Annotated in this window: 55 protein-coding genes (1 of these 55 running past the window's edge); 5 read left to right on the top strand and 50 right to left on the bottom strand. The window is 42.8% G+C overall.

Annotated features, from left to right (window positions below; translation table 11 throughout):
* The 25 genes from IB222_RS23590 to trhI form a co-directional block, all read right to left on the bottom strand.
* Positions 1-303 carry the 5' portion of a hypothetical protein gene (locus IB222_RS23590; RefSeq protein ID WP_015063150.1) on the bottom strand. Its footprint begins 42 nt before the window's first position, so only the first 303 of its 345 coding nucleotides appear in the window; its start codon is at positions 301-303; its stop codon lies beyond the left edge, outside the window.
* Positions 239-1,147, bottom strand: a complete 909-nt coding sequence (locus IB222_RS23585; RefSeq protein WP_015063149.1) for a hypothetical protein — start codon at positions 1,145-1,147, stop codon at positions 239-241. Before IB222_RS23585 ends, IB222_RS23590 begins: the two co-directional genes overlap by 65 nt.
* Before the next feature lie 10 nt (positions 1,148-1,157).
* Positions 1,158-2,117 carry a DNA replication terminus site-binding protein gene (locus IB222_RS23580; RefSeq protein ID WP_149384832.1) on the bottom strand — a complete coding sequence of 320 codons (960 nt, stop codon included), beginning with the start codon at positions 2,115-2,117 and terminating at the stop codon, positions 1,158-1,160.
* Positions 2,107-2,715: a hypothetical protein gene (locus IB222_RS23575; RefSeq protein WP_015063147.1), complete on the bottom strand. Its 609-nt coding sequence runs from the start codon at positions 2,713-2,715 to the stop codon at positions 2,107-2,109. The genes IB222_RS23580 and IB222_RS23575 overlap by 11 nt, the downstream gene beginning before the upstream one ends.
* The gene (locus IB222_RS23570) at positions 2,708-3,154 is read right to left on the bottom strand and encodes a hypothetical protein (RefSeq protein ID WP_015063146.1); all 447 of its coding nucleotides are present in this window, start codon (positions 3,152-3,154) and stop codon (positions 2,708-2,710) included. The genes IB222_RS23575 and IB222_RS23570 overlap by 8 nt, the downstream gene beginning before the upstream one ends.
* A gap of 16 nt (positions 3,155-3,170) precedes the next feature.
* On the bottom strand, positions 3,171-3,707 hold the full coding sequence (locus IB222_RS23565) for a hypothetical protein (RefSeq protein ID WP_015063145.1): 537 nt from the start codon (positions 3,705-3,707) through the stop codon (positions 3,171-3,173).
* Between the two features lie 73 nt (positions 3,708-3,780).
* Entirely contained in the window at positions 3,781-4,038 is a 258-nt protein-coding gene (locus IB222_RS23560; protein ID WP_015063144.1) for a hypothetical protein, read from the bottom strand.
* A gap of 7 nt (positions 4,039-4,045) precedes the next feature.
* Entirely contained in the window at positions 4,046-4,582 is a 537-nt protein-coding gene (locus IB222_RS23555) for a hypothetical protein (RefSeq protein ID WP_223203164.1), read from the bottom strand.
* Positions 4,583-4,691: 109 nt separating this feature from the next.
* Entirely contained in the window at positions 4,692-4,961 is a 270-nt protein-coding gene (locus IB222_RS23550; protein ID WP_015063142.1) for a hypothetical protein, read from the bottom strand.
* A 408-nt stretch (positions 4,962-5,369) separates the two neighbouring features.
* Positions 5,370-6,326, bottom strand: a complete 957-nt coding sequence (locus tag IB222_RS23545; RefSeq protein WP_022652178.1) for a hypothetical protein — start codon at positions 6,324-6,326, stop codon at positions 5,370-5,372.
* A gap of 176 nt (positions 6,327-6,502) precedes the next feature.
* Positions 6,503-7,438 carry a hypothetical protein gene (locus tag IB222_RS23540; RefSeq protein WP_149384831.1) on the bottom strand — a complete coding sequence of 312 codons (936 nt, stop codon included), beginning with the start codon at positions 7,436-7,438 and terminating at the stop codon, positions 6,503-6,505.
* Positions 7,439-7,511: 73 nt separating this feature from the next.
* On the bottom strand, positions 7,512-8,432 hold the full coding sequence (locus tag IB222_RS23535) for a hypothetical protein (RefSeq protein WP_149384830.1): 921 nt from the start codon (positions 8,430-8,432) through the stop codon (positions 7,512-7,514).
* 77 nt (positions 8,433-8,509) lie between these two features.
* The gene (locus tag IB222_RS23530; RefSeq protein WP_149384829.1) at positions 8,510-9,445 is read right to left on the bottom strand and encodes a hypothetical protein; all 936 of its coding nucleotides are present in this window, start codon (positions 9,443-9,445) and stop codon (positions 8,510-8,512) included.
* A 67-nt stretch (positions 9,446-9,512) separates the two neighbouring features.
* A complete protein-coding gene (locus IB222_RS23525; protein WP_149384828.1) occupies positions 9,513-10,391 on the bottom strand; it encodes a hypothetical protein in 879 nt (292 codons plus the stop codon).
* A 77-nt stretch (positions 10,392-10,468) separates the two neighbouring features.
* The gene (locus tag IB222_RS23520; protein ID WP_149384827.1) at positions 10,469-10,993 is read right to left on the bottom strand and encodes a hypothetical protein; all 525 of its coding nucleotides are present in this window, start codon (positions 10,991-10,993) and stop codon (positions 10,469-10,471) included.
* A 273-nt stretch (positions 10,994-11,266) separates the two neighbouring features.
* The gene (locus IB222_RS23515; protein WP_032610499.1) at positions 11,267-12,499 is read right to left on the bottom strand and encodes a toprim domain-containing protein; all 1,233 of its coding nucleotides are present in this window, start codon (positions 12,497-12,499) and stop codon (positions 11,267-11,269) included.
* Between the two features lie 114 nt (positions 12,500-12,613).
* Positions 12,614-12,835 (bottom strand): hypothetical protein, encoded by a 222-nt coding sequence (locus IB222_RS23510; RefSeq protein WP_015063134.1) that lies wholly within the window; start codon positions 12,833-12,835, stop codon positions 12,614-12,616.
* Between the two features lie 70 nt (positions 12,836-12,905).
* Positions 12,906-14,918: a VWA domain-containing protein gene (locus IB222_RS23505; RefSeq protein ID WP_149384826.1), complete on the bottom strand. Its 2,013-nt coding sequence runs from the start codon at positions 14,916-14,918 to the stop codon at positions 12,906-12,908.
* A 77-nt stretch (positions 14,919-14,995) separates the two neighbouring features.
* Positions 14,996-16,123 (bottom strand): DUF3150 domain-containing protein, encoded by a 1,128-nt coding sequence (locus IB222_RS23500; protein WP_015063132.1) that lies wholly within the window; start codon positions 16,121-16,123, stop codon positions 14,996-14,998.
* 71 nt (positions 16,124-16,194) lie between these two features.
* Positions 16,195-16,464: a hypothetical protein gene (locus IB222_RS23495; RefSeq protein ID WP_032610391.1), complete on the bottom strand. Its 270-nt coding sequence runs from the start codon at positions 16,462-16,464 to the stop codon at positions 16,195-16,197.
* A gap of 38 nt (positions 16,465-16,502) precedes the next feature.
* Positions 16,503-17,555 (bottom strand): AAA family ATPase, encoded by a 1,053-nt coding sequence (locus IB222_RS23490; RefSeq protein ID WP_149384825.1) that lies wholly within the window; start codon positions 17,553-17,555, stop codon positions 16,503-16,505.
* 59 nt (positions 17,556-17,614) lie between these two features.
* Positions 17,615-18,601 carry a hypothetical protein gene (locus tag IB222_RS23485; RefSeq protein ID WP_149384824.1) on the bottom strand — a complete coding sequence of 329 codons (987 nt, stop codon included), beginning with the start codon at positions 18,599-18,601 and terminating at the stop codon, positions 17,615-17,617.
* A 60-nt stretch (positions 18,602-18,661) separates the two neighbouring features.
* On the bottom strand, positions 18,662-19,039 hold the full coding sequence (locus IB222_RS23480) for a hypothetical protein (protein ID WP_022652171.1): 378 nt from the start codon (positions 19,037-19,039) through the stop codon (positions 18,662-18,664).
* A gap of 58 nt (positions 19,040-19,097) precedes the next feature.
* Positions 19,098-19,973 carry a hypothetical protein gene (locus tag IB222_RS23475; RefSeq protein WP_149384823.1) on the bottom strand — a complete coding sequence of 292 codons (876 nt, stop codon included), beginning with the start codon at positions 19,971-19,973 and terminating at the stop codon, positions 19,098-19,100.
* A gap of 374 nt (positions 19,974-20,347) precedes the next feature.
* Entirely contained in the window at positions 20,348-22,156 is a 1,809-nt protein-coding gene (gene trhI, locus IB222_RS23470; RefSeq protein ID WP_149384822.1) for an IncHI-type conjugal transfer helicase TrhI, read from the bottom strand.
* Between the two features lie 182 nt (positions 22,157-22,338).
* Here trhI and IB222_RS23465 point away from each other — a divergent pair, with 182 nt between their 5' ends.
* Positions 22,339-23,211 (top strand): hypothetical protein, encoded by an 873-nt coding sequence (locus tag IB222_RS23465; protein WP_149384821.1) that lies wholly within the window; start codon positions 22,339-22,341, stop codon positions 23,209-23,211.
* A gap of 28 nt (positions 23,212-23,239) precedes the next feature.
* Here the strand turns inward: IB222_RS23465 and trhN are convergent, their stop codons facing one another.
* The 11 genes from trhN to parM form a co-directional block, all read right to left on the bottom strand.
* A complete protein-coding gene (trhN, locus tag IB222_RS23460) occupies positions 23,240-26,416 on the bottom strand; it encodes an IncHI-type conjugal transfer protein TrhN (protein WP_149384820.1) in 3,177 nt (1,058 codons plus the stop codon).
* 18 nt (positions 26,417-26,434) lie between these two features.
* Entirely contained in the window at positions 26,435-27,490 is a 1,056-nt protein-coding gene (gene trhU / locus IB222_RS23455; protein ID WP_188055383.1) for an IncHI-type conjugal transfer protein TrhU, read from the bottom strand.
* An 11-nt stretch (positions 27,491-27,501) separates the two neighbouring features.
* Complete coding sequence (locus IB222_RS23450; RefSeq protein WP_022652169.1) at positions 27,502-27,633, bottom strand: hypothetical protein; 132 nt, start codon at positions 27,631-27,633, stop codon at positions 27,502-27,504.
* A gap of 1 nt (position 27,634) precedes the next feature.
* The gene (gene trhW, locus IB222_RS23445) at positions 27,635-29,143 is read right to left on the bottom strand and encodes an IncHI-type conjugal transfer protein TrhW (RefSeq protein ID WP_149384819.1); all 1,509 of its coding nucleotides are present in this window, start codon (positions 29,141-29,143) and stop codon (positions 27,635-27,637) included.
* Complete coding sequence (gene trhF, locus IB222_RS23440; protein ID WP_015063122.1) at positions 29,130-29,642, bottom strand: IncHI-type conjugal transfer protein TrhF; 513 nt, start codon at positions 29,640-29,642, stop codon at positions 29,130-29,132. The genes trhW and trhF overlap by 14 nt, the downstream gene beginning before the upstream one ends.
* Before the next feature lie 278 nt (positions 29,643-29,920).
* On the bottom strand, positions 29,921-34,219 hold the full coding sequence (rsp, locus tag IB222_RS23435) for an IncHI-type conjugal transfer protein RSP (RefSeq protein ID WP_149384818.1): 4,299 nt from the start codon (positions 34,217-34,219) through the stop codon (positions 29,921-29,923).
* Between the two features lie 120 nt (positions 34,220-34,339).
* Positions 34,340-34,897 carry a plasmid transfer protein gene (locus tag IB222_RS23430; RefSeq protein WP_223240839.1) on the bottom strand — a complete coding sequence of 186 codons (558 nt, stop codon included), beginning with the start codon at positions 34,895-34,897 and terminating at the stop codon, positions 34,340-34,342.
* Between the two features lie 2 nt (positions 34,898-34,899).
* On the bottom strand, positions 34,900-35,334 hold the full coding sequence (locus tag IB222_RS23425) for a plasmid transfer protein (RefSeq protein WP_149384816.1): 435 nt from the start codon (positions 35,332-35,334) through the stop codon (positions 34,900-34,902).
* Positions 35,324-35,776 carry a hypothetical protein gene (locus IB222_RS23420; RefSeq protein WP_015063118.1) on the bottom strand — a complete coding sequence of 151 codons (453 nt, stop codon included), beginning with the start codon at positions 35,774-35,776 and terminating at the stop codon, positions 35,324-35,326. Before IB222_RS23420 ends, IB222_RS23425 begins: the two co-directional genes overlap by 11 nt.
* A gap of 562 nt (positions 35,777-36,338) precedes the next feature.
* Complete coding sequence (locus IB222_RS23415; protein ID WP_015063117.1) at positions 36,339-37,016, bottom strand: hypothetical protein; 678 nt, start codon at positions 37,014-37,016, stop codon at positions 36,339-36,341.
* Between the two features lie 25 nt (positions 37,017-37,041).
* A complete protein-coding gene (gene parM, locus IB222_RS23410) occupies positions 37,042-38,076 on the bottom strand; it encodes a plasmid segregation protein ParM domain-containing protein (RefSeq protein WP_015063116.1) in 1,035 nt (344 codons plus the stop codon).
* A 372-nt stretch (positions 38,077-38,448) separates the two neighbouring features.
* Here parM and IB222_RS23405 point away from each other — a divergent pair, with 372 nt between their 5' ends.
* Genes IB222_RS23405 through IB222_RS23390 form a run of 4 tightly spaced genes read left to right on the top strand, consistent with a single transcriptional unit; the run spans position 38,449 to position 41,138 of the window.
* Positions 38,449-39,396: a metallophosphoesterase gene (locus tag IB222_RS23405; RefSeq protein WP_015063115.1), complete on the top strand. Its 948-nt coding sequence runs from the start codon at positions 38,449-38,451 to the stop codon at positions 39,394-39,396.
* The gene (locus tag IB222_RS23400) at positions 39,396-40,235 is read left to right on the top strand and encodes a hypothetical protein (RefSeq protein ID WP_015063114.1); all 840 of its coding nucleotides are present in this window, start codon (positions 39,396-39,398) and stop codon (positions 40,233-40,235) included. The genes IB222_RS23405 and IB222_RS23400 overlap by 1 nt, the downstream gene beginning before the upstream one ends.
* Complete coding sequence (locus IB222_RS23395; protein ID WP_149384815.1) at positions 40,228-40,749, top strand: hypothetical protein; 522 nt, start codon at positions 40,228-40,230, stop codon at positions 40,747-40,749. The genes IB222_RS23400 and IB222_RS23395 overlap by 8 nt, the downstream gene beginning before the upstream one ends.
* Positions 40,746-41,138: a hypothetical protein gene (locus tag IB222_RS23390; protein ID WP_149384814.1), complete on the top strand. Its 393-nt coding sequence runs from the start codon at positions 40,746-40,748 to the stop codon at positions 41,136-41,138. Before IB222_RS23395 ends, IB222_RS23390 begins: the two co-directional genes overlap by 4 nt.
* Before the next feature lie 185 nt (positions 41,139-41,323).
* Here IB222_RS23390 and IB222_RS23385 read toward each other — a convergent pair whose 3' ends face one another.
* The 14 genes from IB222_RS23385 to IB222_RS23320 all read right to left on the bottom strand — a co-directional run bounded on the left by IB222_RS23385 (position 41,324) and on the right by IB222_RS23320 (position 57,671).
* Positions 41,324-42,328: a ParB family protein gene (locus IB222_RS23385; protein ID WP_149384813.1), complete on the bottom strand. Its 1,005-nt coding sequence runs from the start codon at positions 42,326-42,328 to the stop codon at positions 41,324-41,326.
* A complete protein-coding gene (locus IB222_RS23380) occupies positions 42,325-43,578 on the bottom strand; it encodes a ParA family protein (protein WP_015063110.1) in 1,254 nt (417 codons plus the stop codon). The genes IB222_RS23385 and IB222_RS23380 overlap by 4 nt, the downstream gene beginning before the upstream one ends.
* A 2,134-nt stretch (positions 43,579-45,712) precedes the next feature.
* The gene (trhC, locus tag IB222_RS23375; protein ID WP_149384812.1) at positions 45,713-48,394 is read right to left on the bottom strand and encodes an IncHI-type conjugal transfer ATPase TrhC; all 2,682 of its coding nucleotides are present in this window, start codon (positions 48,392-48,394) and stop codon (positions 45,713-45,715) included.
* A gap of 8 nt (positions 48,395-48,402) precedes the next feature.
* A complete protein-coding gene (locus IB222_RS23370) occupies positions 48,403-49,353 on the bottom strand; it encodes a TraV family lipoprotein (protein WP_015063108.1) in 951 nt (316 codons plus the stop codon).
* A gap of 9 nt (positions 49,354-49,362) precedes the next feature.
* Entirely contained in the window at positions 49,363-50,115 is a 753-nt protein-coding gene (gene htdT / locus IB222_RS23365; protein WP_188055386.1) for a protein-disulfide isomerase HtdT, read from the bottom strand.
* Between the two features lie 105 nt (positions 50,116-50,220).
* Positions 50,221-50,727, bottom strand: coding sequence for a transcriptional regulator (locus tag IB222_RS23360; RefSeq protein WP_149384810.1), 507 nt, complete (start codon positions 50,725-50,727; stop codon positions 50,221-50,223).
* Between the two features lie 8 nt (positions 50,728-50,735).
* Entirely contained in the window at positions 50,736-52,094 is a 1,359-nt protein-coding gene (gene trhB, locus IB222_RS23355; protein WP_022652153.1) for an IncHI-type conjugal transfer protein TrhB, read from the bottom strand.
* Complete coding sequence (gene htdO / locus IB222_RS23350; RefSeq protein ID WP_015063104.1) at positions 52,084-52,524, bottom strand: plasmid transfer protein HtdO; 441 nt, start codon at positions 52,522-52,524, stop codon at positions 52,084-52,086. The genes trhB and htdO overlap by 11 nt, the downstream gene beginning before the upstream one ends.
* Position 52,525: 1 nt before the next feature.
* Positions 52,526-53,764, bottom strand: coding sequence for a type-F conjugative transfer system secretin TraK (locus IB222_RS23345; RefSeq protein ID WP_149384809.1), 1,239 nt, complete (start codon positions 53,762-53,764; stop codon positions 52,526-52,528).
* 2 nt (positions 53,765-53,766) lie between these two features.
* Positions 53,767-54,552 carry a TraE/TraK family type IV conjugative transfer system protein gene (locus IB222_RS23340; RefSeq protein ID WP_022652152.1) on the bottom strand — a complete coding sequence of 262 codons (786 nt, stop codon included), beginning with the start codon at positions 54,550-54,552 and terminating at the stop codon, positions 53,767-53,769.
* 11 nt (positions 54,553-54,563) lie between these two features.
* Complete coding sequence (locus tag IB222_RS23335; RefSeq protein WP_223240840.1) at positions 54,564-54,881, bottom strand: type IV conjugative transfer system protein TraL; 318 nt, start codon at positions 54,879-54,881, stop codon at positions 54,564-54,566.
* Positions 54,882-54,932: 51 nt separating this feature from the next.
* Positions 54,933-55,286 (bottom strand): hypothetical protein, encoded by a 354-nt coding sequence (locus IB222_RS23330; protein ID WP_015063100.1) that lies wholly within the window; start codon positions 55,284-55,286, stop codon positions 54,933-54,935.
* A 289-nt stretch (positions 55,287-55,575) separates the two neighbouring features.
* On the bottom strand, positions 55,576-55,761 hold the full coding sequence (locus tag IB222_RS23325) for a hypothetical protein (RefSeq protein ID WP_032610388.1): 186 nt from the start codon (positions 55,759-55,761) through the stop codon (positions 55,576-55,578).
* A gap of 1,034 nt (positions 55,762-56,795) precedes the next feature.
* Positions 56,796-57,671, bottom strand: coding sequence for a RepB family plasmid replication initiator protein (locus IB222_RS23320; RefSeq protein WP_015063098.1), 876 nt, complete (start codon positions 57,669-57,671; stop codon positions 56,796-56,798).

Here is a 57,671-nt window from a genome sequence, read left to right as displayed (position 1 = left end):
GGCGTCTTTCGGCGGCAGCATACCTGTGCGTTTCATTTTATAAACGCCGTTAAGCTTCATAGTTTGCACACCCAAGTTTAACAGTGCCACCAGCTTAAGCGTATACAGAAACGTGAATGCCGGGGCCATCTGGATAAAAATAAACAACAAACCGGCACACATCACCCTCAGCCACGCCGCATATTCCATGCTCAGCGGTCGCTTAAAATAATGGATTTCCAGTAATCCCACCGCCTTGTTACTGATCCACACCGCTGCCAGTGAGAGTAACAACACGATGCACACCATAATGCCCAGTTCCATGATCCTCACTCCCCGTCGTTTTTATATTTTGTGTTTCTGATTTGCCTGCTTTGGTTTTGTTTTTCGCCTTCTTTTTGGGTTTGATATGGTGGAACAGGAAACAATCCACCAGCACCCAGCCATTGGCATACCGGGCCAACAGCAATTTCTGCCCCGGATAATGAGCATGAAAAAGCATTTTCACATCGGCGGTATTCATGATCTGTTGCTTACGCTTCAGCTCCTCCTCAGGCATCTCATATTCCTGAATAAATGGTGATGACAACCGCTGGCGAAGCATACGAATAGCGCTGGCATTTTCATCGTGTTTAGCCAGACGGCCAAAACGCACAAGCGCCTTATGAGACACCTGGACAGGTCCCAGATGGGAATCAACCAGTTCATACTGCCAGAAATATCGCAGATCCACTTTCACCCAGCTGATACTGTCTTCCTGTGCAGCTTTCATTATGGTTCCCGACATCGGGACCATTGTCAGTTTGGTCAGACGCATGTGAATATAATCAGCCAGGGTCCTGAGGGACTCCGGTACATTATTGTTCAGCAGAAGCTGCTGAAGCCCCGGGGTCGACGTCTGCCAGCTCAGGTTGCGGCCGTCAGGTAAAAATTCAAAGTTTTGATCCGCTGGCGCCGATTTCGCATTGTTTTCCTTCCTCATGAGAAAGTAATGGCCACACAGTAACTCGGACCGTACCTTATCCTCTCCCGGGTCATGTCGGGCTTTACTGAGATCCACCGTCAATACAACACGGTTAATAGCGTCCTCGTGGTATTTTTTCACCCAGACACAGACACGATAAAGTCTCTCATCGAGCTTCTGGCTGGTAGTGGAGATCCATTGCATGCTTTTCTCCTCAGACCTTACTCATAATGAAAATGCCAAGATCCGCACCGGGTACAAGCTCCGTGTAGCTATGGTTGATCCTTCGTGCATTTGACGGTGCGTCATCCGACGCAGGCACCCAGTTCTGAAGACCTTTAAATGCTGGCTTTTGTCCAACAGCGAAAATGGGCAGTGAGGCTTTCACCACCTTGTAATCCGTCTCGGCGTATTTGCTACTTCCACGCTCCGTGCCTTCAGGACGGTATGAGAACAGATGCGCGATCGGAACCGGGAAGGTATTGGTCCGACAAAGACGTAACGCATCCCCGTCTTGTAGGACCTTTTTTTCAAGTAATGCCTTCGCCCTATCGATGTTCGCAACCACTGTCAGGTCAGTGGTCGCTGGCGATTTGACCGCTGCCGTACGACGCTTATCCAGCATCGCGATGAGCTCACTGGCGTTGGTTTTTACCTGGTTCCGGTTTAGTCGCCAGCAAAAAGTAACTTTTTTAAGCCGTGCCTCCACAAACATAATTTTGCGAGTAGACGCCACTGTCACAAGGCCGGGAAGTTTACGGTGAACTTCCTCAAAGCGGATGTGTTTCTCATCATTTACCCTTTTCATAGCTGAGGCAAAGTCAGTTTTGGCGTCGTTGATATCGCGAATAATTCTGCTCAGCAGTTCGGCACCCTCAGGAACAATAATCAGCCCCGGATATTTGGTCGTTACTTTCGTTGAATTCCTGCTGAGTACATCGATGTCATCGATACAAAAATCCTGAAATACACGGATAATGTCATCTACAGAGGCATCAGAAATAGTACTCACCTCAATTGGGGTAACCTCTTTCAGCCGCTCTTCGTGGCGCGTGACGGCCCCCACAGTCATCAGTTCCGCCATCACCGGCTGATGGTTATTCAGAAAGGCTCTGAGCTGTTCAATTCGCTCCAGAATCCGATCACGGTAGAAAGGTAAATTTTCACTGGACATTCATCACTCCGGTTTCAATAAAACAGCGCAACACCGTTACATCCTCAACCACTTCTGAAGATGCGATACGCAGCCGGTAGCTGTACTTTTCCAACACCTTCCGCAGTTCATCGGAATTGCCTGTTGTATAAAGGGGCAGAGGTTCAGCCTGCTGGCCGTCATGCCTGAAACAACGATTAAGGTCGGACAAAAGGCCAAAACTGACAGGCCTGTGTTGCAGATTGATACGCTGCCAGTCCAGCGGTACACCGAACTTCACCCACCAGCCCAGTCCAATAAGTTCATTTCGTATACTCTGCACATTACCCAAATCCGATACTGTAACATCCGGGATAACGCCATTACCTTCCACCAGCAAATGCATCACGCTCTTAAAATCAGGCTGACGACACTTTCTGGCTTGCTTCAGAATGGTTCGGATCGAACGCAAACACTGACGAGAATGCAAATTACGACGTTCAGCCGAACTAAGCCATCTGTTGATGAGTTCATTCGAATACGCCACCGGGCATTCCCCGAGGCCTGACCTTCCGTTTTCACGGACATACAACAGACAGGAGGTAGCTGCACTCACTACAGCGTCATATTTTTCATTCATGTTTACCCCCGTTAATATCAGAAATCTGGTTATCCGGAGTCAGGAACAAAGGCTGATAATGCAAGCGCCACGGATAATGTACCGTTAGGCCATCCGTGCCAATACGGTTCAGCCTGTAGCGGCCGTTCATTCGATCAACAGACCAAATGCCGGGAACTACAGGACGGCTCCACCGACAAACCGGTAAACCTCCGAGCTGAAGGGTATTCACCAGCCCTTTATCAATCTCGGTCACGCGTACCTTCAACAAGAAGCATAACCAGGGAGAGCACCAGATAAACAGCCAGACGGGCGCTAGGACAAACTTGTTTAGCAAATGCCCTGTCATCAACATCGCAGATAACAGCATAAAACTGATGATCAACCAAAAAACCATCCATCCTAACCAGGCTCGTGTCTCACAAAGTTTCCATTCCAACAGGTAAAGTCGCTTTTTCATCCAGAGCCCCCGGAACTCAGTGAATGACTGAGGTGTGCTGCATCAAAATAGGTGTGCGTGGCAAGATCTCGTTTCGCCACAGCTCTTGCGCTGACGTCCATCCATGGAGAATTCCGTTGCCACAGTGTGAATTGAACGCCATTACCTCATCATTTAGCTGATAGACAAGCCTGTCTGGCATCTCAAGGTACTCAGGCAGAGAAAGCAGTACGCCGTGGATCATTTCGCCAGTCAGCCTGGATAACGTCTCTTCTTCGTCGAGATTTACTGTTGGCATTGCAGATAGTGGGATAGAGAAACAGCAGAGATCCATACCCACAGCGTCATAACCAACATCAAAACCATCATCATTAAGCACAAATCGAAAGATAGCCTCAGGTGCCTGACCCAACTCGGGCATCGGTGCTTCAGGCACCTCTGTGCCGGTAAAATATTTTTCGGTCCAGTTGCTAAAGGGACTGGTAAACATCCAACAGAGCAGCGACAACGCAATGTCCGTTTTGAGTACTCGTTTCGTGCCAGACGCTCCAAAAGGATGAAGATTGCTTTTCATGATTTACCTGTAGATTGCTTTATTTACAGCTATTTAAACACATTCCGGATTTTCCCCAATAGGTTGCAAAACGCTAAAATTCGCAGATGCTGGTCCCCTTCTGTTTTAGTCGATGCTCAAGATAGATGCTGGCCAGATCGAGAGGATGATTTTCTTCGAGGCATGCCCGAACGAGATCTTCAGTTGATACAGATTCCAGTCCCCGGGTTTCAAGAATTTCTTTCGCCGTCGTCAGCGCCCGGGAGGCACTTCGACTTAACTGAATTTTCACCTGAGAACTGCTTTCACACAGGGTGTCAGCTGGTACGGTCTGTGAATCGGTATTGTACATAGGGGTATCACTCCATATCAGGGATCGAATGAAAATTGACTGCAAGAGACGTCTCTGGTTCACCGTTTTCCACAGTGCTTAGCCAGGTTCGGGCAGGAAGTTGTTGCTCACAGAGAAGCAGGTAACCTTCGCCCATAAGATGCTTTTGTCCCAATGCATGCAGTAGATCCCCTGAATATGGACCCAGAGCAGTTTGGGTATAAAACAACGCGCCTGCGGGTATTTTTTTAGACAACATGCTCATTAATACGATCTTCTCGTCCTCATTTTCGGGTAAAACGAGGATTATCCTGAACCCCTTGTTAACGTGTGATTGCAGACCTGCAACCAGCGACCGAAACCTGAGCGCATAAATGACCATCCTGAATCGGGTCATTAACAGTGTTGTAGCAGCAAAAATAACGACGACTGAGCCGAATTTTGACCGGTAAAACCACCAGTTCAGGCCACCGGCCACAATCAAAACAACCAGAAGCACAATGCTTCCGTAAAAAAATGCAGCCGGGAAACGGGTTCTTTTTCCTTCGAGGAGCGCCGACGCCATTATTACGCCCGTGATGCAGTACACAACCCAGTCATAGAACGATTCAGTCATCATTAGGTGCTTGTGTCTCGTATTGTTATAAAATCGGACGCCTGCCTTTATAAAGCCCTCAGCAATCGTGTCCCATACAGCCATAGACTTCGCTAAAATTGTCGCAACTGTCTGTTGTCACAAAGAGTTCCCCACGGCCTAAACGACGCTGTAGATCGGCCTTTACTTCAGCTGCCGGTTTGAGAAAAAGATACTCCAGCTGTGAGTCACTTCCCGAAGAAAGCAGCAACTCAATACTGAAATCAACATGCCGATAAGAGAACTGGCTTTGGTCGTGGGAAAAGACCGAGTTCACAGGGATATTGCTCAGACTTATGGTGGCAGGCATAGTCACTCCTTTGTTTTAAACAGTATACAAATCTCTATCGTTCCATTTTTCGGATAAGAGACCTATTTTCGCGAAACTAAAACAAAGTAAGTAAATTTTATTTATGCAGTCTCCAGCATGTAGACTGATTGCGGCCGGAAACGGAAACACGTGTCAAAAAATTGAAACTAACCGGAGCAGGAAAGGAAGCAGCAGAAAGAGTGTCATTTTGGATTGGAGTTGATGCGGAAGGTAACGGATGGTTTATGAAGAGCTGTGACCGGAGAGCAATGCAGTTAATCATATCGGTCAATGAGTACGTTGAAATATAGCGGATTAAAGAACAGATTTGAGGAATAAAAAAAGGCACGGATAACCGTGCCTTCTTGGGAGTATAAAAAACTGAAGATATAAAACTATCTTCAGCACTCATGCCGCAACGGAGACTTTAACCTCTGTAGCGGGGATGAGTTTACGTAATGTGGAGAATACTTCATAAATTAGATCCTGACGGTCATGGATTTTAACCCGGCCACCAGTCAATTCAGATACATTCACCCCTTGGTAAAGTTCATTAACGACTTCACCATCTTGATCAAGGACTCGAACATGAGCAACCATATGAAAGTAAGATTTTGCAGCATAACTTTCATAAATATCAATAATCGATTCATTATTACGACGTAAAACTACTTTGCCGGACGGCAGCGTTGTTTCATCCATATAACAATCGGTTAATTGATCGTCGAAATCGTCCTCTTGAAGTGAAATATGCAGACTCAGTTCGTCGGTAATTCGACGTGAATATGAATACTCACTAAATGTATAAGCGGCCATGCTTATATCACTGAAAGTGCGATAAGCATCATGAAGACCGGATGTTATTTCATCTGATACATAGTTGATAAGCCCAATAAAATGCGTATTCCAGAATTGTTCCAGTGCAAAACGGGCGATTAAAACCTGTCCATCAACTTCCATCAGTTTTTTGTATTCTTCACGATCATAGCCACCAGGTTGTGTGCTATCCGCAGAAAGACTTAGGATATCACAACAGACATCATCGTATTCAAAGCGGCTAGTCGCGTAGTGTTTACCAGAGATATCCAGATACTGACCGGAAACTTGGTCGAAGACCTCAAGGAAGTAAACCAGGCGCTTCTTGAGAGTATTAGCATCCAGTCCATCCAGTTGAGTAGCATTAAGCGTTTCCGCATAATGGTCCACAGACTGTCTTAATTCACTGGCTGATATACTGCAAGAAAAAGAAACCTCGTCGCCCTGGCAGTGAGAGACATTGATATGAATCTCTGTCTCATCAAAATCAATGCCAATGTCTGCCAGTACTGCACGAACGTAGTTTTGATTATCAGTATAATTAGTCATTTTCACTTCCTCAGGAAAATTGAAAGGAAGTGCCCCATAGGGGAGCAACTTCCCCAGTGGGTGGATAAAAATATGTTTTTCTAAATCATTCTATCCTGCCAGTTAAACAGGAAAGTGAACGCAATCATTTAGTCGAACAAAGTTACTTTTTACGATGAGGTTAGAATGAGGACCGGTTAAACACCGTCCCGAAACTCTTCAATCGCTTCATGGATCAACGCTGCTCTGTCACAGATTTGTACTCGGCCACAAGGTCCCACAGAAGAGAAGGTTCCGTGCGAGGATTCACACTTAACACTCCCATCACTGCCAGTGAAACGAACGTTCATCATAACCGGCACATCGTGTCCGGAACTTACGCAGGTATAAAGACGAATGAGTTTTTCATCATCGCAATACACCCCCGTCGTGCCTTCAGACTCATTGAAACCAATGTAAAGATCAGGCATGCAAGCCGGGTATTCATCAGTGTTCAGCTCAAGATGCAACATCAGTTCATGATTTACACGACGGTGATATTGATATTGACCTAAACTATGAAATGAATTTTTAACAGACTTGATAACCTGAAGAGAATTAAATAGACACTCTGTTATTTTTTTCTCAAACTCATAGATAAAGTCGCCAAAATCAGAATGGAAAAATTGCTTCAGTGCATACCGGGCAATAAGAACTTTCCCGTCAACACTCATTCTATTCTGATAAATTTCCTTTCTGAGACCTTTCTGAAATTCATCATATTCAGGCAACAATTCTGAGGCCGCCAATATTGATGTTGCTATATCGAAAAATTTCATAGTGCTATGCGCATTATGATAACCACGAATTGTTATTTTCTGAAACCCAGACTTTTCATATACTTTAAAAAGGTATTTGATTTTATTCCGGAGAACTTCGGTTTCAGAATACGGCGCTTTATGTTTTATCAACTCTTCGATATATGAATCAAGATAGAATAACAAATCATCAGTCGCCACTTCTGCTTTGAATGAGAGTTGTTCAAAGAAATTAGACTTATCAAACAGTTTAATATCCTGTTGAATTACTGTCAGACCAAGTTGTTTTTTAAGCATGGCGCTAACAAAATTTATATCATCGTTTTCATTAAACATATCTACTTCCTCTTGAAAGAATAAAGGAAGCATCCCCTAAAGGGATTGAGCTTCCCTTAGGGTTATTTATTAATTACATGTAAAGCAGATCATCCGAATGCTCTGGAGCATACGAATTGATTTGCTTAAGCGAGTTATTTATAGCCTTTCTGTACAGCGATGAAGAATGCGATTGAACCATTTTGTACTCAGTGACGAGAAGAGGTGAAGTAAAGCAACCTAGATTCGCGTCGAGAGTTAAAGGGCCATCGTTGCAAGATTCAATAGCAGCGTAAATGCGCCGCTTCATCACCCTACCCGACAGGTAACGATTAACATGGTTCAGGAACTTGTCAGCCCCAGAAATACTACTCACATCCCAGTTGGCAGAAATTATCTGGTCTGCAACTGAAACGGGTACCGGTTCAACTACTATCTGAGTATTGATTTGATGGTCAACACTGAAGAACCTGGTTAACACTTGTGGAACTGAACTTTCCGCAACCTTTTCTGTAACTGCGAAAATAAGCGGAAGAACCTGAGATAAGCGTGACCGTAACTGGCCATGAAGATGGCTGATGAAATTGTGACCGTTTTCAACCATACCAAGGATTAAATCCTTGTCTGCATTGCTGGAACGATAATAGACATAGTCCAGTTTTTCACGGTTCACACCTTCATTCAGCCAGTCTGGCTCAACATCAACAAGACGCAGGTGAGCTGCTGACACTGAAACCTCAAACTGCAAGGTTTCAAGAGTGACCGGCCCAGCCTTCAACAACGCAGCTCCTGAGCAATATTGTGCAACAGGATGGTTATCCACGTCAGGGCCCCATAAAGGCTCCCAGTCGCGCAGATAACGCATTAAATGCGGTTTTAAAGTCCGGACTGGAATATCAACCTTCACAACAAGACTCTGAATGACTCCGGTTTCCAGATTGACACTTTGGATCGCAGCACCTTCAAAACCCATCTTCACCAGCATCGCTTCAATTAATTTATAAATAGCTTTCATTTTATTGCCCTCAGTTAAGAGGGAATTCTCCCCAAGGGAAGAGTTCCCTCAGGGATTAGATAAGTTGAAAATAAGTTTTAATACCCGTAACGAATAGCGTGTTGTCTTTCTTGAAGGTAGGCTTCGTATTCATCTTTTCCGGATGCGAAGCACTCTTTAACAAAGACACCGCAAAACATTTTAAGATCATCTCTGGCATGCATTTCTTTATCTGACATGACTTTAGCATAATCAGACGTGTCGATATCCGCTAAGCGCCAACCGTACTTCATGTAAACACGATTACTGTGGGCAAAGCCTTTAAGATAGCGGCGTGCATTTTTGATGATCTGACGACTACCAGACATGTCGGATGACAAAAAGTCACGTGCGATCATCGTTTCCAGAATATCAACTGGCAACCCCTTACAAAATATTTGAACATTATAACTATTGTAACAGTCATGATATTTAAAGTCCTTTATAAGACGGTCAGGTTGGTCAGTTGTTATCTTATTTAAAACATCAAGTGCTAAACGAATACCTTCCTTCATAGTTTCATGTAATTCTACATTCACAAATGAAAAGAAGGGACTCAGTCCTTCTTTGTACGTGAGATAGTCTTCACCAAAACGTCCATGTCGAGTTAAATGCAGCAATCGTTGCTTGTTATATTCACTATCAGTCACGTCGTAACTACCACCGCGCTGTAGAGTGAATCCTTCCTTGGCAGTAACCGGGAATCTAATATGGTCAATAAAGAAAGACCGATTCTGCTTATTTTTCACTACATCTAACTGACGTTTAACACAATCCGTAATGTTCTGGTCTTCGAACCCAGGGAACGGGATATCTAAAAATATTGAACTGTATGCGTTAGCATACGAATGAAGAAAATCAAATGAAACATCGGCGTCACAGCGTATACCAGTAAATTTACCGTCACAACCAGTTAAGCAGATAACATTGCTGACCTTCACAGCGTGATTGCGTGACATCAGAAATGCATTAATGATTTTCTCGATAATTTTCATGTAATCCTCTCGTTATAAAAAGGGATTACGCCCATCAGGGGAGTAATCCCCAGATGGGTAGTGTTAATCAGAAATCAGAAAGACCTAAATCTTTATTTCGCCCTGATATCGTGGAAGATATAAGACGATTTACTCGTTTCTGTATACTGTATTCAGACGTCTCACTTATAAAAAGTGGTAATGACTTACCAAGAGACTGTCCATTTCGATAATAGTGACAGACTATATAACCATGTCTCCACCCTGTACTGATATAAGACTTAACACATTTGATAAAACCCGAAGCTGCCGCTTCTGTTCGTAAAGAGGTAAATGATTTCAGATACCGGTCCATTGAACATAGTGCAATAGCTTTAAGAGTTACCTCCAGCATTTCATTCCCGTACTTCACTCTCTTAATTAACTGTTCTTCATTACGGTGCAAGAATGCATTCCGCAGTCCGGCAATCAGTATTAAAACTTCTCTGAGTAAAGTACAGAGTCTATTACGCACATATCTCATGAAGTCATCAAAATATAAAAGCCAGAAACAAGCAGCCTGGCTAATCAAGAGATCATGGGAACAAGCTAGCATCTTAGCCAGCTCGATATCTTCGGAACGAAGAGAAAAGTTACTTTCCTCAAACCGTTGTTGCTTTGAATTACACGTATAGAGTTCTATCCATACAGAGATAAATTCAAGCGATTCCATGTCTTCGCAGAGCAATTCAGCACTGCTGATACACTGCTGAAGTTCAAGGCCGATATCATACGATACCGGACAATCTTTCAGAGTCTCGACATAGTCAGGGACGAACCGCGATAAATGCGTTGTTTTCAGGTACAGGCTGAGATGCACTTGTGTCAAAGGATTTACAAGAGACTGTACAGGCATCTCAGTAATGGAAACCGGTACAACACCATCCTTTATCAGAACTGCATTGACAAGATCTGTAGCTAATTTCATAAGGCCTCCAGGTTAAATGCTGAGGGCCCCCCCGATGGGATTGGCCATCAGGGATGTAGTTAAAATATGTGATATGTTTATGCGCAAAGAGCCATGACATTGTCGATATAACTGACAAGAGATGGTCGCTCATCCTTTACTGCAAAATGACGAAGTCCATCCAGATTATATGCCGGTAGAAAATCGGCATAACCACGGATACGAAGATCATCAACCACAAGTTTTAAATAATCAAATCTTCCAAGAGAACCTCTCAATGGGGGCCTTCCCGATTTGGACAAAACTTCTAAAGCTTGTTGCCACGTGATATCTTCCGCTTTTCCTGTAGCAAGATTAAAATGCACATAAATGAATGCTTTATAATCTCCACGACAGGTAAGATAGTAATTCGGAAAAAAATATTTATCACAGCGTAACAAACATGTACCTGAAGGGCGAATTACATACAACAGGTTTTTGTCCTTATCTATTATGCTGTGTTTTAAAATCGTAAGGTCAACTTCACTATCATGAAGATAATAGCATGATGATGGTTGCTCAACGATACGAGATGAAATCACAGCAGCAAACTTATTAAATAAGTCTTGATTTTCAGTTTTCATAACAATGCTCTCTTATATTAAACGATGAGCATCACCCTAACGGTAATACTCCCGTCAGGGGTTTTGAGTTATATGGATATACCACGTCATACAACCGACCGTAGCCAGATGTACCGCACATTTATTTAACTGAGCAAGCATCTCAGCCGTAAAAAAAACCTGAATAACAGGTGATTTTCACGAAGGAAATCTAATTATCTGTTTAGTATTTATGAAATTAAACACTAAAGAGATAACCCCCCCCGACCTAAAAAGGCGGGGGAGTTATCGGGTTTAAAGCTGAGCAAGACATTCAGGAGCCCATTTTACTGGGAAGCCATCAGGTCCTGTTAATTTCAATACTTCGTTCCAGTCGATTCCTTTCGTCCCTTCAGGAATATCGAAATCTGGTTCAAAGACTTTAATTGTCAGCTCTGAAGTGGGATATCGCTTTGCAAAAAACTCTTCCATTCGGGCCTGAAGTCGTATTGCTGACTCCATACCCGGGCAAGCGCCTCTTGAATTCACAACATCCTTATCCGCCCAGACGTAAAACTGTATTTCTTTCACATCCGGAGGAGGCAGTAGACTATCCGGCACTTCAACGTTTTCAAGACACCAGGCAGAGCTCGCAGCCCAACACGGTGTTGAAGTCGCTTCAGTTACTGACAGCGCGTTTTCTATGCCTTCAGCCACACCTAACGTCCAGGTACGGGTACCTGAGTTGTAGTGTGGGTCGTACAGCTGAATTGAGCCGCCGGTCATATCGGCAGGCGGTTTCATCATCAGTTTCGGATTCTCTACCCGAGCCTTATCACCATTTTTCTCTACGAACGTTCTATGGATTGTCAGAGGACGTCCCCGAGTATCACGATAAATTGCGATCATTCCCGGGTAAGTTGACGGTTTCTCTAGTGACTTATCCATATAGTAAAGTCGGTTGTTCAGACCAAGATCCTTAGGCAGATTACTCAGAATTCGTTTAAGACCACGATTTCGGAGATACATGCCCACAGGACTCCCTGGCTTGATTTCACCTGTATAGTGATATAACACTTCAAGTTTACGCAGCCGTTTTTCAACTTCATCGCTATCAAGCGTTTCGGTTGCACGAACTGTTGATTTATAACGCCGTTCACTTTCGAGATCCGCATCAGTTAACGGAGCGTACAGATCCATACCAAAGAAATCAGTCAAGATCTTCTTACAAGTCTGGGTTTTGCTCAACTTGTAATACTCTGCCAGCACATCAATACCGTCACAAAATGCATTCACAGGGAAATCATTGTGAATAGCACAACCGGTATAGAGGTCTTTTTTTCGGAAACGGAACTTTGATTTCCCGTCCCCGGTGAAGGGGCAAGGAACCTGGCTAGGTGCTTTATCACAAGCATCTTTAAATGCCGGTATTCTATCGAATACATAGCGCCAGCCAGAGGCTTCCGCAACACGAGCGTGAACCATTTTAATAAAGTGCTCAGATACTTCATGTGGTGTACGCTTAACAGCCGGTGATGCATAAGTCATTTTGTTCTCTCTTATCTGGCATTGTGGGTTTCTCAATGCCCTCTGCGATGCAGAAAACAGGGAGAAACCCACAACGCAGAATCTAAGAATAAGGGCCATAATGGCCCTTAACAATTACGCTTCAGACTTGAAGCCATTATTTTCAAGACGCTGGATAAAACCATCAACCATTGATGTTGCCATTTTTACATTACCCTCCGGTATAGATACATCCCGGAGAATTACTTCTTTTGGCAATTCACTTTTGACAACTTCACCCATGCGACCAAAAATACGGACACGATGCATCATCCCGACTTTTTCATACTCGACACGGTAAGTCTTTATCTGAGTCATATATTGCTCCTTAATCCTTCAGGGAGCAAAACGACCCAACCGGGCGTCATTTTGCCCCGATTGGGTAGAGTTAATTAGATAGAATTTGATGTACTAATTTACTGACCACATTCGGCAGTAAAGAAATATCATCAACATTTACGAAGGTGCCCTCATCAAAACCAATTAACTCATCAGTTTTAATGCCTACACCAGCGATTTCAATACCGTTACTTTCAGCTACCGTAAGAACATCACTAATGGTGTAATCAGACTCTGTCGGATAACCATCAGTAATGAGGAAAACAATTTTCCTGTCAAACTGGCTTTCAAGTAACAATTCTACAGCAGCCATTAAGGCGGAACCCGTTGGGGTATTATTCCCTTTACAGCCGAGTGAAAATTTTGAAAGCGTCTCTTCCGCGTTTTCATCAAACGTTTTGATAACTTCAAAGTCTTTGTCGACAAACGGATAAATCACATTAGCAACGTGCATTTTTGAATTAGCTTCAATCGCCAAAGTTAATGCAAGGTCAGTCTTAATTGCGTGGATATAACGGTGATCCAGAATCATAGAACCTGAAATATCACGAACAATAACCAAGCCGACGTGGCCCCGGTTTTTAGATTCGCTTTGCGACCGGAATACATCCCTCACACCCATCGGAGACTGGATCAATCGATTAATGTCGAATGACAAGCCTCTATCACGGGTTTTAAATTGACCACGCATTTTTACCTGCTGTAAAACAGATAAGTCTGCCCCAAGAGTCTGACTGATATTTAATGCTTCATTGTAGACATTCAGATCAATAAGCAAATCTGGAAGATCCCACTCATTTGCACCAAATTCAGCTTTAACCTCATCCGACACACTGGCAGCAATTACGGAGATTTCATTTGCAAGAGCCTCATGAAAATCTTCACTTTCCTCATCGCTGTTAAGAAAATCATCCAGCAATTTGGCAAGGATACTCCACTGCTCAGGAGAAAAATTACTTTCCCCATCGGAAGGATTTCCATTGGAACTGTCGATTTGGGAAGGAGTTCCGTCAGCATCATACGAGTCAGGGTTAGCCGATTCATCGGTTTCGGGCTCTCCATCAGGTTCACCGTTACCGCTCTCAGCACTTTCTTCATCCCCTTTAGATTGCTCTGACGGCTCATTATCTTCCATAGGTGCTTTACCATTACCAGCATCATCGTCTTGCTCTTCGGAATCTCCATCCCCTTCACCCTGGTTGTCACCATTGGTTTCGGAATCAGGTTCATTCTCAGAGCCAGATGAATTGTCTGTGTCGTTTTGCGGGTCTTTATTCTGATCCTCTTCTTGCTGTTTCTCTTTGGCTTCATCCCGTAAACGCTCTAAAAGAGCCAAGGTTTTACGCGCCAGAGAATCGCAATTTTGCGTACTTTTGCAACTTAGAGCCTGATGAATAATCTCATCAACTTCTAAAATTACAGGCTCAAGGATTTTCTTTGCATAATCGAAAAATGGATCAAGCGTTTCTTTATGCCCTTCTTGCTGGAGAACGTTAACCCGCAATGTATTAAGCAGGAACATTTCAATAAACTGAACAGGGTTTTGAGGGCTTGAAGAAACATCAACCGTCATTCGCCCAGCTTCAACCATCAAGGCATAACTTACCGCGAGGCGCTTTTTTGCCTCCTGATAGTCAATACCCGTTTTCTCTTCCATCTGGACATCATCAAAGAGATTAATAAGTCCATGTAGGCGGTAAGCCCGGGCATATGCGATTTTCTTTTGTTTAAGGGTTTGAAATTCAGCGTTCAGCTTATCATCTATACTGATGAAGCCATCTGCATTAATCAGTTCCCCAACAAAAGCTTCACGGTATACTTCATGTTCTGTATAGCGACCGTGTCCAGCTTCATGACATATAAACCCTTCAATTAGCTTGACGAATTTCTCATCGCTATAATCACCATTAGGTAATACACAAACGTTCTTTTCGCTGTTGAAATAAGGTGTACGTACCTTATTGTCTATTACAACATTAAGACCACTTATACCGCTTATCACGCTGGCTATATTCGTCAGGCGTTGAATATGGCGGGGTGAAGATTTCAAATCAAATTTCATTTGAGTACCTTTAATTAATAAAGGGTACTCACCCAGATGGTGAAGTACCCATCTGGGGTTATTTTTACAAGACTAAATCACCAGCCGTTCAGTTCGAGTTCGCTGTTAAAAGCACTATTACTACCACTGGCCTGAAGGGAAACATCTTCTTCAGGGACAACAGCAGACAAAGGTGCAGTTACTGCGTTTTTCTCAACTTCTTCAAGCGGATCTTCTCTGAACACATTTGCTGAAGAAAAAACATCATCCTCAAAAGCATTCTGAGAGTTAGCCGTATTATCCTGTGAATCAATATTGAATGACCGGGTAATGGAATCCAGCCAATCTGTTACTTTCTGCTCACCAGAAATAATACGTTTCAGCATTGACGCATCACTCATGAAATAGAACCATTGCTTTAACACCGCAACATCACGGGGAGAAGAAATGGCGCCTTTGGGTAAATTATTCATGACGTGCTTGATAGCTTCTGCAAGAACAACCGCCTCTTTATGAATGAACATAAAGCTAATGATTTTATCTTGCATCTGCTTTAATCGGTCAATCGTGCTGGAACGCAAATTATCATTTTTACTGATTTTTGCATAAACCTTCATAGCTTCATCGGCCAGATCGATTATCAGTTGTTCCTGATAAAAGTCCTGTGTTTCATCCCCCTCCACACTAATCGGTGAAAACGGAATGAAATGCGCCAGATTAAACCGGAATGATTTAATAAAATCATCTTTCGTTAATTTCAACTGGTCGATTAAATCTGACATCAACGGACTGCGATCTTTCTCAGCCTGAATATGAGTGTCATAGTTATCAACCACATTCTGGATACCGGCTTGAAATTCACGTTCAATTTCTTGTGCCTCTTCCAGAAACTCCTCCATTCTTTCGACAGGCAAAATCCACATATTGCTATAGCGGATACACAACCGTGAACAGAGTGTTGAAATTCGACTAGTGATAGTGCTTTTGAAACTCAGTGCCTTTATGTCTATCCAGCGAACTTCACTTTTAGACACGCTCTTCTGGTCCGTTATATCATCGCCGCCATAGGACAGTTCGATTTTATCGGTACGCCGAGAGCCCTGACAACCACTGATTTCGATTTTTGTTATAACAGCACCTTCCAACAAATCAGGATGTGCTTTTACAAAGTTATCACAGATTTGCTTAGCGGAAACTTTATTAAGTTTAGAAGTATTGAAAGTCATAGGTTTTCTCCAGATTAAAAAAATGGGAAAACCTCCCTGTCGGGAAAGATTTCCCGATAGGGTTAAGATTATTACTTCTCAAGTGTTGTTAAAAGAATTCCAGGAAATTCACTCTCGACAGACGTCGATTGAATACTTCCTTGATACATGAATCCTTTTGATTCAAGGCCCTTAATCATGGCTTCCATATCTTTGTCACAATCTTGATAACAAATAAATGAATAGTCATTATTGTGCTGCTTAAGACCTATATATTGATTTCCTTCCTGTGCAATCGCGAAAGTTTCATCCCCGTCTGCACTCAAAAAACCGTAAAACGAAAGATGAGCAAAGTCTGTCACAAGGCATTCAGCCTTCTGATAACTCGTCCCATCTATAACTACTTTTTTGCAGTGTAATACTCCATTGTACGGTTCTTATCGTCACCGAGTTTTAAATCGATGGCTTCCAGCACCATACCACTGGCATGTGCAGGCAGAGCCGACGCAAAAGCAATTTTAAACGTATCCAGTAAGGACATGGTCTTTAACGTCATCGACGTTCCAACCCATGCCACAAGCTGACGAATATCCATTACACTGTCTTCAGTTCCTATGTTGTTTACTGCAACGGCTACCGAAACGAATTTTTCAATTACCAGCATAGGCAGGCTATTGTAGCGTTTAAGCAAAACGTTGGTTAATGCAACCTCTGAAGGCCTTTCCATCTCCACAATCAGGAAGCGTTTAATAAACGCTGCATCCTGCCGCTGTGATGAAACGAACTTACGAGATCCCCCACTCATGTTTGTGTTTGCTGTACCCATAAACCGCGTAAACTTATTGGCATTAACCACTTCGCCACCGTTGGCGGCTAGTGACCAGGGCTTACGCTCTATAGGCATATGCAGCTTCGCGGCGGTATCAGGGTCAATCTTGTCCACTTCATCCAGAAGAATGAGGTGGCCTTCCTGAAACGCCGTTACAAGCTCGCTGGGCACAAAACTGGTGTTTCCGTTAATGAGACTACGCTCACCTTCAAGTTCATCAGCACGAATATTACTGTTGATTTGCTTTATGGTTAGCGGCCAATTCAGCATATGGCTAATGTACATTGCCATTTCAGTCTTACCAGAACCAGACTCCCCTTTCAGGCATACACTTAAATCTATATCGTTACTTACGAGCAATTGTACTACTTGCTCAAGTATACGAGCATTCGGTATATAATCCTTATTCAGGTTTGCACGATGTGGAGATAAACGTTTAAATACTGGAACTATCATATCCTCGGACATTTCAGGAATACCAAACAAATCTTTGGCCTTAACCAGGTAATATTGTTCCTTATTCGCATATGCTTTTGTAGATATAACATTTGCGGGTAACAGATTACCAATATTTTCTTCCTGTAATGAATTTTCGGTTTCTAATACAGTTGCGGCGTTAGTCATTTTTAAAACTCCGGTAAAATGCAAACACCGCCCGCTGGCAGATGTTTGCCAGTGGCATATTAGTTGAAGGTCATCTTACACGCTGTAACCATCTGTTTTCTGATAGCATCAACGTTGTAACCAAGATGAGTCCCTACAATTTCGAATACTTCAGATTCAATCCATTCGAACTGGCGCTCAAATGTAGGATTTACGATAACCCAACCTGATGTATCCCTTAATGTTAACTTGTTATTTACGACAAGTTTTTCAAACAAATTAATTGTTGATTTAAATGCTTTAGAATAGACATCCATTATATCCCGATCAGTCCATTTTACTGCCAGTTTATTTTCTGCCAATAAATAGTCACGGTCGAAAAAGATATCCCATCCCATATCTTCTTTACAATCATGCAAAATAATCTCTTTATCCTGATGATATTGAGATAATTTAACATTTTCACTTTCAAAACTGTGCGTGTATTCATACAAGCTTTTTTTAAGCTCTGACCTAAACTCAATAGCATCTATACCATGAGTGGCACATGTAAGCTCAAATGACTGCGACATATACCAACGTGTTTCTGCTTCAAGAAGCGGATTCACTTTGATATTTCCGAATTCATCAGTTGTATAGAGTGATTTTGTAAAGACAAGATATTTAACGTTTTCCAACGACTCTTCCATTGCGACGACGTATAACTGATATACATCTTCAGGAGCCCAGTCGATAACCAGACCACCTAATTCTGCATTGTATTCTTCTAAAGTGAAGAGATAATCAGTTTCAGAAGCAAAACTAATTCCATGCAGAATTTGATTGTTGAGTAGTTTGGAACAATGACCTAGCAATGCAACATCATCCGACACATGAGGCACCAGTTCCGGGCCAGAATGTTTTTCTTCTGATTGCATGCTTTGCTTTTGGGCTATTGCATTATTTATATATTCAAGCGGAGACTCAACTATGGGTATTATTTCATTTTCCTCTTCTTCAAAATCGAATATAGAGAAAAAATCAATTTGTTTACCAATAAATGATGTCGAGCTAATTTTTTGTTTCATGGGGCCTCCAAAGGGAGATCTCCCATGAAGGGATTTCTCCCCTTTAGGGTGGTTTAAATGTCAGATCTGTCTAAAGCTACTTTGCCCAAAACCCTTGGGGGGTTTAGGTATGTGAGCTAACTTACTTGTTGCAACGACTCTCATGTAGTCAAGAGGGTGCTCTCTCCCTTCCAACGTAACAATATCCACAACAAGATAACCGGAGACCATTAACTCATCACCTTGATTTATACCAGTGAAACAGCCTGAATACATTTCTGGTGACACTTTGATTTGAATAGAAAATTCTCTCTCAGCGATTTCACCATTAATTTCAGTCTTCATTCTGTTTTTGAGCTTTATTAATAACCCAACGTTACCGTCAGTCATTTCTTTCTCCATTGCACTGATAACTATCCCGGACACTTTAACTTCATTAACATATTCAAGATGTGACATTTCTTCTCTCCTCATTTTAATCAAAGAGAAGCCCTGTCAGGGTTCCCCCTTAACAGGATTAAATAAATTTATTTACAATGAACATCAATGACATCATGCCAAGAACAGCAAAACAAAACGTCTGACCAAAAGGTCTTGGTTCTTTAGCTGTTTTAGCGCTATTGACTTGAGTCAAAAGTTCATCAATTGTTAACTGCCGTTTTTCTGCCTTCATTTTGTCATCTAAATATTGCGCTTCTCGTTTTGTGAGAAATTCAATTTTAGATTTGATAGCATGGTCCCAGCCTTTGGAATCGAAAACGCTCAATTCACTAAAGGTATGTAGCATGAGTTCATCAGGAAAACCTAATTCTTTCATTAAGGGACGGACGGCTGCATACAATGCATCTACAGTTTCATAATGTGCCTTTGTCACTTCATTAAAGCGATTACGCAATGCTAATTTATCGCGCTTCACAATAATTTCAGAAACCCAGGCAATCAACTGATCATTTTTTAACTCTCTGGATTTATCGAGTGAATAATTTAGGTCATCCACATCAAGGAATGTGTTCAACCCATACTTTTCAAACTCTTCATTTAAAAACTTATCCAGTTCAGCTAAAGTTTTAAACATGGGAATTGCAGGTGCTTCTTTGAGTAGCTTATAAGCCTTCTCAAAGTCAATTGGATTGACATGAATTTGCTGCATTTCTACATGATAATAAGTTGAAAAAGCAGAAAGCTTTTGGGCCAGCATAGAAACCGATTTTAAAGAGTTCAGTTCAATTATAGTTGGTCCGTCTTCATTCAAAATAACAATAAGGTCATTATCATGCCCTGAGTAAATAATCAGAGATTCCAATAACTTCTTGTTAACTGCCTTGTCCATATCCGGAATCAGATCGGCGAAGGCCAGAAGAAGGGCTTTACTGCGTGCTTTGCTTTTAGACATTTGGGGTCACCTATATATAGCAAGAAGGAAGGAATAATGGAATATTCCAACACAAAGGCAAAGCCTGTCATTCATCTCCCGTAAGCTATGAACCGCCTGATTTATACTTTCTGGCATTAGAAGTACGCAACGAAAATAGCTCAATCAAGAGCTAAATTAGTTACGATTTGGTAAATTCGGTTTGCCTTTTTACGGGCATAGGAAAGGCGCCAGCGACAAAGGTGACATTTTGCCGGTGGTGCCTTGCAGCTTAAGTAAGCTGGCCGCTTTTCACGGCTGAATCCGCGCTTAATGCGCAAAGTAACTTTTCGTCAGTTACTTGAAATGTGGGAGCGATAATACAAAGCTCAATATTCTTATACAACATAGAGTCATTATTGTAAATACTGATTGGAAAATTCTTCTGTTAAATTTGATTCTATTCTCATATTCGCTGCCTCTTTCAATTTTTCTTCGGCGCATTCGCTTAAAAAGAAGGACGGATCACCGTACCACATTACATGCAGCTGTTGTTCTGCTCGTGTAAATCCTACAAATAGAAGTCTTCTCTCTTCTTCAATCGCTTCCTGCCCCACTGATCTCTTGCTTGGGATCTGGTCAGCATTGCAACTCATAATAATGACTTTTTTCCATTCTAGCCCCTTCGAACCATGCAATGTCGATAAAACTACTTTATCCGGCGTATATTCCTCATCCTTCTTTTTAGGCCCCAAACACATCGCCGCAGCTCGATTTATCATGTTTTGCCAGCCATTTTTCTCAGCCCATTGCTTACAGGTATCTAACGCAATTCGTGTCAGTGAAGGTGAACCTTTCTGAGTCCTCATTTTTATTGATGACAATTCCATCCATTTAATCAGATTTGCGAACTGCTTTTCGATTTCAACTTTATCCCGAGTCTCCTGTGTAAACCGGGTGAAGTTTGAATGAAGTGTTCTTGTTTCCAGGGAACTTGCATCTGGGATGCTCAGTTCACCAAAAGTTACTTTTCTCCCTTTCATGCTAAATGCTGTTTGATCCAAAACTTCTTCATTTTCACCGAAAAGCGCCAGCACCCTCTTCATTAATCGAACATCGTTGGACTGCCGAAAGAAAGCCATCAGATGCAGTACGTCGCTCGTCTCTTTCTCATCCCAAAAGGACTTGCCTCCATAACGAAGAACCGGCTGCTCTATGAGGCTTTCAAGCTGATCAAGATGTGCATTACCTCTGCTAAGGATTGCCCAGCCATTTGGGTCCTGGTTAATTAGATTGAGGATGCCTTGAATCTGTTCATCCATATCAACATATGAGCGGAAATTAACTTTTCCACCACCACTTTTAGCTGAACGCAGATCCTTAACGTATCTGTAAACATTTTTTTCAATCAATGCCCCTGCAACCTTAAGAATTTCTGGTTCACACCTGAAACAGGTATTTAGATAAAATATGTTTGGCCTGAATTGTTTTTCAAATTGCTGAAATATTTTTACCCCGCCGGAGGCCCTGAAAGAATAGATTGCCTGATCATCATCCCCTACGATGCTCGTGTTAACACCGCCCCTTGTATGTAGTGCGATCCAGGCATACTGAATCGAGTCGGTGTCTTGCACCTCATCTACAACTAAATGCGTCAAATTTAGTGGCTGCATTTTTCCTGAGTGCATCTGGCCCACGACAAATCGTGAGAGTGCATTTAAGTCAGCTACGTGGTCTTTCTGACATATTGCCTGGTATGTGTTGAACAAGTGGATTTGTTGACGCGTATGGCGAACTGAAATGATGTCTGTATCCATTTCCCTTCCAATCGCATCAATAGCAAATTCAGCTTCCGGGTAACGGAAAGGCGCGCCTGACTCCTTTAACGCACGATGAATTACAGAACGCTGTGCCGAGCTAATCAGCATCTTGCCCTTCCAATTGACCATGTCCAGTTGCATCCGGATAAAGCCGTGGAAAGTATTTACCAGCACCCTATCCTGGTCTTTTTTACTTAACCGACTTTTCAGCTTTTCAGCCAATGAATTTGTTGCAGCGCGAGTAAATGTGACCATTCCAACCTTGGCATATGGGAACTGCCTGAGGATTGAGATCACAGCCTCGATCATCGTAAATGACTTCCCAGACCCTGGTGCTGCAATAACCATATTATTTGCGTTTGCATTTTCAATGATGACCCTTTGCTCATCTGTTGGTTTACCCATAAAAGCCTCTGAATATTTAGTCCCACTGATTATACGATTTAATTTAGAGGGATTTTTCTTTACAAGACTGGTTTTTGTTCGCTTCACATTTTTTCATTTTTTCTGCATTTTGGTTGTTTGAGAAACTGACGAGTATGAAATAATGCTTCTAGACAAAAAAATCATTCAAAGAAGGGTCTCAAATGAAAACTAAACGTTTTGTATCTCTGGTTTCTGCTTTTGTTGCCAGTGCATCGCTGGTTGGTTGTGCCGGGGATGCTGGTAAAACCCCGAATTCTGCACAGCACAGCGACACTCATGGGCTCTACTGGCATGCTAATTCTAAAGACTCGGTAGCCCAAAATGCTTACTCTTTGGCCGGTTTTGACGTTACTTTTAATGAAGAAACAGTCCAGCCGGGTGGCGATGCAGATAACTTGCTTTCCAAACTGCTAATTAGTGGCTCTATGGGCTATGTTACAGGAGGGCTCAGTGGATTAAGTATTATGAGTTTGGGATCAATGTACAGCTCCTCTGACGCTGAATATATCCAGGTTAACCAATACGTCGTCTTTGTCCCGAACCCTAAAAAACTTCCTTATAACGATGAAAGCTTAGTACGTGCCGGTGCTGCATATGTTTATAATCACACCAAAGAGTCACAGGTGGCACTCGGGTTCAATCCTTCGAAGCAAAGTGCGGCTCTGGCTTCATGCAAGATTGATATGGCAGTGATGAATAAATGGAGTACCTGCGACCTCCCTTCAAAGCCAGCTGCCGACGTAATGCCGACTAAGTCCATGTACAGCTTCCAGGCTATTCGCCCAGCGTCTGGATCTGAAATCCCTCAACTTAATCTACCTGCCGGTGATTATTCAGTAGTTCGTTACGTATTCATTCCATTTAAAGGTAATGAATCTAGTACTAACTTCTCAGGTATTATTTTCCGTTCTGACAGTCCAAAATTCACTATCCCAGGTGGCGTTGCTGCATCTATTAACGGTAAAGATTATTATCTTTTCGCAGGAGAATATGGTCAGAAGGGTTTCCCTGAAAAAACTCTTAAAGCAAAATAAAAATAAAGGGGCTTTACAGCCCCTACATTTAGTATTTTGGTAATTCCTTCCCAGTAATTGGGTCTACATAAGTTGACCCAACTTCACAAATCGCGGGCCGTGGTAGATAGCTACAGTCCACATTCTCCTCTTTAATTGCCTGATTATTTTCCTGTCTAGCTTTTATCATATTATCCTCACCACCCATTGATTCTTTCGTTCTTTGGGATGGAAGTTGGTAATTTTCATTTTTAAATGGCAAATTTTCTGTTATCGATGACTCGGAGAATGTAGCGTACTGATCAGGAACTTCTCCGACCTGGACGGCATCGTTAATCCATTCAGTTAAATCGATCTTATCAAAATCTAATCTCTGTATTTGACTAATTGATAATCCAACGCAACTCGAAGCAACCGGATCTATTCCAAGTTGAGGATACGCCTGCTGCATAATCACGCGAGATAACATTGAATTGTAGCAGCACATGTCTGTTGCTTTTTTAACACACTTCTTTGTAAATCCCATATTGAGATATTTAACACAGCGTTCAGTATCCAGTGTGAAACAGGATTTCTGATTTTTATGAATAGACGCTTCCATTTCTTTTTGATCACAGGCCACAAGCATTTCAAGCAACATTTTTGTTATTTGATATGCGGTATAAATCCAGCCAATGACATTTAATGCAAGCATAAAGTTTTGAATTGCTGCTGAAAAGACTACTTCGCCACCCGTTGTCGCTACATTTTTAAAAACGAAGTCCCTTACTGTATCGGGAAGCAAGTCATATGCTTTTTCCATGGCCATCTTCTTAAGGGTACCAAGCCCGAAAGAGCTCATTGTCTCCTTAGCAAGTTGACCACTTCCACCAGCAGTGGATGAACCTACTGTTCGCCCAAGGTTACCGGCCACATTTTCGTAGACGCTGGTTAGCGAACTGGTGACATTGTTCCACATCTGACCAACAGTTTTACCTGCCGATGCTGTCCATTCACCAACCGAGTTAGCCATTGAAGCCCAGGTTCCACTCTCCCCACCGGTCCAGCTTACCAGCTGAGCATTCACTCGTGTCCAGTTCGTGTTTCGGATCATCGACCCAGCCAGCATAATCGCCTCTAGTGAGCCAGCGGTACCCTGTGGCTGTTCGCAGCAATCTGTTTTGGCCAGCCCGTTCACAAAACCAACGGACCTGCCGCACCATTCTGCTTTCCCCTCAAAGACGGAGCAGGAATTAGGGTCGTTGGGATCTTCGCATTTTGCCTCACCCTGCATGTACTGAACCATGTTTGAGTACGCGGCCACTTTCCCAAAATCATTGTTTTCCTCTTTTGGGCCGGTTTCGCATGTTCCACCAGAACATGGGATCATACCTACACAGGCGTTAGTCTGTGACTCTACCTCTCTGACGACGTCCTTACCTCTGTCACACGTATATTTCTGCTCATACATGTAGCATGTATTTGTGCCTTCATCGAACCAACCTTCTGCACAAGTCTGTGTATCGAGCACACACGCAGCATCATTTTTATATGTGCCGCAAGCGTCAGGCATATTTTTAATGTCGTCGTAGTTGTAGCAGAGGTCTTTTCCTGCGGCGTCTTTCATGATGTTTCCCTTCGCATCATATGAGCACAGCTTTTCCTTCGCCAGGGGATCACAGAAGTAACCTTCAAGGTTTGTTTTCCAAGTTAAGAACCCGGTATCGCCTTTATAAAGCGGTGTGGCCATTTTCAGCACAGTTTCCGGGAGCCGCTTTGTACCGACATCCATGTTCACAAACCGGTCAAACCGACAGAATGAATTCGGCGTTTGTACTGCATCAAAACAACCTGCGGGTTCCTGTATATGTTTATCCTCCAGCTTCATATTTTCAAAAGTCAGCTCAACTTCAAAATAGCCTTCCCCACCGCCACCTACCCAAACGCGTGACGCCATTGTCACTTCACGGTCCACCTCCTGATATACAGAGTTTCTTACCTGGTCGGTAATATCGTAGACTTTGTCAAGCTTCCATGATTTTTTCAGCTCCCATGGCCCTTGTGGTGATGGATAATTGCTACTTCTATATTCTCCATCTATGTGAGCAAAAATCTGCGTTCCATCAAGCGTGACCCTCATATGATCATCCCACTCTGCATTAATTATTTTCGCAGTTGCAAGCTTTGCATCAGGATGAAATTTTAAGGTTAATGAGTTGTCATATACTCCATCGTTCCAATAGTTGTCGTCTCTTCTGCCGAACCAGACCCTCACACAATTATCCCCGCACATAGACATATCACCATTACCACCTGAGATATAAACAGGTACGGAAAAATCACGAGTTATTGTGCAACTATTAAAGTTATCTTTCTTGGGTGAGTTGCAGTAAAACTCTTTATAATCTGGATAGTGTGTAGTAATAGTTTGTTTTTTTGTTTCCGTATTGCAACTCTGTAGCCAGTTGCCTGTACCGGCTACAGCATTACCAATTTCATTTCGGCCAGCATTGAACATAGGGTCGTTAGGTTTAATATTAGATGCTGGGTTGTCTTTATTTGCATTCACCAGTGTACGGTAGGCAACCCCATCGTAACTCTGCGCTTCAAACAGCTGACTTTTTCGATTTTTGATGTCATTGATGAATCCATCCTCATCTCCATACCGGCCACCGGAATTAAACTGAATATCACTGTGCTTCTGCTCTGAGCTGAATAGCTCTCCTGTACTGGTTTTGGTTCCTGCCGTTGTATTCGGGTTGTTACTTATACCAATGTTACCGCTACTGTCTCTGGAAAGTAACTTTGCCCCCTCTTTCGTATAATTAGAGTTGATCGTACCGCCCGTCATGCTCGGTAACTGTACGGTCTTACCGATCGACTTGCCGTCAGATGCAGCATTACTCATAACACTTTCGTTTGAGTTCAGCGCCCCGTACTTCCCAACGTCTAAGTTTATTGAATCTGCTTTACCTACATATTTATCTGATATTTTTCCGCTCAGGTTTTCCCCGGAATCAGCATTCTTGTACTTCTCTACAATATCCTGAGCACTTGTTGTTGCATTTCGATTTGCGTTGGGGTTCGCAAGGTCAAAATTGTTTTCCAACTGATCAAATATCGCATCAGCTGCGTATATTTTTGGTGTCATAACCATGTTAATGAGCGAAACGTAAAATGCCCAACTCATAGTATTTGCGAGCATAGACGCAATAATTGTTGAAGCAATTAATTTCCTAGTTTTCATATTAAAAGCCTCCTGCAATTAAGCGCCGGGAATAAAACGCACGCAACAGTCATTATATCTCCATAACATATAGACATAATTATCTATGCCTATTTTCTTTCGTCCACCTTTCAACGTTGACCAATCATGTACGGAGTCACCAAGCCTATGGCAGCAATCAGGCCCTTTAGCTTCTGGCGTTGGGTAAAGCATTGAAAGTCTATATTGTGAACGAGGAGTGAAGTATTCCCATGTTTTCTCACACATTGCATCTGCTCCCATTGTTCTCATTAGCATTCCTTGCCGATGTAACTTAGTTAGTAGTCGTTGTGTAATAAGGGAACTGGTTCTGACGGCATCATCATTCGCATAGACGTGCCCTGTAAGCGGGTACAAGTTACCATCACAACCGGCACAAAAATAGGCAGCCAAATTATCCTTTCCGGCAGTCACTGCCACGCAGTCAGCAGCACATACCATTGAGGCAATAGGGTTTGCAAATACCACAGCTTCGGGGTTCAGCACGAGCGTCAACAGATCACTTTCCCACATTGGATCAACTTCGCTGATATACGTCAGACTGGCATCAATATAAGGTTCTGCTGTACATTCACCGATTATCAGCAATTTCAACATTGTCATGATCGGGAATTCCCAGAGATGTACGTCGTAGAATCCGGCTTCTGTAGCAGTCATAGGCTGGTTAGTATTGCTCTTGCCAATATCGAACTGTGATTTTTGCAACATGGTTCCCTCCAAAAATGGGCTGCACCATGGGCTTTTCACTACTTCTACGATTTTAACTGGCTGGAAAAAACTTAACTGCCATCCGATTTCTGGTATCCCATTTTGGTCTGTGCAATAGCAGCCGGGGCGTGAGGGTGCGGCACCTTCAGGTGCCGCACCAATTCCCATGATCCGCATCGGGAAGATGCAACTCCAGCAGATATTTTTGATTAGTCCCTGCCACACACCAGCTGACTGGCACATTGCTCCCGGGACGCCGGTATCTGCGGCCATGGTCATTGCAGGCAGGGAAAATGACAGCATGACAGCAACCAAAATTTCCAAAAGTAACTTTTTTAGCTTCTTCACCGGCACGCTCACTATTTAGTAATGAATGTTGTCACGCTTTCCATATACGTAACCACTTTGTTGAAATACTCTCTCATCAGGTCCGGGTAATTCAGAGTCAGCCATGTGGCCAGCAGCGCCCCTAAAATAAATCCGATCTTCATATCAGTTCTCCTCTGCCGAGATTTTTTCTCCAACACCACGTATTTCAGCTTCACTGAATTGCGTTATCCGGAATTTATCTTTTTCAGTTGAAATCAACACTGGAGTGTTTTTAATCTGGAAGCGGGAAATAATTTGCTCATTGACTTTGAATACTTTCCCGTTAAATTTCTCGCGCAGATCATTCAGATGGTCCCAACCATTTTCCTGTTTAATTCGCGTAAACATCGGCATAACCTGTCCGCTGCCAAGAAGTTGGCGATATTGCTTCTCAGCCCAATCAAGCTGCCCCGGATTCAATGGGTCAAAAATTATCATGGTGAGGTTCTGCGGGAACCTGCTCAGCGGGTTAATCAGCTCGCCCGCAGAAGCAATGACGCGGCCCTGCTTATCTTTCACGTCCTGAGTGACCCTGATAGTCGGGTCAATTAACCATTCCTTGTGCTCCTGAGCCGCAGGCAGATTAACCATGAATTGGTTCTTCCATGTGTCTGCAACAGCTCGCTTCTTGGCGCCCTCCCAGTCATACTTTTGTGCTCGCTCTTCGAGCTCTTTAATAATGCTTTTCTCTTCGACCGGATAGGTCGTACCAGCATTAGGTAAAATATCCTGATCGGGATTTCTGGCCAGTTCTCGCTGGAAGAAATCAACGTTAAACGAACCGACCATTTTAGCGAATCGGGATTCCTCACGGGAGATAATTGTCGGGACCTGCGTGACCTGGTACTGGTCAAACGCATCAGGGTCAATCGTAATCAGGGGAAAGTCAAACTTCCCCTTCACCACCAACTGATTGATTGCAGCCTGAGTCTCCGGAAGACGCGTCGTGCCTTTCTTCAGACCATTAAAAACCACTCTCGCCTTATTTTGTGACGCGGTACGGAGTAGATCTTCTAGGACGTAATCAGGCAAGCTAAATGACGCAAAGATAGTGATACCGTTTTCTGTCGAAAGCACCTCTTCCCGTCTGCTATCTATTTTTCGTTCGAAGTCAGCGGCGGTGATCCCTGAGGTACCAAACATTTTTTCGATATTCGTCGACTGGCTGCGCATTACTTCTGGTTTATTTTCGACAGACCTCAGTGCTGAGTCGTTCAGCTGAATATTTCCCTGAATTTCATCACGTCTGCGAATAATGTCATTAACTGCTTCAGAATTATTATTCTGAGCGCGTATAGCCTGAGTATGATCGATAACCGCCTGCACACTGTCAGCATTCATACCCGGTACATAGCCCCGATTCGTTGGCTGACTGATGTCCCTGTTTTGCTTCAAAGCTTCAGCCTGGCGGACGTACTTCTGGACATCCGGAGAATCCAGAGAGCCTGACGAGAGCGGGCCTTCTGCTGTTTCCGGCGGCGTTGACTGAGCGCCCAATACTTGAGCTTGCCTAGCAATGTCGTCAGCAACCTGTTGATACTGGGGGCTAGCCGTAGCGGTGGACATCAAGGCGTAAAACGCCAGGCAGGTGGCCAGAGGCTTAATCGTTGTTTTTAATTCAATAGATCGCATATGTTTTCCCAATAACTGAAGTCAACTTAACCGGCCCCCAAAATCGTGAGTCCCATGAGTGATCCGTTTGGCCAATTAAAAAAACTTCTCCTTTCGGAATAGTTAATTCTCTTTCAATAGACTCAGCAGGTATGTTGTATTTCATTGAAATACGTCTGGCATTAGCTTTATAAAACTTGCTCCCGTTATAAACACCATCCATTGTGACTCTTAGACGATCTCCGCCTACCCCCGCCACAATTTTAATAACCTTCTCATTTTCACGTATAAATCGGACTGATTTTGGCATATGAAATGCAATGATGTTTCCTGCCTTGACAGATTTATCCTTCAAGTCAATCATGTAAAAATCAGCAGGTAAACAACCATTTAATAGCCCATGTCCAAACGTAAATCGAGTAAAGAAGATGGCCAGTACCAGTATCAGAATTGCCAAATTGATCGGCACGTACCAATCAAAACTCAGTAACCCACGCTTCTTAGGTATGTATTCGCTCATAACCTGCTTCTCTCAGATACCGGAACCAAAGGACTAATTTTTACATTACCTTAATACCTATTATCCATGTTTTGGACCGCCATTATTTCTACAAAGCCAGTTATTTCTGATAATTTACGCCCCTCTTTTTCTTTCATTATTGCCATTGATTGGTGATTCATGAGACTTGTATCACCGTTCATGCAAAGTAACTTTTCCGACGAAATCAATTCAAAAGACCAAAGACAAAAAGCCGGGACATTACTGTCCCGGCTTCTATTTCAGTACATAAATTTGTCTTACTGCGATGTACCAGTTGTTTCTACAGCCTTTGATTTTTCCTCATCTGGGCCATATACGACCGTGCGCTGTGTTGCTGAATCCCCACTATCATCATATGCGACTACACGGATATCTTGCTTCCCACGATTAAGATTTTTCGATAGTGTCGCCGTGCTGCCAAAAACATTCCTTAGTTCATCATTGATATACCATTCATAACGAACCAGTTTGCCATCAGTATCGACACATTTATTTGTGAAACTCCAGCTCATATTGGATTCTGTATGGCTTAGCACACATTGCGGAGCGGCGTTTTTTACAACATCAAAATCTACTGATGCTGTACCACGCTGTCCCATTTTACTGACAACATCCAGCGTGATTTCATATTTTTTCTCAGTAAGACCGGGAATTCCCTGAGCCCAATAATTTTTACTACCCTGGACAACCTCTCCATTTACTTTATACGTCACCGTATCAATACTGTCAGCAGAGTGCGCCAGTTTAATATTAGATCTTAGTGTGACATCAAGAGGAGCCCTCATGAACTTATTAGAGAATTTTGGGGTCATTTCAACAGTCATCGGAGTTTGCTCATCGACGACGAAGGTATTTTCAATACGCTGTTCGTTATTACGGTTATCGCGGAAAACGATCATCAACGTATATTTACCCGGCTTCGCAATTGCAAAATCTTTCGTATCTCCTTCATCTTTTGAAACGGAGATATTTTCCTTATCGTAGATCCACTCCCGTGAATAAGTTACTCCCGGATAGTCACCGTCTTTTATTCCGGTCAGGGCGACGTGTAAGGTCGACGGGGCCATAGTGTATTTTAGCTTCGTACTGACTTTCATTTCAGGGAACTTATACACCCAGGACTTAATCGATACTTTCCGCGTGGAAATGGTACTTTCCTTGCTGTCAGCGAGCCATGCACTGTATGTAAATGCCGCATAGCCTTGCTTATCCAGCATCTCCTCTGTCAGCGTCATCGACAACTTAGGCCCTCTGATTTTCTGTCCGTCAGGGGCAGTCCATTCTTCAATGACATCATTTCCGTTCTGGTACCGACTGTTCGGGTTGGAGTATTTACCATCTAAAGTAACTTTACTTCCCACCTCTACCTTTGAAATGCTGCTCACCGAAACGGAAAGGCGCTTGGGTTTAGCGACCGTTAACCGCGCAGACGTCTCTTTCCAGGAGGACTCTTCAGCCAGGTCGTCTGAATCCAGATAGCGCATCCGGGCGTAGATAGTTGGCGGAAGCTTCTCAGCGGCAGTCACGGTATAGGTAGTGTCACCCGCGACCCAATTAATTTTATCTTCCGACCACATTACTTCAGCCGTACCCTGCGGAATCGGCTCATCATTATCCAGCAACGAGACTGGTAAATCATCGCCTTCAAGAATTTCCGCAACATCAATACTTAGCTTAGGCTGTTTGTACGTTACAACTGTCAGCACGTCGCTATAAGACACTTTTGACGTAAACTTGTTGGTCATCTTGGCCCTGTAGAGCCACTTATCGACGTCAGTTTTTCTGATTGAAATACTTCTCTTCCCAGTCATGTCCGAAAGCATCGTCCATGTCTGCCCATTGTCTGACGACTCCTGCCACTCGGTAGGAGCAAGCGCATCAGAGTTAGCTGTGCTGGCCGATTTGAAGTTCACAAGCGTACTGAGCGGGATACGGCCGATAATCAGGCTCTTTGAGAGATTACCCTCCAGCTCTTCACCCTTATACACACGTATGCCGACCGCACTTGTTTCCCGGGTCAATTCAAAATCAGCGAAAGGCGAACGGACTTTAGCTATCCCGACAAGACGCATGTTCCCAAGGTCCATATTCTCGATTTTGATTTTTGTTTCGACTACCCCGGCATCATTCACCGGCAATGCCTCGGTTAATGGGGTACGTTCATACGTCGTTTTAAAACGGCCTGTTTCTGGATCTTTACCATAGATACTTTTCTGAGCGTAAATGGTTACATCCCAGTCACCCATTGTCGTCCGGCTAAATGAGCTTTTGCGAGTTGAATTGTTATAGCGCCCAACTGACACCTTCAACGGTAATTCCATTGTAGTAGCCGTCTTTTTGTCTTCGACTTCCATCGTAGCCCGAATGCTGAAGTCGGGGACCGTATACACGTTAAGTGTATCGGCGGTCCGCATTGTCGGGTCCTTCGAGTACTCTACAGCAATGTCGAATACATTTTTCGTCCACAGTGGGGCTGCGGCTACTTTCAGACGCTGAACGAATGTAGTTGCATCGTTGTTTGATGAACGGTTTTTAAACGTCGTTTTTGTGTTCTCACCCCCGTTTTGCGAAACATAGACTGTCACATCAGCAGGTACCACTTTTGCCAAGAGGCGAGCAGCTTCCCCACCTGTCGTGTACGCTAGTGCAGTGTTAGGGTTGATCCCAGTTACCAACTTATTTTTCTTGTAAGTAAGGATTGGGTTATATGGCAGTTGAGTTGTCAATACGCGGCGGTATTTGGCCGACACAGCTTTAGAGCCTCTACCGTTTATCATATAGACTTGGTAATCGAGCATGTTTTCGCCAGTTTTATTGAAGAACCCCGTAAGTCCTGGCGTCCTGCCTTTAAAGTAAAATTCAAGCCCGTCCGGTACATTGTTCCACTGAGGGTAACAGGCAGTGATATCAGATTTGCCGCCATACCACTCAAGATAAGCCTGCGCGTTCTCTTCCGTAGTAAAGAGAGTGCATTTATCACCGGCTGTCTGACTCATCAGATCGGTATATTGCCGAACGCGAGAATACAAGGTGACGTCTTTTTCTAAGTTTTTAAGCGCAAACCCTGTCGGTTGATACGTGAAAGTGGTATTGAATGTCACAATCTTGCCATACAGGTTTTCCGCCACGACTGTGATTTCGTGGTCAGCATTCACATCTAGATCATCCCCCACCGGCAGATAATAAATGCCTTTGTAGTTCGTTGGGGTGAGTTCAACAACTTTGTTATCGATAGTAACGGCTTTAATATCCGCAACCCCGGCCTGCCCCTGGAATGCGGCAACAATAATTTCATTTAAGAAATAAACAGGTGCTCGTTTTGCCAGCGCTGCCCCATCCTTAAGTACCATGAGTGTGGGGTTATCAGAAAGCATCAGTTTGCTTTCGGGCTCATTGTACGTAGACGTATTCTTGCTAGTATTCTCTATAGTGAAGGTGGCGGCATAAGAGCCATTCGTCAGGTCTGTTAAGTCAAAGATATACAGATACTCATCGCCGACCTTCTGGGGTCCGCTCACGGGCTGGAGGGTACGGCGTATCGGTGTTGCCCAGGATTGCTTAAAGTCGATAACCGTACCGTCATCCAAAGTTACTTTTGTTGTCGGCTTGAAAACCCCGTCCGGCACCATCGTCAGCGTCATAGCTGTTGGTAGCCACCACTCGCCTTCAGTCTCTTCCTGGGGCACTTTGACGGCTACAGCTACCGTTTTAGCGCCGGTATAGATTTGCTGACCGCCAATACTGATAGTTTTAGCTTCATCAGTGAAATTCCAGAGAGTATGGTCAACAACAGGAGGACGGTAGTCCCAGGTCAGCGTAAGCTTTTGCGCTTCAGGAGGGGCAAAGTAATTATTTTTCGAATTAGCGGTGACAGTTATTTCCCGTGAACCTATCAATAAATCCGAATCACTTACTTTAATACTTCCTACATCGATCGTGCAACTGGTCCCACCAATAGGGACTTCACAGGCAGAACCCGATCCGATAGAAATATATTGCACAAAATTGCGGGGTTCTACTGAGACGGCAAAACTCCTGATCACTTCATCCTTAATATAAGATTTAAGTGTGTAACCCTCTTGAACCAGCCCATTCATAGACGACTTTAGGCCGGTGATCGTCGGTTTAACCGGTACGAGAGCATTAACTGTATACTCCCCTTTCACTACTTCTACTTTTTGCCTTTCTGTACCGGAAAAATAGGAAATTTTGTAAGGGAGTTTTAGGTCTCCTGAGCTGTTTGGAATCCCGGTTAACGTGAACCCGTTAGCAGTAAATCCAGAGCTATTTGGAAGCCACTCAAAGAAGCAGACAAGATTATCCACCGTTGATGTCGCACGATCATCAACCGTCACATTACATGCGGTTCCAGAGCCTGAGGCAGTAATTATATTATTGTTTACAAATGCAACAAAATCGCCCGGGCCGGGATTAAACGTGACGGCAGGCATATCAGCCTGGAGTTTTCCGGAAATCATAATTGCCTCGGCATGTACCGACTTAATCGAGGCAATTAAAGAAAACAACAGGGTTAAACATAAACCTGATTTTCTCATGACGAACACCTGTTTTTTTTACGCAGAATTAAAATTACTCTACGATAAAAAAATCTGAAATCTTGTTCGTTAAGAGGAAAAAAAATATTAATTTTTTGCTAAAAATTGAAGATTTTTAACTCACTGACAGCTTTTCGACTCCGAAAGGCGCAGAGCAGTTATTATCGATTCTGAGGATACCCATGGCATCTTAAGCGTCAAGAATCCAAGCAAAAAAAGTCCTGTTGAAACACAATCCATTTGCGTTACGGGAAGATTATAATTTATGGGTTTAAATGAACCCCTTTCGACCGGAACAATGCCTGACGTGACTAACAAGCCCCCACGGTCATTTGGGCCGATAGTGATATTTTTGTAAGCCTGGTGTGTGCGATGCGTGGTTTTTCTCTTTTCAATTTTAAGTGTAGGTTTAATTCTCAGGAAGACAGAAGCCAGCGCCATGGCTTCGTTTTGGGATAGTTTCATGAGAATACTTCCCTCTGAATTCCACCCATATTCTCTATTGTCAGCCGGAGGGGCGAATTGGAGAGTAAGGTAATATTTTTCAGCCTCGCTTATGATGGCTGAATTATCAGCAGGCCGACTTTTGTCGACGTTCACTTCAAATGCCATCGCCACTGACTGGCTGAACACCCTAAACCGCTGAGTCTTCGTTCCAATAGCTTCCAGTTCTTTCATTGCTATGCTCTCTTCTTAAAGAACCATATACCGGAGATGACTTCATTATCCTGGATGCGTATCAAATCCGAAATAACAAAACCACCTTTTCCTTCCGAAATTATCATGGTGTAAGAGCTCGTATGCACAAGCCGAGCATTTTTGATTGGTAACCCAGCACACTTAACAGAAATTTCATCAGGCGTAAGTTTTTCAACAAAAGTAACTTTTGATGCAACACCATTGATATGTATGTTTCCGTTATCTGCAATTTTAACGTTTAACGAAGTTGTGGATTCTTTATCACAGGGTTGGAAAACAGACGTGGCTTTAAGAACTTTGCCAGTAAAATCGTACAAGTCGGGCTCCGCCGGTCTTGCGTTGAAAAGCGAGTAAGCCCCCGCAAATGTTAAACCGAGCACTACAAGAGGTAATAGTTTCTTGTAATTAACTTTCATCCTCCAGTTCCTCTCCAATCAGGTGTAAAGCACTCACGCACATAAGCCTAAGCTGATACAGCAAATTGTCGGCGGTGATACCACCAACAAATGTCACTGTACGGCGTATCGATACACCACCAGGCTCGCATTGAATATGGCCAATACCCGCATCGCGAAGAAAATCATTCTCGGCGCTTACGAGGTCTGCTTCCGCAGGTGGAATGACCACTTCGATGAGTATTGTATCAATTGGAGCCCATTCCCAGTCGTACTTAAGGGAGGAAATTGGAGCGATAGAAACATGAAATTCATCAATATTAAAAATTACAGGTTTTTTGCCCGTTGATTCAGGCTGAATGAAGGGATTCTCGACCAGGACAACTGGGAATTCAGAAATAGACAGAACTTCGATTAACTGATCTCGACGTAAACCATGTATTAGTGAGTTGCGTGATAACATTCAGTCAGCCTTCATTATAATAATCAAACAGTTACACATGATGCCGTTAGTTTCTTTACGCTCATCCAGATTGCACGGCAGAAACCCTTAGGATCATAGGGTGCTAGGGTAACAAAAAAACCTAACTTGACCAGTAAAGCATAGAGATTTTTACATAAAATAATAAATAAGTACCAATTTTATTAAGATATTTCTTACTTCAACCAATACTTTAGGACAAATCTGTACCCGTTTTAACACCTGTTCTTAAATCGTGCAAACGAACAACCATAAACAGGAGCTAAACCACCTTTTTTTAGTAGTATACATAACTAAAATTAGGTTTCATAAAACAAACTGGTTAGACCTGAAACAACCAAAGAGGTTCATAATGAGTTTTTGAGTTGGATCTATAATTCTACGAAATTATTTAACTTGCTATGCAGCATTGAGTGTTCCATTAACTACATGTAACCGGTTCACCATCCAACCTCATCTACTAATAATATACCAACAAAAAAGCCAGCTGGTAAGCTGACTTTTTTGAGAGATTACAAATTTTAATCAATTGATACTTCTATATTTACTTTGCAAGATTTGCGAGGTTTGCATTTGCCCTTTTCTTCTGCTTTGTTGTCACACCCTGCACTTGCGCTTGTTCACTGAGCGCCATGGTTTCGGTTTGAGCTAAGTTAACGTCCGGAGAACCATGATTAGTTTTTAGAACTGAATCATTCTGATTTGCGATCGCAACAGGCGGCAAGGTCTCTACAGTCACAGGCATGGAGTTTTTGGCCAGTTCTGTAGACATTAATTCCAACCGCTGTTCCTTTGCTGTCTCAGGCTTTACTGCATCACTGACATCAGTTTGACAATTAGTTGAAAATACAGCAGCAGGATTCTTGCAATTATTAATCTTTAAAATTAAATCGTTGAATTTCGAATCAAGCATAAGACTTATTTGTTCTTTCAACTGTTCATTACTTAAATCACTCTTTTTAAATTCATCATTAAAAAACCGATTTAGATCAGCAGCCGTTAATCTCTCATTCAGTCCATTAATAAAACTTGATAGCTCGGGGAAGAGGTTATTTAGCACTAACCCCGTAGTGATTGCAGACCTTATTATGGAAAGCTGTTCGCCACGATGTGTTAAGTCACTTTTTTTTAGAAAATTATAGGCATACGGAGATTGCCTTTCCGATAACCAAAACGCGCTAATCTGGATGCGATCGTTTTCCTTCTCAGTTTTTTTTGTCATACCCCCCCCCTTTACAAAACCATCATCACGCAAAAACAGTATCTGCAATAGCCAGTGAGAGAGCGAATTGCGGATTATCAACCATGATGATTTTCGATTTATCAAAATGTTCACGCACTGCCGGTTCAATCAGGTAAGAACCCCCACCGACTAGGAATACATTGTGCGGACGTTCTTCCACCTGAGTGACTGCTTTGATCACTTTTTCTTGAAGTTGCGCTACGGCACTATTTACGGCTTGGAAGACACCATCAAGATCATCGGAAGAAACCTTTAGTGAGGCTTTGTTATCACGATTGTCGACCAAGTGTTGAATATACGCGTAGCTTGCGTTCAGCTTTGAAGAATCCAGATAACGACGGACTTCATCATATACGATAGAACAACCAATACGGTCAAAACCCTTGACTCGGGAGATCTGTTCCAGCTGACCAGTAATGCTTGCTACATCAAGTGTTGTCCCACCTAAATCGATAACCAGGCTTGATTCAAAAGATTCAATTAACTCAATTTCATCTGCACGAGTTACCGCCGGAAGTGACTCAGGAAACACGGTAACTGAAACAACATTAAATGAAACACGCTTACCATCAATATAACGTTCAACCGGCTTCATCAGGTTGTCTTTTTTCCGTTGGATGTTTTCGTCATTGGTTTCACCCAAAGCGGTATAAAACTGACTAAGTGGCAATGTTACATAGAGATGAACATCCTGCGGCTCTAAACCAGAGGAATGAAGAGCATGGTGAACATTCAGACGACTGATCTCATCGTACTGATGCGCAACGTCGGTAGTTTCAAGGGCATTACTAGATTCACTGTGATGAGAGAATCGTTGAAGGCCATCAATAAGGTAATTAAACGGAATAAGCCCGTCATGGCTTACCCGGAAATCTGCAACGAAACTATTTTGAGTCAATAAGGGAACAAGGTCACCTTGATTGTTAACACAAACCAGTTTTGCCGCTTTACTACCATCATCAATAACAACTTTAAGTGTCTCTAATTCAGTAGAGTTTGATTCAGCTACAGCCAGTTTTGTTTTTACTAATTCAGTCATGCAGAACCCCTCGAATTGGTTTAATTAACCCACCACTTTTGATATGGAATTTATACACTAATGGTTGCTTTAGGTCAACAAAAACGAGGCAAGAAACACACGTAAGTTATTGTTAAAAAAGAATCCTTCGTTTTTAAAAATTGTCTTGCTCTACTTTATGTACACTTGATAAAAACACACATAAATGACGTTTTCTTCAGCTTTACGACACTAAAAAATCCTATCCAAAGACGGCACTTAAAAGTCTCTCTGTGCGGATACCACAGATGAATTCAACTTCTATTTTGCCTAAGCGCAGAAATTAGCCCTCTTAACGAAAATATTGCCGACACTCATCCGGTATTATTACTGTACTTTCTAGAAGAGGCATTTATGGCATCTGAGCACGTCCAGACAATTGACCTGACTAATTATTCCGGAAGGGTTTTCTTTCTGGCAGACCCCCATGGACATTATTCGACGCTTTGTAATCTTATCCATTCGATATCGAGCCCAGATGAGGAACTAATCATTTTCCCTACCGGGAATCTCTTTGATTATGGTCCTGAGCCCATGGAGTTAATGACAGCGATAAACACTGGTATTTTTGATGGACGTTCTGTGCGAGTGTTCTCAGCAGCCGGGGCTGGTGAAGAGATGATGAAGAAGCTCTTACCCACAAATAATGATCGTAGGACTTATTACCCAAGCACATTTCTTAACGAACGGTGGTGTGCAAGAGGCGGACGTTGGCATAAACAAATTAACCGCAGTTATCTTGAAGAGGAGATCAGCAAACTGCTCTCCACCCAGCTGGCCACGGTGATGAAGGTGCTTTTTAAAGGAAATATTACTATCGGTGTTTGTCCATCCGACTACACGGACATACGACAGGGTTTCGACAATACCTATAACGCTCTCCTCGCGTTTAATCAGGCAAACGTGAATATCTTTCAGAGTCAGTTTCTTTTTGGTATGGATCACGCAGTCAGCCCAATGAATATTAGCGATGTCAACCTCGTTGTACTGGGTCGGAATCCGGTCAATAGCATCAGAAAGGCTCATGGGTTACCTTTGACTAACTTACCTGTACTCGTCGGCAACTGTCTCCATATCAATACTGGCTCGCTGTTCATGTCAGCAATTAGCGACCCAGCACTACTAGCCCCAGGTATACCTCGTACTACAGTTCCGGCAATAACGCTGGTCGAGTTGATACTGGCCTCAACACCAACCCTAATTTGCCACCAAATGATCCTTAATAAGAACGGCATTTACACACAAAACACAACACCACTTGACCTGGATTTAAAAGATAACAACATAGAGGCTGCTTTATAATGCAGAAATTAAAACTGATAATTTTACCAGTGCTGGCATTTGTGTGGCCATCAATCAATGCAACCGCATCGACTAAAACACCAATGCCTACTTCTCAGCAGTCAGTTGCTAAATCTGAGGCTAACTATGAATTTATTTCTATTTCTGCAAAATATGTCGACGGTATGTGGCTTGTTAATGGTCAACAAAGACCTGTAATTAAAACAAGCATGACTAAGCGTAACTATCTCCAGATCGCAAATCAGTCAACACTTACGCCTTTGAACCTTGTGATACCCAAAATTGCATTTGACGTTATAGCCAAAAATGGCGTTTTGTTATCAAATATTGTATCCCTGGATGAAGATGCAGCCGGTAAAAAAATTCTATGGTTAGAGCCGGGTTCCAGCCTGACAATCTCTTTCGTCAATGACCTATCCAGTACCCCATTACAGGCGATAGTGTCCGTAAGTAAATTGAATAAAAGCGTTATTGCGATTTTTGGACCAGACCAGGGTAAAAAATTCACCCTCCCCCAAACTTCAAAATCACAGGATTTTTCAAAGGAGTATGACCCTTCACCAGAAGTCGCACTACGTCTCAATGTGCCCAAAAAAATTCACTCTTCCGTCACAATCCCAGATGTCGCGACTGCATCATTACCGTCCTCACATACCTACGAGATTATAGCGACTGATAAACTCAGGTCTTTTATGTTTTCAGAGTTTGTTTGGGTTGGTAAACGTAACAGCTTCCTCGTTGGTTCTAATTATTTCTCCAAAAATTTGACGGTTTACCCAGGTGAAGAATTCGATATCAGCACCATACAGAAAACGATTATGAGGGCTAGTAATGATTAAAGCAGCCGGAGTGATTTTTATCTGTTTTTTGACTGGCTGTCAGTCGGTTGGAAGCAAAATTGCAGACCTCCCCTCAGTAGGTTTCGACCCTGTGATGAGCAACAAAAGTGAATCCTATACCGACGGAAAAGTTACTTTTCTGATTGAGAGTTCAGGCACTGATGTCTGGCTGCTCGCCAAGAATGGTACCAAGGAATTTATTGAGTTATCGGATCTAAATCTAGCCGGAAGCCGTTGCACCTATTCATCGCGTGGGAAACTGTTATTAACACCTGGTTCAGTTTCATTGTTTACTGTTCCGACTGTTGGTTTACTCGGCCTTTGCTACGACAACACTGACCAATTAATGTTTATTAATAACGCATTTACCAAAATTTCACAAAAGTCGAGTGATGGACCCACATTGCCATTGTTGTTCAGTATTAGATATGAATTTCCCGGCTCGGGTGAAACAAACACAACGCTAGTTACGCAATCATTAAGTCTTGCATTTTTGGAACAGGAGCAATCATGAAATCTATATTGGCCGTCATCTGTATTTGCTGCTGCGAGGTGGCTTTTGCTTATCCTTATCGCATCTACACAGTACCTGATGGTGCCATTGTGAAAAATATACTGACCAATGAAGTGATCGGTAGGACACCGGTTGAAGTTGATGTCAGTAATACTGAAGCAGGCTCCACGTTCGGGATATCTATGTATCGGCATGAGAATGTTGCAATAAAAATATTCACAGTAATGCCAAGCGCGGAAAATAACTTTACTGTTTCAGGTCCCGACGTTGCAACAATGTCTTTACCAGGTAAAGCCCCTTTAAACGTAATTAATGACAGTAATGCAGCAGCAGTTCACATAGATCTCAGGCCTTTTCTTTCTGAACCTGCACATCAACCCATTCAATAGTTAATTTAGGTCCCTGTCATGGGGACCTGCAATCTCATTTATAAGGATATTTGTTCTAAAGATCATGCAGTTACACGCATCTAGAATGATTAAGGCTTTACAGTATTGATAATGGAGGGAATGAAATTAAGGTCAACATAGTAATAAATCCGCATCCTTGCGATGCGGATTAATGCAAAATTTAATTATTCTTTTTCTTTCAACTTCGATTTTATAAACTCCTCAATTTCTGCGATCAATTCGCTATTCATTCTATTAAATTCAAACCTAATTTTTCTTCCAGACGCATTTTTGCTAATCCTTGCATATTTATCTTTATTATCAAACACGGCTAATTCACGAGTTTCCCACCCCTTGCTAGGAGGTTTTATGTCAAGCTGTTCAACTACTGTAGTAATTTTATCTATTACTGTCTTCTGTGCTTCGGAAATATCGGTTACATCCAAGCTCCTTATTTCCTCCCGAACATTATCTACAACTTCCTCAAGAGAGAATAAATTCTTTTCGACGTACTTCTGTAGTCGGGATAAGCGATTGTAATACGAGTTAGGAATACCTTCATAGTCAGGAAAGAGAGCAATAAGAGAATTATCTATCTTCGCCGCCTGGATACGCTTAGAAACAGATACATGGCTGATTCCGAGATAATTAGCAAGCTCTTCATTAGTTGCAAATCCAAGGTCTTTCATTTTCTGTAAATACTGGAATCCAACTTCACGGTAAGAAAATCTCCGTGATGTCTGTGCTGCTGTAATGATGGAATTAATATCTTCCGGGGATAATTCATCCGGCAACACCCATAGTGGCAAATCCTTCGCAGATTGAATACAACAGAAACGCCTACGACTGCCCTCTATAAGCAGATACACCCCATTTCGTTTGACAGCAACGCCTTCTGTATCAACACCACGTACCTTAATTTGTTCCAGGATATCTCGAACTGCATTTACAGTGAGAGCTTCCTGGTTTCGTGGGTTCATAGGGTGTACTGCGGTTTCCAGTTCCACCTTCTCAGCCGGTACAATGATGTGTTCAGCTTCCAGCTTACGTCCATTATGTAAAGCAAACAGCTTCCTCAGTCGAGGCTGTGATTTCAGGCCTAGAAGCCCGGAGCGATGGCTGACTTCAGTACGCTTAGGTGCATTAATATAACGGGATTTGTCATTCCCGATATGCTGCTCATCACTCATGCGTTACTCCTTTCTTTCACAGAAAAACTCTTAATCTCATTTATAAATTGCTGGTAGACCGCCATTACAGATTCTTCAGCCACATCAAGCTGCTTAGGTGAGCAAAGCTCTTCAGACTTTTTAATATCCAATACGGTTCTGCCCCTTGATGCTGCGGCTTTAAACGCTTCGGAATTTTTAATATTTGCAGACATAAAGAGTTCCTGTACTGTTCTTACCAGTTTATCCAGAACAATTTTTTCATATGGACTCTTATCGTCTACGTTAACAGCCAGCACTTTGAACCACCTCAGATTTTCGCCCTTGCTCGGCGATTGTTTGAAACGCTCGCTGATGGTCAACATGAAATCAGTTGTGGAAGCATAATCGTATTCACGAGGTGATACGGCAACAAGAATGCCATCAGCGGCTTCATCAGCTGCCCAAGTGATTGGCGAATCCTCTGGTGGAGTATCGATGATAATCAGGCCGTATTTTTTCTTCAAAACAGGCAGAATAACTTCTTTGAATCGAAGTAATAGCTCTGTTCGTTCTTCTCTGGAACACTGCCAGTATTTATCTTTAAATCGCGCATCTGTAGGAAATGCTGTAATAACATCAAGATTCGGTAGGTGTGTCGAAAAAGGCATACTCTCAATGATTTCTTCTTCCGAATACCCTAAATCAAGGTATTTTTTGTAATCTGAGTCCTCTTCATAAACCCCTAAGATGGCGTCAATAGCAGTGAGGAAAACATCATCTTCCGCTACACTTTGTATCATCCCGCTACCAATTGAGCCTTGTGGGTCCCATTCGATCAAAAGTGTCCTTGCGTTTAGATGCATATCAAGCGCTGCGGCTACAGCAAGAGCCCCTGAAGTTGTACTCTTACCCGTGCCGCCCTTATGGTTCTGCGTTACGATTGCACGGCTATGGTAATAGTCGCTGTACCGAGGACAGCCCAGAGCATCCATGATTTTTTGGACGTCCCACCTGGTATAGAGATGGTTTTTGTTCTGAAAGATAGGAGCACCAACCAGACCTCTATCTTCAAGATCGGCAAGGATTTTATTAAAGGTGACGCGTGACTTGCCAAAAAAATCTGACAGATTTTTTTTATTCAAACAATGGTTATAGATGAGGCGATCTACACCTTCAACACTATCATCCGAGACCGAAACCCTTGAAGAGACCAATAATGACTCCTTCAGGGAAATCTGCTCGCTCTTCATTCGTTGACCGACAAGGGCGATCTTATCAATTAGATTCATTCTCTTCCGATCCCTTTTAACCTAAATAATGAAATTAAACGCATATACGTACACTTTACACATAATGCGTACATTCGTGACTTATGCGTTTAATTGTAACCGTAATTCTAACTATACGCTAACGTTCTGTTTCTTTTTCGTCGATTATGGGATATCAGCCTCATCGGTTTACTTTGTTATGTGTAAAAAGAGAGTTATAAGGAATGACTTTCAACATTGGCGATAGCAAACTACCGACTTAACAGGAGTCAGCTATGTGGCAACTAACGTCAATTCCCCGGTATTCAAAAGCATCTCTTTTTGGGCTGGCGATTAACGGGGTTAAATGTTCCGGCACTCAAACAGCATCCCGCCCTGGGCTGGCGATTAAGGGGGTTAAATGTTCCGACACCCGGACAGCGTCCCTCCCTTGGCTGGCGATTAAGGGGGTTAAATGTTCCGGCACCTGGACAGTATCCGCCTTGAGCTGGCGATTAAGGGGGTTAAATATTCAGGCACCCGAACAGTATCCCGCCCTGAGCTGGCGATTAAGGGGGTTAAATATACAGGCACCCGAACAGCATCCCGCCCTGGGCTGGCGATTAAGGGGGTTAAATGTGTTCCGGCACCCGGACAGTATCCCGCCTAGAGCTGGCGATTAAGGGGTTATATGAATCAGTTCCCGGGAGGGATCTATACATGACCTACGATAAAAGCAAAACAACATTAAAGTTTGGTTGTAAGAACTGAAAAGTACAAAGTTGAAATATGAAACGCGGGTTGGACCTCTCTAACGTTAGTGGTAATGACTTATGGTGCAAACATAAATCTACATATTTATGGGAAGCTGGTTAGACGACGTCCGGTCTGAAGCGCACAGACTGAAAGAGTACCGTGTGGTTCGGCGTGAACCCAGACAATAATGTTAATTCTTCGCAGAAAAATAAGAGGGCGTTCTCACAAAAGTTGTGGAGACTTGTGCAGATTACTTCTTCTGAAATCTCGTAGGCCGTTCTAATTATCTCTATGTTACTAACATTTAATTTCCTTTACCTTTTCTAGTGTTTTCGAAATAAGGTTTCGGTGTGCTAGAACTTTGTTGGAATTTAAAGCCTGGACTCTAATACCGGGCAAAAGAGTAGAATATGCCAGGCCCCCGCAAAATTTTCGACGGCTAAGGCGCCATTCAGGAATGAACTAAATCCTTCCTGCTTACCTCGTGATCCAAAAGATGGCATTCAGAATACTAAGAAAGCACGCCGAATCTGAGCCTATAACCCTTTGGCTAAATTATGCAAAGCAATGTTACTCAACACCCGGGATAAACTTTAAGGTGTTTATATACCAATTTTGTAGATTAAGGCGCACATACCCGGCGGAGCGAATTGGTTGGATCGTCAGTAAATTGTTTTATTAGGAATAAACTTCCCCAATTTCAAGATGCGAATTTCAGGTTTTTTGGTAAATGGCACTACGCTTGTTTTACAGATAGCAACCAGTTACAACATCTCGATTAACCATATTCTAGTAATCACTTGAAGCTGAAAATGGTTGACTATACCAACCTAAATAGAAGGCATTTCATTTTAGTTCAAAACAAAACTGCAACTTAATAGTTATGGTTGGTTTAGATAACCACAAATACGAAAATTGACTAACAAAACAAAAAGACACCAACTCACAAATAATATCTCTAACTTGTTAAACAAACCAACAAGACATGAGTTATTATTTGTTTTTCAATGCCTTACCAAACTTTAAATCGATACATAAGAAATTATGGGTTGCTTAGCTAACTATAAAGATAGTGTTTATATCTAATATACAGTAGCGCGACAAATTTGGTTATCACTTGCAACCACAACATCCGTATCCAAGGCAGGAAATTTAGCTCAGCACAGGCCGAGCATGATTAAACATCAGCCGTATAAAAGCTACATCACCAATCAACTTAAGTAGAAGCCCCAGAGAAGCCAATCAACAGTATCTACAAATAAAATTTAGGGATATTTAGGGGAGTTAATTCGATCCAGAAATTCTGAACCTGAACAATTGTTGCGGGGGAGGGCAGTGTAACACAGTTAAAAACCTGTAATTTGAGTAAAGTACGGATACCTCATCCAGTAAAGATGAGGTATCCAGTACTACTTAAACGTTATGCAGCTGCATTGCTAGCAACTTCCTGTTCATACAGTATCTCAATTGCTTCGCCGTAAGAGCAATCAAGACGGCTTTGTATTTCCCATAGCTTTCCACGGTCGGTACTGTCAGTCGTAAAACAAAGCTCCATTTTCCTGTCTACATAGAGGCGACATATCTCCTGGAAATTCTCGAATCGGACGAGCATCTCAGAAAATGCACGCTTTATCGTTCGTATGTTTTTCATACGCTCATATTCAGCATCAGTCGTGGAGAAGTAGTTATTAGCCTTCATGGCTTCTATGCTCTCCTTTTCCTGCTTCATGATGATCTTCCACGGCGAGTTGGCCGTCAGGGCTCGACCTACCGAGGAGGTGAAGTAATCTTCAAAGGACTGGGTAATACAAATACCAGCACAGTTCGTTTTCCTGAATCGGCGCCAGGCAGCTTCAAGGAAAGATGAGAAAAACTGATTTGACTGATTACTGGAGCCTGAAGCATTATCCGGGCGAATATACTCCCATGCCTCATCAAGGATGAACAACCGGCGGCGACCGTCCTTTTTGATAAACATTGCATGCTGAGCAGCTTGAATGATCGACATGAGCACGACTGTCTGGAGGTGAGGGGTACCCTTCAACTCTTCAAGCTCAAGAACTATAAACCGACTACCGAAGTTTATTGGCGGGAGCTTTTCGGTAAATCGATTTCCGTAAATGCCTCCTTCACACCATTGCCCTAATTGCTCACCGATATCTTTAATACGCTTATCTTCATGGGCAGAACAGCGGCGTGCAAATCCTGTAATAGAGCCTGTACTTCCGACTTTACGTGATTCGTTATATTCATCACCAATCAGTTGAAGCATGACCGATTGTTGAAAGTCGTCAATATTTCCTTTTTCAGATGCCATTATTTTTAACTGATTCAGGACCATAATGGTCTGTGCAACTTTATCCTTTTCTTCATCGTTATTATTTGAGTCGTCATTGAAAACAGGCGCTTCATCAAAAACTCGGTCTGCAACAGTGACATCGGTCAAAAATGCGAACGGATTCAGAGTAAAATCAGGCTTTTTACCAAAATCTATAAACTGACTATTTGTATATTGCTCCGAAATACCCTGATACGAGCGACCAACGTCAACTACAAAAATCTGGGCTCCATCAGGGTCAAATGCATCATAAGCATTGTTTTTGAAACCTTCAAAAGTATCACGATAATGGATCAGATTATTAGAACGCGGCCCTGCACCAAGATAGTTATTAATGATGTATGCAACCCAGAACGATTTGCCTGCACCAGAAGTCGCCCCAACAACCATATTATAGCTGGCAGAAGTCTTGAAGATATCAAGCCCCAACAGCTGGCCCTCTCGTGAGACGAGGTTAAGTACAGGTCTGTCAGTATTACCTTTCCATGGGCCGAATAGAGGGGTCATATGCGCTGCACCAGTATTACTGACTACCTCAAAACGGTCCAGATCTAGTATCGTCTTGGGGTCATTACACATTGGAAGGCAAGAGACAAAAGATGGAAAGATGATGTATGAATCATCAGCCACTTTAACGCGACTTTCCAGATAAAATGATTTTAACTGGTCTGCGGCAGACTGGACATCTAATGCTGAATTCCCCATGACGGTAAATGTCAGATAACTGTGTAAAAGACGGGCCCCATCTTCCAGTTCACGTGTTACCGCCATGTAATCATTATCCATGTCCTTCAGTCTTGGACAAAACGTTAAGACGGTTGGGATACTAGCTTGTTTGTTAGTAATTGCCTTATATCTGACGTTATCTCTAGCTAATTTTAAGGGATCGGCGAAATGGACTGTTTGAGTTATCATAAATGGGCTAAATATAGTTTTACGCCCATTCATCCAATTCACTACAAGTTCATACATGCTTCCAAAATTTACATGTTCTGGGAACTTGACCACAGATAATTGTTTGAAATAACGATGTTCAGAAACATCAGTACTCTGCGTTGTAGATGAAAAATTATTTTCAGTTACTGTATATTTTCGCCCCGGAACATTTAGCTGTTCGTTAAGACGCCTCATAGTGTTGACTTCAACATGACCTTCAGCCCAACGTGATGTTTTTCCCGGATGCATTAATTTATCCATGCAATAAAGCCAGTTTTCGGCGCTAACTTTATGTGGAAAAAGGCCCAGTGTGTTCAACTTACTGATTAGGTCAGAGTACAGTGCATCGATGCGATTAATTTCAATTTCAGTAGGAAGCGCAGATTTCAACGGAATAGAAATTGACATCCAGATCTGAAAGTCACGAAGCATTAATTTATCATGATCCGGTTTTAAGGGTTCATTTAGACTTCTATCATAATAATCCAGCTGGTAGGCCGTGAGTAAGTCCCCCTTAAGCTTATCATGTCCTTCCATTCGACCACCACGAACTGCCGACCAGGCACTTAAATGCAAGGTCAGGTCCGGCAGTGCTGTTAATGAGGTCTGACAGATAGTGTCAGTAGGAAAATCCATTTTAAATAATTCAGCTAACACATCCTGCTGATTATCAAAAACACCAGGTGAGGGGTTACAAATAAACATAAACCCAAGCCGATTACCGTCTATTAGAAAATAATTCGTGCCAGGAATCTGGTCGTATACAGGAATAAACCCACCAAACTGGTGGCGACTTAATTCTTTATTATAGATGTTAGCAGATTTCATTCGCGACCTCAGAGTTGTCTGATAATACCGTTAGACGAAACTGCTTTCGTTGCTCGCTGTTGCTGTTGCATATTTTCACGAGCGGCATCCTGAACTTGCAAAGGAACTATTCGCGCCGGATTTGATGTCGAATTTTTACCCGCAATCCAAGTTTGGGGTTTGACATTCACATAGACAAAGCCAGGCAGGTTTAAAGCGTCATTATCGTCCGTGTATGGTGCAAAGGTGATTCTCATGACGCGGCCTTGCTGAAGTACAGCAAGCGGTTCTGGAGCTACCACAGCCTGTTTATACCCTTGTGTACGGTATTGCTGGATCTGGCCAGAGCTGAGCGTAGGGTTTACAGGCTGTCCATTATTAACGGAGTAAAGGTCTTTACTAGCACTGATATCGGAATTTGGCGCAACGTAGCGCGGTACAGGTGCCGGAGATACAACCTGTGTTGTTTGCTTCATGACATCAGCAGTCGGATGGATAAAAGGGTTACCGGATGCACCTGTTGAGCTGTAGCTCGTTGTCATCCTTACATTAGAATTAACTGGAACGCCGCTTATCGGCCGTGGCCCGATTGTTGATGTTGGCGCGCCCATTTTTAATGTCTCATCGTACATAACAGGGACTTGGCCAGCAGGTTTAATTTGCGTCGTCTTGTATGTCACAGGCTTATTTACCAAGACGGCAGACTTAGGGTATTGCACAGCGCCAGGCGGCGAAATTTGGGCAGGGTACTGGCTGTCATTGACAGCCGATTTCTCCTTTCCCGAATTAGCTTCTTCCTCCGCAAGGCCGGAAAGATCATCACGGTTATTCGTTAGTTCCATAACTTCACGAGGGCCTTTACAAACGACCCCTTTTTCAATTCCCGGACATTCTGATTCTGAGCTGCCGATAGTACAACCCGCTAGGTATGAAGATGAACCAACAACCAGAGCGCTGAAAATAACTTTTTTAATGTTCATTTCATTACCTTAATTAGTAGCAAATGGGTTTTTGAGTAAGGGTTCGACACTTTGTTTTAACCATGAATCAAAATCTTCCGGTATGCCATTACCGGCAAGTCCGTCTTGTCTCACAACTGAAGGTACGCCCTGTAATTTATAAATACCTGCCAGCATCAGAGATCCTACCAATGGCTCAGCCGGACATGTTTCTGCCTCTTTTTTTGTCAGGAGCCTTTGTTCTATATCGGTCTTATTTCCCATAAGCCAACGCAAGATATCAAGGTCATTCACTTTGCCTTTTTCTTTACTGCACCATAGTTGACGTAATTCTTGCTTTGGCTCACCGGGGGAGGGGATTAAAATGATGTCAACCCGGTATTTTTCTCTTTCGTCATAGAATTTTTTTATTAAATCTTGGCAACCATCACAATCAAGCGTGATAAAAATAGCGGCTTGTCTTTTTAGTTTTGGGTTTCCTAAAGGGATCAATGCCACAGTATCAAGAGGAAAGGGGGCGTCGTCTAAATTAATAAAGTAGGATTTTCGTACATCTTCTACGGATAAGACTGACTTTCTCTGAAGAATGTCCATGACGCTACCACCCGTTATTGTATAACGTCCATCAGTGGTCACAGCCATCAACTGCGAACGTTCATCCTGGAACAGATAAAGACCTCCAGTCGGGATGTAAATAACATCTTTAGCCTTATAGCTTTGCATTTTCGCCAGTACGCCCTCTAAAGGTTTCGTGGACACTCCACCTTCTTTTGCTTTTTCCATTAATGCAGCTGCATCAGTGTTGTTTAATACATTTTCAGCAGCATTTGTAAGGGGTGGACACACTGTGATCATAGAGACCAGCAGAGATAAAAGTAACTTTTTCAATTATCGTATCTCACTTTCTTTTGTTTCGCCTTGTAGAGATTGTACCTCACCAAAACTTCCACCAAGGTCGATATAAGAGACTATTTGAACATTATCTGGAATTGTTACTGCTAATAATGCATCAATAACCAAATAGCCACGAGAACGGTAAACTTTCATTAATGCTTTAAAGTAATTTTCAAAGTTGTTTTTAGACTGTACCAAATCCGGCTCAGGATTCTGCTTATTAAATTCTTTCCTTAAAGTTTGCATATCAAGTACTGCAATTTGGTAGGACGGATTCGACATTGCTTTGACGCTTTCATAAACAAAACTCGCCCCCTTGTATCCATAGATCACGAAAAGCACAGCTAGGCCAGCTAGCATCAAATACTTGAGGGTTTTCTCGATATCTATTTCCAAAGTTACTTTTTTGGTTGTACGTATACCCCCAACAGGTTTAGCCGCCTCAAGCTTCACGTTTTCAGCAGAATCACTTTTTGTTCCTGGTTCAATGTTATTTTCCATAATTAACCTCAGCGACTCGTCAGGTTTGTAGGTATTGTTGCGCCTGATTGAACGATAAACGTAATTGGGCGCCCTGGGCTAACTTCGACTATTGGCCACTGCTGCTCAGCAATTGATGTGTAGTAGTCCACAAGACGGTTTAGACCGCCCTGAGCTGCTCCGGCTCCGGCCAACGCTCCTAATGCCCCGATGTTCGGCGATTGGTATTCAGCCGTTGAGTTAGGATCGATATTTAACGAAGACACCTTAGATGGGCTCAGACTACCAGCCAGTGCTGACAGGCCTCCTGCAAAAGCGGAACCTGCGATCGCATTTCCATTTCTACTTATCAGATTTCCACGAATACCATTTTTCCCGTCATTTTCACTAACTGCGTATGCTTCCAGTTTGACGTCGAAAGCTTTTCCTTTCGAGTTCACACAAGATATTGATGTTGCCCGAATGTATGCTCGCTGTGACGCCAGATCACCCACAGCTGAACCCAACAAATTACAATCCCGCAAATCCATCGTGAAATTGTTTGGCATGATGATGTCTTTTTTAATACGCATAGTGACTGGCATGGGTTCAGCTTTAGACGACAGACTCGTTGGGGCTTCCAGACCATTAATTAGCACCCCTGTGATAATTGACGTCGCTGGGAGAAACATTTCGTCTTTACGTGCCGCATGCCGAGCTTTACTGTCTACAGGAGCGGTCCCGTCGCCGCGAATAGTTCGTGTCGGGGCTTTGTCACCGCCAGCAACGACCTCACGCCCCTCTCTTATCCGGCTTTCGGATATCGGCATAACCTGAATGACACCATCAGAACCATTTGTCTTAATTGAACTCTGCGTGATAGTCCGCATTGGGCTATTTCGGGTCGGTGTGATCGGAGCGTATCCGGAACTAGCCCCATTCACCGCAGCATTTGGATTAAGCTGGTATGGCGTTGCTGGGGCCTGCTCATTGACGTTTTTGCGTGACCCACCTGCGTCGAGATTACGATTACCGTTTCGTGAGGTCTGCATGTCAGTCAACTGCGTCGAGAGCTGCTGGACTTGTGAAGCAAGGTTGGCAATCTGTACTTTGCTTTCTTGCTGGGCCTTTTCAGCTTTATCACGATCTGCCTTTGCCGCATTCTGATCAATGCGGTTCTGCCTGACCATTTCGTTATAAGTCTTCTGGCTTTCCTCGTTACTCAGCTTAGTCATTTGTGAATCATCAATCAGGAACCCAGTTTGCATATCTTTTTTCTGGGTTTTCTTCTCTTTTTTAACCGGAGTGGAAAAAATTGATTGACTAATAACGATAATCAATACAATCAACGCAGCACCAATTACTGAGATTCTGACAGTTTTATTTTCCCAGGCATTTTTAATGTCCATTATTAACTCCACTCTTTGGTTGCTGGAAGCGCTTAACTTTCAAATTTCGTTCGTTTTCTGTCATCTGAGGCACGATATAAGGTTCACCCGCCCTGGGCCATTTATCTTTAAAATTCAATCCTGAATTATCGGATTCAACAGGGGCAAAATCCTTACCATTATTAAGCGAACCAACTTCTTTAATTTCCTTAACTCCGCGCCGACTTTCAAACTCGGTTGAGCTTCCAACGAATTTTTGCGCAAGGGTAGGGTCGCTTATAATTATCGTATGTTCTTCAAACGCATCGTCAACTGTCTCACCCGGTCGGTGGTCATCGGGAACTATATTCACTGTTCCTTTTGGAATGTACTCAGTTTGGTAGTAATAACTGGTACCCAAAAAAACGACTAGTCCAAATGAGACCCCTGTAAGAAAAGTAGCTTTTCTCATTTTATCTTTTAATCAGGCTTGGTCGTGCGGTTACACGAGTCTGGCGCTCTTTAAATAATTTATCCCGCACAATGTAAAGCTCGGTTTCCTCTCCAGGCTGAAGAAATGCTTTATCGAACAAAGCACTTGCAATTACTCCTTCAGTTATACATTGCTGATCAGCGACAACTTGTCCGTAAGGCTTGTCATTTTTAACAAGAATGACATCTATCAATTCCCTAGATCCCACAAGTCTTTGCCCTAACTTTGAATACATATTGAAATTACACGGGGACTGCTCTGAGCTCGGTATACGTGACAAGCGGTCTTCTTGTAAACTAAAACCAGAAGGAACCTCACCTAGCGCAACCGGAGTCAGTAAATCAATGATCCGCTGTTTATGGTCATCCTGACGAGGGTCAGATGGTGCCAACTCTTCTGACTGGGATCGTGCCAGCATCTCATCATAATTATGTTTATCCAAAGATGTCTCACGTTTCGCCTGCATTGTCGGGCTCAAAGACGTTGTGACCGAAATCATTGCACCAGGAACATCCAGTGGAACCAGTGTCAGGTTATAAGTCGATTCAGGCACTGAATCTTCTGAAAGCATTATTCCAATTGGCTTATCCGTGTTTGTTGAAATAAAGACATCGCCGCCGTTAACGAAAATACTGGCTTCATCACCTGGCGTTGAAGTACTTACAGATGCGTTTTTAAATGAAGTTGAAATTCTGTTTTGCAGACCCCGTGAAACTGGCAGTACAATATTCCCACCTGGTGGGACGTTTACTCGCTGCACTTCTTTGTAGCGATTACGAGCTTCTACATATAACTCATCTGCTTTTGAAGGGGCCCCGGTGCTTTGTGCATTTTGTTGAGGCTCTTTCCCTGCCGGTCTTCCGTAACTATCAAAATTTCCGGATTTAACCTGTTGCTGATAACCGACAAGCGTAGGGTTTTTTGACAATGCGCCAGTTATCTCATTGACAGCTGGGGAGGCACTACTTGCAGGTGAAAGACTTGGTAGTTCAGTGGTCGGTTTTGTTGCTTGTGACGTCTCAGGCGCGGGGCCGGTGCCAGATTCTTTAATAATCGCATTTTTCACACCATTCTGAAATTCATCTGCCCCGACAGGCATAACAACCGGGTTATTTACTGTCGCCGGTAACTGATAGTCTTCAGCAAAGACTACATTCGAAGTTGCCAGCAAGATCATTGCTGTAATCGCGTGACAGCGAAAGCCCTTTTTAGAAGTCATAATTAGTTACCTGTAGACGGCGGGGGATTATCGAGTGTTGCCAGTTGTTCTTTGCCGTTGATTGTAATTTTCTTAATATTTGGTGTACCAGAATACTGATTTACATAGGCTATGCGTGGTCGTCCGTTTTTCATACCCAGCACCCATTCAAACGTCCATTTTGATGATTCTGTTTTGTCCGGAACATTAATCAAACGCGTTGATTTCGTTCCCCAGACATAGACCATGTCATTTTTGGTGTCATAATACATATCGATCGGTTTAAATGACTGTTCAACACCACGAGCTTGCATAATATTGGTCTGCTGCTGTAATGACTCACGGGTTTTCGCCTGTAAATCCGGAGAAAGCGCATCCAATATGGTTGTTGTTACAAAGCCTATGTTTGTTGGGTTTATGTTCCCAATTAAAGTACTGAAGAATAAGGCCCATTGAGTTTTATATGACTCTGAGGCTTTATTTCCCACAACTTTAACTTCTTCCGTCATATTAGGCGGAAGCACAATAGTCACAGGATCGGTAAGAAATTGATTTTTTACCACTAAAACTGCGATGACTAATATAGCAATTGAATTCACACGTAAGAGTTTTTCGTCACGTTTAATCAATGCACTATAAGTAATTCCAATTTCAGAAGCTTCAATCTCTTTACTAAAGCGAGCTTTAGAATCCCGAAAGCGTCCTTTTGAGTCTTCGCCTCCATTTTGCGAAGTCTCGTCCTTTTTATCAAAATCGCCATTACTGGCACTTTTAATGAATGGAATTTTAAGCTTGCTGAGAAGTTTCATTCTTAGCTCCATCAAGAATAGAGGTTTCTGATAAATGGATCGGTAAAGCAACGACTACTAAACACTGATTTCCCTGGAAACAAGCCGAACCACCACAGTTTGTGTTTGAGTTTTCCTCTAACTCCTTCTTCAGCTGCTTTTTTATATGCAAACCAAAACACAACCGCAACAACTACAGAAGTTATAAAGAAATCAAAAATATTACCACTCGCGATAGTCACGAATGTTATACCCAATTGCTTTGCATCCCAGAATAGAATCAACAAAGGCATATTAATTCTGTAAGGGAAACGATAGGTATGTGGAGGTACCTCGTACTGACTTGTCATAAAAACTCCAGAGAGGGGGAATATCCCCCTCATCGTTATTGTTCTAACAAATCACAGCGGGATACCAGCATCCAGGAACGTGCTGATAATTTTTTCACCGTTTGCCATAATCAGCATCATTAATGCTGAAACCAGCGCCAAACCAAGGTTAGGTTTTACAACGCCGAAATAAGCTACGGAGAACAACATGCCGCAAGCGATGATTTTACCCGGCGCACCAGTTAATGCTTCGCTCATGTAGGCCCAGATATCGCCGAAGGCTCCGTCGTCGGAACCCGCGTACGCTAAACCGCAACTTGCTAAAAACAGGAGAATAAACAAAGGCACTTTTGCATGTTTAGACTTCAGAAATGCAAAAGCGTTAGTTTGTTCTCTTTCAACGTTAGTATTCAATGTCAGTTCCATAATTACTCCGTGTTGATTTGAGTTCACGTAAACGCATTTGCATAATACTTTTTATTTTTCTTTCATTTTTCTGTTAACCACCCTTTTTTTCCCTTAATTGCGCCTGGTGTTTTTTTAGCCTATGAATGTCACATGTGAATACCGTGTGTATATCGGATTGAAGAAGGTGAGGCAGGTTATTTTTTCTTTATAGGGAAGAAGTTCATCGTCTATCTCTTCACCATTTTTGTGATAACCATCCAGTCCGATATTTGAGAAAGCTCTGTGTAAGGATGTCATTCTAAAAAAGTCACTTTTCCCATTGATACAAGTGCTTTTCAGCCACATCCTGTGTGTCGCCCCATTCATGCAAATGCTTTTCAAACAATGCGCCTTTTCCAGCCTCATTCATGCAAATGCCTTTGTAGCAAAGACACATATCCGAAACCCATTCATGCAAATGCTTTTCGACCAAAGGAACCTTTTCCGGGCTCATTCATGCAGTTGCTTTTCGACCAAGGGCAACTTTTACTATTCCATTCATGTAAATGCTTTTTGGTGAAATTCAGCTATCGAATCCCATTAAGAGAGGTACTTTCAGTCCAAAGGCACCTTTTCAGGTCGATTCATCCAAATGCTTTCCGGTCAAAGACACCGTTACGGCGCCATTCATGCAAATGCCTGTCAACCAAAAGCACCTTTTACTATCCCATTCATGCAAATGCTTTTCGACCAATGCCCCGTTTGCTGCACCATTCATGCAAATGCTTTTCGACCAATGCCACCGTTTGCGGCCCCATTCATGCAAATGCTTTCAGCTAAAGGCACCTTTTTACTGTCCCATTCATGCAAATGCTTTTCAGCTAAAGGCATCTTCCCGCCTCATTCATGCCAGGGGTTTCCAACGTAGGCACCTTACACAAACTCATTCAAGCAAATGCTTTTATACAAAAGGCACTTTTCTGTCGCCATTGAAGCAAGTGCTTTTCACAAAGGTCACTTTTCTCCCCCCATTGAAGCAAATGCTTTTCACCACCACTATGGGATTTTTAAACGATTTGCTTTTATTTTCATGAGGTTATGTTTACTTATGGGACCTCTGTTTTGAACTGGATATTTATCAAAACGCCTCTGTTCTAATCATGTCCCAGACAATTACAGGCTTTAATTTTCTGTGCAAATCTCAGTGTGACATGAGAAGGACAGGGATTTTTCACGTATAGCCACTATGCACAAACGTTGATGGGTAGTTTTATCTAAAGGCATCTGGATGAATGACTTCTGATTAAATCATTCGAAATCAATTGCTTAGTATTCGTTATCTAACTCAGTGAAAATTAGTTAAATAAAGCATTCGATCGAATGCTCAAAATTCCCAGGGTGCTTAAGCAAAAGTAAGAAAGGAAGCAGGGAAGCAGGGAAGCAGGGAAGGGTATTCATATCAGCAGAGGCGTCCAAAAAAGCATTTGGATGAATGCCCGTACGCCTCATTACATCCAAAGTTACTTTTCTGCGAACTGAACCAGAGGATCAGCTTTGTTTTGCCAGAGCAAGCTTTGGACTTCTCTTAAAAATCTGGAACTGAATATCTCTACCTTTCTTAACCTCTTGATATTCAAGGTATCCTATTGATTTTAACTCCAGCATAGCCTTTCTGATGATCTGGTTTTGAGTACGTACTGGAGTCGTCAAAAGAAGCCGCTCACGCAAACGCTTCATGTTAACGAATAACGTTCCGGCAGGCATTGCCTCAAAATAGATGTACAGGCTCTGTGCAGCTTCTTTTTTGGCGAGAACCGACAGTACCTGTAAGCTTAATAGGGTTTTATGATCATACCGGTAAAGCTCCCACATCGAGGGATCACCCACGAGCTCTACTGTGTCCTTCTTAGGGTCAATCATAGCTTTCTGCACAAGGTGTGTGACAGTGAAGCGTTCAGTTTTAGAATCACGGAAAGAAATAACAACGGACGCGAGGTTTGCCAGCGCTTCCTGAAATCGTGAACGGGTTCGCTTGTTGATATTTGTAGAACTGATACCACACATTTTTGCAAACTCATTGAACGACAATGTTATTTTCTCGGAGGCGAATCCATATTTACTGAACGCCATAATGCACCCAAGCCAACACTTGAAGTCCGTGGACATCGAAAGCTTAAGGCCAGTGATCCGGATGTCATCGTATCCTTCTGACCGGGCCAGTTCCATGCTCGACAACTCATCAGAAGCATCAACCTCAAAATTTCTGAATCGCTTCTCTTTAGTTCCCACCGGGGTAAAAACACTTAAGCGCAGTAAAGCAATGGGTTGGACCGATTTCGAAGAGTTTGGACTCAGTTGATAAGTCCTCCCTGTATCCGTGTTGGTCACATCAAACGGATGTGCTAACTCATTGTTATCACTCAT

The sequence above is a fragment of the Citrobacter sp. C13 genome, from assembly GCF_014596815.2.
GTDB lineage: Bacteria > Pseudomonadota > Gammaproteobacteria > Enterobacterales > Enterobacteriaceae > Citrobacter > Citrobacter portucalensis.
The sequence above is the reverse complement of the archived record's forward strand: the minus strand, read 5'-3'. Positions and strand labels throughout refer to the sequence as shown.

What these genes read in the sequence shown, in the direction of transcription:
- IB222_RS23585 (WP_015063149.1), bottom strand. Translation starts at nt 1,147, where the DNA reads ATGCAATGGATCTCCACTACCAGCCAGAAGCTCGATGAGAGACTTTAT.
- IB222_RS23580 (WP_149384832.1), bottom strand. Translation starts at nt 2,117, where the DNA reads ATGTCCAGTGAAAATTTACCTTTCTACCGTGATCGGATTCTGGAGCGA.
- IB222_RS23575 (WP_015063147.1), bottom strand. Translation starts at nt 2,715, where the DNA reads ATGAATGAAAAATATGACGCTGTAGTGAGTGCAGCTACCTCCTGTCTG.
- IB222_RS23570 (WP_015063146.1), bottom strand. Translation starts at nt 3,154, where the DNA reads ATGAAAAAGCGACTTTACCTGTTGGAATGGAAACTTTGTGAGACACGA.
- IB222_RS23565 (WP_015063145.1), bottom strand. Translation starts at nt 3,707, where the DNA reads ATGAAAAGCAATCTTCATCCTTTTGGAGCGTCTGGCACGAAACGAGTA.
- IB222_RS23560 (WP_015063144.1), bottom strand. Translation starts at nt 4,038, where the DNA reads ATGTACAATACCGATTCACAGACCGTACCAGCTGACACCCTGTGTGAA.
- IB222_RS23555 (WP_223203164.1), bottom strand. Translation starts at nt 4,582, where the DNA reads ATGGCGTCGGCGCTCCTCGAAGGAAAAAGAACCCGTTTCCCGGCTGCA.
- IB222_RS23550 (WP_015063142.1), bottom strand. Translation starts at nt 4,961, where the DNA reads ATGCCTGCCACCATAAGTCTGAGCAATATCCCTGTGAACTCGGTCTTT.
- IB222_RS23545 (WP_022652178.1), bottom strand. Translation starts at nt 6,326, where the DNA reads ATGACTAATTATACTGATAATCAAAACTACGTTCGTGCAGTACTGGCA.
- IB222_RS23540 (WP_149384831.1), bottom strand. Translation starts at nt 7,438, where the DNA reads ATGTTTAATGAAAACGATGATATAAATTTTGTTAGCGCCATGCTTAAA.
- IB222_RS23535 (WP_149384830.1), bottom strand. Translation starts at nt 8,432, where the DNA reads ATGAAAGCTATTTATAAATTAATTGAAGCGATGCTGGTGAAGATGGGT.
- IB222_RS23530 (WP_149384829.1), bottom strand. Translation starts at nt 9,445, where the DNA reads ATGAAAATTATCGAGAAAATCATTAATGCATTTCTGATGTCACGCAAT.
- IB222_RS23525 (WP_149384828.1), bottom strand. Translation starts at nt 10,391, where the DNA reads ATGAAATTAGCTACAGATCTTGTCAATGCAGTTCTGATAAAGGATGGT.
- IB222_RS23520 (WP_149384827.1), bottom strand. Translation starts at nt 10,993, where the DNA reads ATGAAAACTGAAAATCAAGACTTATTTAATAAGTTTGCTGCTGTGATT.
- IB222_RS23515 (WP_032610499.1), bottom strand. Translation starts at nt 12,499, where the DNA reads ATGACTTATGCATCACCGGCTGTTAAGCGTACACCACATGAAGTATCT.
- IB222_RS23510 (WP_015063134.1), bottom strand. Translation starts at nt 12,835, where the DNA reads ATGACTCAGATAAAGACTTACCGTGTCGAGTATGAAAAAGTCGGGATG.
- IB222_RS23505 (WP_149384826.1), bottom strand. Translation starts at nt 14,918, where the DNA reads ATGAAATTTGATTTGAAATCTTCACCCCGCCATATTCAACGCCTGACG.
- IB222_RS23500 (WP_015063132.1), bottom strand. Translation starts at nt 16,123, where the DNA reads ATGACTTTCAATACTTCTAAACTTAATAAAGTTTCCGCTAAGCAAATC.
- IB222_RS23490 (WP_149384825.1), bottom strand. Translation starts at nt 17,555, where the DNA reads ATGACTAACGCCGCAACTGTATTAGAAACCGAAAATTCATTACAGGAA.
- IB222_RS23485 (WP_149384824.1), bottom strand. Translation starts at nt 18,601, where the DNA reads ATGAAACAAAAAATTAGCTCGACATCATTTATTGGTAAACAAATTGAT.
- IB222_RS23480 (WP_022652171.1), bottom strand. Translation starts at nt 19,039, where the DNA reads ATGTCACATCTTGAATATGTTAATGAAGTTAAAGTGTCCGGGATAGTT.
- IB222_RS23475 (WP_149384823.1), bottom strand. Translation starts at nt 19,973, where the DNA reads ATGTCTAAAAGCAAAGCACGCAGTAAAGCCCTTCTTCTGGCCTTCGCC.
- trhI (WP_149384822.1), bottom strand. Translation starts at nt 22,156, where the DNA reads ATGGGTAAACCAACAGATGAGCAAAGGGTCATCATTGAAAATGCAAAC.
- IB222_RS23465 (WP_149384821.1), top strand. Translation starts at nt 22,339, where the DNA reads ATGAAAACTAAACGTTTTGTATCTCTGGTTTCTGCTTTTGTTGCCAGT.
- trhN (WP_149384820.1), bottom strand. Translation starts at nt 26,416, where the DNA reads ATGAAAACTAGGAAATTAATTGCTTCAACAATTATTGCGTCTATGCTC.
- IB222_RS23450 (WP_022652169.1), bottom strand. Translation starts at nt 27,633, where the DNA reads ATGAAGATCGGATTTATTTTAGGGGCGCTGCTGGCCACATGGCTGACT.
- trhW (WP_149384819.1), bottom strand. Translation starts at nt 29,143, where the DNA reads ATGCGATCTATTGAATTAAAAACAACGATTAAGCCTCTGGCCACCTGC.
- trhF (WP_015063122.1), bottom strand. Translation starts at nt 29,642, where the DNA reads ATGAGCGAATACATACCTAAGAAGCGTGGGTTACTGAGTTTTGATTGG.
- rsp (WP_149384818.1), bottom strand. Translation starts at nt 34,219, where the DNA reads ATGAGAAAATCAGGTTTATGTTTAACCCTGTTGTTTTCTTTAATTGCC.
- IB222_RS23430 (WP_223240839.1), bottom strand. Translation starts at nt 34,897, where the DNA reads ATGAAAGAACTGGAAGCTATTGGAACGAAGACTCAGCGGTTTAGGGTG.
- IB222_RS23425 (WP_149384816.1), bottom strand. Translation starts at nt 35,334, where the DNA reads ATGAAAGTTAATTACAAGAAACTATTACCTCTTGTAGTGCTCGGTTTA.
- IB222_RS23420 (WP_015063118.1), bottom strand. Translation starts at nt 35,776, where the DNA reads ATGTTATCACGCAACTCACTAATACATGGTTTACGTCGAGATCAGTTA.
- IB222_RS23415 (WP_015063117.1), bottom strand. Translation starts at nt 37,016, where the DNA reads ATGACAAAAAAAACTGAGAAGGAAAACGATCGCATCCAGATTAGCGCG.
- parM (WP_015063116.1), bottom strand. Translation starts at nt 38,076, where the DNA reads ATGACTGAATTAGTAAAAACAAAACTGGCTGTAGCTGAATCAAACTCT.
- IB222_RS23405 (WP_015063115.1), top strand. Translation starts at nt 38,449, where the DNA reads ATGGCATCTGAGCACGTCCAGACAATTGACCTGACTAATTATTCCGGA.
- IB222_RS23400 (WP_015063114.1), top strand. Translation starts at nt 39,396, where the DNA reads ATGCAGAAATTAAAACTGATAATTTTACCAGTGCTGGCATTTGTGTGG.
- IB222_RS23395 (WP_149384815.1), top strand. Translation starts at nt 40,228, where the DNA reads ATGATTAAAGCAGCCGGAGTGATTTTTATCTGTTTTTTGACTGGCTGT.
- IB222_RS23390 (WP_149384814.1), top strand. Translation starts at nt 40,746, where the DNA reads ATGAAATCTATATTGGCCGTCATCTGTATTTGCTGCTGCGAGGTGGCT.
- IB222_RS23385 (WP_149384813.1), bottom strand. Translation starts at nt 42,328, where the DNA reads ATGAGTGATGAGCAGCATATCGGGAATGACAAATCCCGTTATATTAAT.
- IB222_RS23380 (WP_015063110.1), bottom strand. Translation starts at nt 43,578, where the DNA reads ATGAATCTAATTGATAAGATCGCCCTTGTCGGTCAACGAATGAAGAGC.
- trhC (WP_149384812.1), bottom strand. Translation starts at nt 48,394, where the DNA reads ATGAAATCTGCTAACATCTATAATAAAGAATTAAGTCGCCACCAGTTT.
- IB222_RS23370 (WP_015063108.1), bottom strand. Translation starts at nt 49,353, where the DNA reads ATGAACATTAAAAAAGTTATTTTCAGCGCTCTGGTTGTTGGTTCATCT.
- htdT (WP_188055386.1), bottom strand. Translation starts at nt 50,115, where the DNA reads ATGGAAAAAGCAAAAGAAGGTGGAGTGTCCACGAAACCTTTAGAGGGC.
- IB222_RS23360 (WP_149384810.1), bottom strand. Translation starts at nt 50,727, where the DNA reads ATGGAAAATAACATTGAACCAGGAACAAAAAGTGATTCTGCTGAAAAC.
- trhB (WP_022652153.1), bottom strand. Translation starts at nt 52,094, where the DNA reads ATGGACATTAAAAATGCCTGGGAAAATAAAACTGTCAGAATCTCAGTA.
- htdO (WP_015063104.1), bottom strand. Translation starts at nt 52,524, where the DNA reads ATGAGAAAAGCTACTTTTCTTACAGGGGTCTCATTTGGACTAGTCGTT.
- IB222_RS23345 (WP_149384809.1), bottom strand. Translation starts at nt 53,764, where the DNA reads ATGACTTCTAAAAAGGGCTTTCGCTGTCACGCGATTACAGCAATGATC.
- IB222_RS23340 (WP_022652152.1), bottom strand. Translation starts at nt 54,552, where the DNA reads ATGAAACTTCTCAGCAAGCTTAAAATTCCATTCATTAAAAGTGCCAGT.
- IB222_RS23335 (WP_223240840.1), bottom strand. Translation starts at nt 54,881, where the DNA reads ATGACAAGTCAGTACGAGGTACCTCCACATACCTATCGTTTCCCTTAC.
- IB222_RS23330 (WP_015063100.1), bottom strand. Translation starts at nt 55,286, where the DNA reads ATGGAACTGACATTGAATACTAACGTTGAAAGAGAACAAACTAACGCT.
- IB222_RS23325 (WP_032610388.1), bottom strand. Translation starts at nt 55,761, where the DNA reads ATGAGCCCGGAAAAGGTTCCTTTGGTCGAAAAGCATTTGCATGAATGG.
- IB222_RS23320 (WP_015063098.1), bottom strand. Translation starts at nt 57,671, where the DNA reads ATGAGTGATAACAATGAGTTAGCACATCCGTTTGATGTGACCAACACG.